Source organism: Micromonospora sp. C28SCA-DRY-2 (genome assembly GCF_030519475.1).
Classification (GTDB): domain Bacteria; phylum Actinomycetota; class Actinomycetes; order Mycobacteriales; family Micromonosporaceae; genus Micromonospora.
This window is the reverse complement of record NZ_JAUMKD010000009.1, coordinates 224433-268477: the sequence shown is the minus strand read 5'-3', so window position 1 is coordinate 268477 and position 44045 is coordinate 224433. Positions and strand designations below refer to the sequence as shown.

Sequence of the window (44045 nt, the reverse complement as noted above, 5' to 3'; positions counted from 1 at the left end):
CTCGGCCGTCCCGCCCGCTGCCGACCGGGCGGACCGGCGGCGGCCGGGAGCGGTGACCGCCGCGGGACGCCGGCCGGCGGCGGGCGGGACGGGCGCCGGCGGGGTCGTCCCGGCGGGCGCGGTGGTCGGTCCGGGCGGGGGTGTGCGAAAGCCGGACGGCGCGGCACACTCGGGGCATGCCGGAGCGCACCGACTACGCGGCACTCATCGCCGGTCACCGGGTGGTCATCGAGATGATCAACTCCGGCGACGCCGGGCTGCCGGTCCTCACCCAGCTGCTCCGGGTCGCCCAGCCCGCGCTCGGCGCGGCGGCCATGGCATTCGTGGAGTTCGGGCCGGCCGGCGGCCGGGTGATCGCCGCGACCGGGGCCGCCGAGTGGGCGGTCGGCCGCCCGCTGCCGGCCACCGACCCGACCACCGTCTGCCTGCTCGCCGGTCCGCGCGTGCAGCAGGTCCGGACGGACCAGCTCACCGGCCAGCTCACCGGTGAACTGGTCGCCCGGGGCCTGCACCGGATGGTGGTCGCCCGGGCCGAGATCGGCGGGCTCACCGTGGGCAGCCTGCACGCCCTCTATCCGGCGGGCGACGAGGACCCGAGCGCCGGGCAGCACGCCGTGGTGGCCTACCTCGCCGCCTGCATCGCGCACATGTACGGCGACCAGAGCGGGCTCCCGGTGCACGGTGACGGGCCGGTGGTGGCCGCGCTCGCGGACGGGCTGGCGGTGGTCGACCGGGAGGGACACGTCCGGCTCTGGAACCCGGCCGCGGCCCAGGTGACCGGCCGGGCCGCCAGCCAGGCCCTCAACCGGCCGTTGCCGTTCCCGCTGCCCCCGTCCGGCCAGGTGCGCGACCACCGGCTGCCGGACGGCCGGTGGCTGCGGATCACCTCGGGCGAGCTGGCCGGGCCGGGCGCCCTGCGCGTGGTCACCTTCCGGGACATCACCGACCAGCAGCGCCGGGACCACGACCGGGACCTGTTCGTCGCGGTGACCAGCCACGAGCTGCGCACCCCGGTGACCGTGATCAAGGGGTACGCGGACACCCTCACCGACCACTGGGAGTCGCTCACCGACGACGACCGGCGGCAGGCCGCCCGGGTGATCGGCCAGCGCGCCAACGAGCTGGCCCGGCTGGTCGACCGGCTGCTCTCCTCCGCCGCCGAGCCCGGGCCGGGCGACGACCCGCCGGCCCCCTTCGACCTCGGCGACGCGCTCCGGGCCGCGGTCACCGACCTGCCGGCCGAGCTGCGCCACCGGCTCGTCCTCGACCTGCCGGCCGACCTGCCCAAGGCGCTCGGCTACCGGCCCAGCCTGGCGACGGTGCTCACCGAGCTGGCCACCAACGCGGGCAAGTACAGCCCGCCCGGGTCGCCGATCGAGGTCAGCGCCGGCGCGGACGGGCAGACCGTCTCGTTCCGGGTCGGCGACCGCGGCATCGGCATCCGGCCGGAGCACGTGGAGCGGGCGTTCGACCGGTTCTGGCAGGGTGAGTCCGGCGACCGGCGGCGCTTCCCCGGCGCCGGACTGGGTCTCTATCTCGTCCGCCGGATCGTTGAACAGCAGAATGGCTGGGTATTCCTCAGACCGAGGGCCGGTGGCGGTACGGTCGCTGAGGTGCGGCTGCCCCGCGGGTGACCGGCGGCGGCGAGGTGAGAAGGGGCGAACGTGTCGACGGGAGCGGGCGAACGGGCGTGGTGCGTGGTGGTGCCGCACCACGCCAGCGGGGCGCGGCTGGCCCGGCGGCGGCTCGCCGAGGAGTTGGGCGAGGTGGTACCCGCCACGCTGCTGGCGGACCTGGTGGCGGTCCTGGCCGAACTGGTCGGCAACGCCGTCCGGCACGCCGACCCGCTGCCGGGCGGGGTGGTGCGGGTGGCCTGGCGGCTGCGGACCTCGGACGAGGGCCAACGGATCACGCTGCGGGTGACCGACGGCGGCGCCAGCGACGGGCCGCGGATGCGGTCGGCCGACCCGGACGCGGCCGACGGCCGGGGCCTGCACATCGTCTCCGGCCTGGCCAGCCGCTGGGGCGTGGACCGCGACGGGCTGGGGCAGAGCGTCTGGGCCGAGTTCGAGCCGGTCGGCGCGGCCCGGTCGGACCTGGTCGCGGCCGGCTGATCGGGCACCGCGGGCGGGTCCTGCCCACGGCGTCCGGCCGCGGGCTCTAGGCTGTCTCGCCGTGAGCAAGCGTCGAAAGAGCCAGCGGGCCGCCGAAGCCACCCCGAAGCGGGAGAAGGTGCGCGACATCTTCGCGCCCCGTCCCTTCGAGGGGCTGACCGACGAGCCGGAGTGGATCGCCCTGCGCGAGCTGGTGCCGGCCGCCTCCGCCCCGCTGCGGCTCGTCCCCGAGCTGGTCGAGGAGTTCGGTGAGCGGCCGGTCACGCTGGCCACCGTGCTGCCGATGGCCGCCCCGGCGATGACCAGGCCCGACGGGCGGGTCTTCATCGGTCTCCAGCGTCACCAGCAGTCCGGTGACGTGTCCCGGGACCTGGCCGACGCGCTGCTCTGCGCGCTGCGTACCGAGCCGGGCCGGCAGGTCGCGGTGCCCCCGCTGCCCGGCCCCGGCCCCCGGCTCCAGGACGTCCTGGTCGACGGCCCGCTGGAGATCACCATGCACGACGGGTTCGAGTTCTGGCTCGACCCGGAGGCCGGCGAGGACCCGACCGTGCAGGCGTCCCTGGAGCGGGCCAACGCCGCCGTCTACCCGACCGTCCGGCTGACCGCCGCCCGCGCCGCCTACTGGTGCCAGGTGCCGGAGAAGGCGCACGTGCGCTGGGTGCTCCCGGACGACGAGGACGCCGCGCTCGACGCGCTGGCCCGGCTCGGCGCCGCCGGCACGCTGACCCTCGGCGAGGAGACCCGATTCGCCGGCATGTTCCGCGCGCACGGCCGGCTGGTGCCGGTCTGGGACCTGCCGGAGGAGACGCCGGCCGCCGAGTGGGAGGACCCGGTGGCCCAGTTCGCCAAGCGGTACGCCGAGGCGCTCGCCGACACCACCCCGCTCGACGCCGCCGGCCGCCGCTCCCGCCAGGGCCTGCTCGGCCGCCAACTCACCCTCCGCTGACCCTCCCACCCCACCCGCCGCCCGCGCGCCCGCGGGCTCGCGCGCACCCGGCCGCCCTGGGTCGACTCGTTCAGCGAACGAGTGGTCGCTCCCGGGCGGAACAGCCACTCGTTCAGAGCACCTGCACGATCTTCGGGGGCGGAGCGGGAGCGGGGTCAGGGGCGGAGGGGGTCGCGGACGAGCGGGCAGGACATGCAGCGGGGGCCGCCGCGGCCGGAGCCGAGTTCCGAGCCGGCGATCGGGATCAGCTCGATGCCGGCGCGCTCCAGTTGCGCGTTGGTCTCCACGTTGCGCTCGTAGCCGACGCAGAGCCGGGGAGCCAGGGCGAGGGTGTTGTTACCGTCGTCCCACTGCTCGCGTTCCGCGGTGACCGGGTCCAGCCCGGTGTCGATCACCCGGAGCTGGTCCAGGTCCATCGCGTCGGCGGCGGCCCGCAGGAACGGCGCCGGGCCGTCCACCCGCGGGTCCTCGCCGTCCGCGCCGGCGATCACGGTGTACGCCGAGAGCGTGTTCGCCACGTTCGGGTACATCAGCACGGCGTCCACGTCGACCATGGTGCAGACGGTGTCCAGGTGCATGGTGGCCCGCTCCTGGGCGATGGGCACCACCAGGATGGTGTGCGCCAGCCCGGCGGCGAAGACCTGCCGGGCGAGGCGCTCGGCGCCGGCCGGCGTGGTCCGCTCACCCACCCCGACCGCGAGCACGCCGGGCGCGAGCAGCAGCACGTCGCCGCCCTCCAGGTGCTCCAGGTGCGGGTGGTAGACCGCCTCGGTGCCGACGAAGCGCGGGTGGTGGCGGTAGATGGCCTCGGTGAGCGTGGTCTCCCGGCGCCGGGCGGGCATGGCCAGGCTGGTCACGCCCACCCGGTCGCCGATCCAGAGCGACGAGTCGCGGGTGAAGAGCAGGTTCGGCAGCGGGTCGATGACGAAGTCGTGCCGGTCCATCAGGGTGTAGACCAGGCCACCCGGCCGTTCCGGGCTGAGCCGCAGCTCCTCGTGGGCCAACCCGGCGATCAGCACGTCGGCCAGCGCCGCCGGGTCGAGGTACGCGAGGTGGTCGGCGACCCGGGCGCGCAGGGTGTCGCCGAGCCGGGGCGAGCGGAGCACCTCGGCGGTCAGCTCGGCCCGCGCCTCGTCCACGGCGAGCGTCTCGGCCAGCAGGTCGGCCAGGTAGAGCACCTCGACCCCGCGCTCGCGCAGCGCCGCCGCGAAGGCGTCGTGCTCCTCCTGCGCCCGACCCACCCACGGGATCGCGTCGAACAGGAGCGAGTCGTTGTTCCGTGGTGTCAGCCGGGCGAGTTCCGGGCCGGGTCGGTGCAGCAGTACGGTGCCGAGCCGGCCGACCTCGCTGTCGACGTAGTGGGTCACCCTCGCAGCGTAGGGCAGGGTTTGGCGGCATCCGAGAAAACAACTGTGAATGAATATGGCATTCATCCACAGTCATTCCGGCGCTCCAACTTGCCGAGCCCCCGGACTGGCAACGTAGGGTAGTGAGGACATAACTTCGAGGGACCTTTTGCCGGAGGTCGCGATGACTGTCTTTCCCGCTCGCCGAGCCGTACCCCCGACCCGGGCACTGCCGCCCGCGGCGGTGCCACACCCCCGGGTGGAGTCGCCGGGGGTGCTCACACCGTCCCGTCCGTCCCCGTTGGAGTGGGCCCGCCGCCGGCGGGCGGAGCGGGGCGCGCGGCGGCTGGAGGCGGCCGGCGCGCGGGCCCTCGGCCAGCTCGACCACCTCGGTCCGGCCTGGCACGTCATCGAGTGGCCGCGCACCGACGTCGCCGACGTCCTGCTCGACCACCGCCAGGACGACCGGGCCGGCTTCCTGGCCATCGGCCCGAGCGGGCTGTTCGCGGTCACCATCGCCGACCACGGCCGGGCCCGGGTACTGGTGGCCGGCGACGTGGTGCAGATCAACGGCAAGCGACCGCCCTACGTGGCCGAGGCCCGCCGGGACGCCAAGCGGGCCAGCAAGGCGCTCAGTACCGCGGTGGGGCACCCGATCCCGGTGACGCCGGTGCTGACCTTCGTCGGCTCCGGCGTCATCAGCGTCTACGGGCTGCCGAAGGACTGCCTCATGGCCACCCACCGCGAGCTGGACCGGCTGCTGGTGGCCGCGGGCAACCGGATCAGCCCGGCCACCGCCGAGAAGCTCTCCCGGGTCGCCCAGCACCCGAACACCTGGCTGAACGGCACCTACCGTCCAGCGGCCGACTACCGGTGGTACGAGGAGGGCCGAACGGCCGCTGACAAGCCGGCCAACCGCCGGTAACGTCACCGGCGACGCCACGCGACCCGGTCCGGTGTCGGCACCGTCGGTCGCGCCGTCGCCGGCCCGCCCGGTCAGGGCAACGTCCACCCCCGGCGGCCCGGTGGCTCACGCGCGGTCGGCGACGGCCGGGGCGACCGGCTAGCGTGGACAGACCGTCGGTGTACATAGGAGGCGCGGTGGCCCACGTCGAACTCTCGCTCTCGGAAGTCCTCGCGCCCGCGGCCGGGACACCGACAGAGCAGGAGTCCGACAACGTCGGTCAGTGGTCGCTGACGGTGTCCCACGCCGACGAGCCCTGCCTGCTGATCGACGCCGAGACGAAGGTGGTGGCGGTCTCCGCCGCCGGGTGCGAGCTGCTCTGCCTCGGCGCGCCCGAGGACGTCATCGGGCTGCCGCTGCTCGGCGGCGGGCTGCGGCTGCTCGACTTCACGGCCAACCCGCGCGAGCTGACCGAGCAGGAGATCGACAAGATCCCGCCGCTGCTCGCGCTCTCCTCCGGGCGGCTCGCCCGCGGCCTGCTCCGCGTCCAGGCGGCGTCGACCGGGGCACCGGACGCGACGGTCGACGCGATCTCCACCCCGGTGCTCGCCGAGGGGTCGGTCGCCGGCTCGCTCACCTTCTTCTCCGAGGTCTGACCTGCGGCAGGGTGTGGTGCTCGCCGCACGCGGCGAAGCTGGGGCCGGCCCCCCACCAGGCCGTAAGGTGCCCTCATGCTCGATATCGCTCTGCTGCCGGGGGAGTACGCCGTGTGCCGGTTGGCCGCCGACTCCACCCTGCCGCCGGGTCTGTCGGGCGGGCTGGGCGACGGCGACGTCGTCACGGTGACCTGGACGGCCGACGGGATCTCGCTGATCTGCCCCGCCGACCGGATACCAGACCAGGCCACCATCGAGACGGTCTGGCGGTGCCTGCGGGTGGCCGGGCCGGTCGACCTCGCGGTCACCGGCACCCTCGCCGCGCTGGTGGATCCGCTCGCCGAGGCCCGGGTCAGCGCGCTGGCCTTCTCCAGCTACGACACCGACTACCTGCTCGTCCCGGCGGTCCGCCTCGGCGCGGCGACCAGCGCCCTGGAGCGCGCCGGGCACCGCGTCCTGCGCTGAACCCCGGCCACCGCTTCACCGCGCGGGCCGATCCTCCTACGATGGGCTCGGCCACCCCCCGGCCGTAACGACGACCCCCGATGTCCGAGGTCACCCCGTGCCGCCCACCCCACCCCGCCGCGCCCCGCGCGGATCGTCCGGTGCCGTCCGCGCCCCGGTCCCGCCCCGGCGGCCGGTGGTGGCCGTGGTGCTGGTGGCCGGGTTGCTCGCCGGCTGCGGCACCCCACCGGAGCTGCGGACCGCCTCACCCGGGCCGGTGAGCACGCCGGGCCGGACGGCCGCCCCGGCCCCCACCGGCACGGCACCGGCCCCGGTCGGCCCGACCGGACTGCCCGGCCTCGGCACCCCCACCCCGACGACCGACCCCGGACTGGTCGCGGTGGCCTGCGCGAACGGGCCGACCGGCGCGCGGGTGATCGACCTGGTGCGCGGGCGGGGCGGGGTGCTCCCCCGCGACGTGCGGGTCCGGGTGAGCAGCGGGCCGCTCTGCGCCGCCGGATGGCACTACACGATCCTGGACGTGACCGGCCACGAGCAGCTCCAGGTGGTCACCCGGGGGTCGGGCAGCGCCCCACGGCTGGTCACCGCGGGCACCGACGTGTGCACCGCGGAGGTACGGGCGGCCGGCCCGCCCGGCATCCGGAACCTGGCCTGCGAGGGCGGGGCGCTCGGCGTACCGGGTGCGTAGGCTGGTCGCCATGCCGGGTACACCGCCGACGCGCTTCGTCTACCTCGGGCCGGAGGGCACCTTCGCCGAGCAGGCGCTGCGCACCGTCCCCGCCGCCGAGCGCGGCACCCGTACGCCCGCCCGCAGCGTCGGGGAGGCGCTGGAGAGCGTACGGGCCGGTGAGGCGGACGCCGCCCTGGTGCCGCTGGAGAACTCGATCGGCGGCGCGGTGGGGGTGACCCTGGACGAACTGGCCGAGGGGGAGCCGCTCGTGATCACCCGCGAGGTGATCCTGCCGGTGGAGTTCGTGCTCGGTGCCCGGGCCGGCACGTCACTCGCCACGGTGCAGACCGTCGCCGCCCATCCGCAGGCGTCCACCCAGTGCCGCGGCTGGCTGCGGGCGCACCTGCCCGACGCGGTGGTGGTCGACGTGCTCTCCAACGGCGCCGCCGCGGCCGGCGCCGCGGCCGGCGACTACGACGCGGCGATCTGCGCCCCGATCGGGGCGGCCCGGCACCGGCTGGCCGTGCTGGCCGACAAGATCGCCGACCACCCGGACGCGGTGACCCGGTTCGCGCTGGTCTCCCGCCCCGGCCCGCCCCCGCCACCGACCGGCGACGACGTCACCTCGCTGGCCGTCTACATCGCCCACGACCGGGTCGGCGCGCTGCTGTCGGTGCTGATGGAACTGGCCGTCCGCGGGGTCAACCTGACCCGGATCGAGTCTCGGCCGACCGGCGAGGCGCTGGGCCGCTACGTGTTCTTCCTCGACTGCACCGGGCACGTCGCCGACGTCCGGCTCGGCGAGGCGTTGCAGGGGCTCCGGCGGGTCTGCGCCGACGTGCGCTTCCTCGGCTCGTACCCCCGGCACCGCTGGACCGGCCCGGCGGGCGACCGGCCGGTCCCGGCCCCCGCCGGGCTCTCCGACGCCGACTACGCGGACGCCGCGGCGTGGCTGGCCCGGCTGCGGGCCGGCGAGCTGAGCTGAGCGCGGGGCGCCCCACCGTGCCGGCGGAACGCCCCGGACGGGTCAGCTCAGCAGGCCGCCGAGCAGGCCGCCCTGCTGCTCCTGCGTTCCGCTGCCCATGATCGGCGGCTCCTCGGACGGCTGCACCACCACGAAGCCCTGACCGGCGAAGGTCATCGTGAACGCCTCGCCGGTACGCCGGCCGAGCAGCGTGCCGAGGCCGAGCTGCTCGGCCCGGTGGTAGCCGGTCTGGAGGTTGGCCGACCAGCAGACCGCGGCCTGCGGGTCGACGTAGGTGGGCGCGTCCACGTTGAGCACCACCGGGGTGCCCTTGGTGGTGATGGCGATCCGGCCGTGACCGGTGAAGACGCAGTTGAAGAGGCCGGACGAGGAGGCCATGCCGGCGCCCTGGACCATCCGGATGTCGTACTGGAGGGTCGAGTCGAAGGCCAGCACGCTGGAGCCGTTGATGGAGAGCGCGTCGCCCGGCTCGAGGTCGATGACGTGCACGTCCTTGGCGAAGTCGGCGAGGAAGACGTCGCCGCGGCCGGTGAGCTTCATCAGCGGCACACCCTCGCCGGTCAGCTTCTGCTTGAGGAACTTGCCGAGCCCGCCCGAGCCGAGCGCCTGGAACTGCACCTGCCCCTGGTAGGCGACCATCGACCCGACCCGGGCCATCGCCTCACCGTTGAGCTCGATCTTCAACATCTTGGAGTTCTGCAGCCGCATGCCGGGCTGCGCGGACTCCTTCTCCAGGTTCTCCGCCGAGAACAGCTCGCTGCGCATGGAAAGTGCCTCCTGAGGTCGTGATGCCTGCCTGCGACGGTAGGGCAGAGCCGCAACCGGCGGCATCCGCCGGTCAGCGGCTGTCGGGCGGCCCCGCGGCGAGCGAGGCGGAGCCCGGGCGGCGGTCCCGGCGGTCGCTCAGGCCCAGCCCAGCTCGTGCAACCGCTCGTCGTCGATGCCGAAGTGGTGGGCGATCTCGTGCACCACGGTCACCGCGACCTCGTCGACCACGTCGTCGTCGGTGTCGCAGATGCGCAGGATCGGGTGGCGGTAGATCAGGATGCGGTCCGGCAGCACCCCGGCGTAGTCCCAGCCCCGCTCGGTCAGGGCGTGCCCCTCGTAGAGGCCGAGCAGTTCCTCGTCGCCGGGCGGCGGGTCGTCCTCGACCAGGATGACCACGTTGCTCATCAGCCCGAGCAGCTCCTCGGGGACCTCGTCGAGGGCGTCGGCGACCAGTTCCTCGAAGCGTTCGCGGCTCATCTCCACCGGCACCCCACCCATTCTGCCCGACCGGTGCCGCGCCGGACCCCGCCAAGATCCCGGCCGGGTACGGAAAGAGTGGCCACCCGGCGCCGGATGGCCACTCTTCGCGCTGCGGTCAGGAGGTGAGGCGAGCGGTGAGGGTGATCTCGGCGCCCGGCGACAGCAGGCGGGAGATCGGGCAGTTCGCCTTGGCCGCCTCGGCGAGCTTCTGGAACTCGCTGTCGTCGATACCGGGAACCTGGCCGACGGTCTCCAGCTCGATCCGGGTCACGGTCATGCCGGCGTCGGTCTTGTCCAGGTGGACCTTGGCGGTGGTCTCCACCGAGGTCGGCGTCGAGCCGGCGTCGGCGAGCGCCTTGGAGAAGGCCATCGAGAAGCAGCCGGCGTGCGCGGCGCCGATCAGCTCCTCGGGGTTGGTGCCCTCACCCTCCTCGAAACGCGACTTGAAGGAGTAGTTCCCCTCGAGCCCGCCCTTGCCGGTGCGGACCGTGCCGGACCCCTCGGTGAGGTTGCCCTGCCAACGTGCGGAAGCGGTACGGATAGGCATGCACCGACGCTAGCCGAAACCGGGTGTCCCCTGCGACCGTTCGCGATCCACGTCCCATCCTGCCGCCTGTGTCATGATTCGGCTCAGGCCCGTGAACGCGGAAGGGTGAGGCGATGTCCAAGGATCTCCCCATCCCACGGCAGGAAGACCGGTCCGACGGTACGGCCGTCGTGGAGTGGGGCGGGTCGGAGCCCGCCCCGGCGGCGGGCCGGTTCGGCCGGCTGCTCTCCGGCCTGGGCACGGACCGCCGGCTGCCCCCGCTGATGGCCGCCCTCGGCGCGGTGGCCGCCGTGGCGTCGCTGTTCGGCGAGTGGCTGGTGATGACCCTGCCCAACGGCGGCCCGGAGGGGAACACCTCGATCCGGGTGCCCGCCGGGGTCTCCGACGTGGGCGGCTTCGGGGTCGGCTACCTGGTCGGGCTGCTCGTGCTGGCCAGCGCGGTGGGGCTCGCGCTGCGCGGCACCCCGGCCGTCCGACCGAACGCCCGGATCGCCGGGCTGACCCTGGCCGGGGCGCTGCTCGCCCTGCTGACCGCGACGGCAGCCACCCTGGACGACACCAGCCAGCGCACCCTCTTCTACTCGACCGAGGACGGCTTCCGGGTCGAGTACGGCCGCGGCCTGGTGATGGCGTTCGTCGCCTGCGCGCTGCTCGCCGTGGCGCTCAAGCTGGCCCCGGCCGCCGCGGCGGCGTCGCCCGACGCGGCGGACGAGGAGCCCGGCGAGCCGGCGGCGCGCGGCCGGCGGCGCCGGTCGGGACGCGTGACGGAGGAGGACGAGCTGCCGCCGCCCGCCGACCTCACGGTCGGGCCGGCCATCCCGTTCGCCCGCCCGGAACCGCCGATCTGACCGGCCGGCGGACCGCCGGGCTCAGGGCTTCGCCCAGCGGATCTCGCCGTCCACCAGCACGTCGGTGGCGCGTAGCCCGAGCCGCTCGGCCACCCGGGCGGAGGCCCGGTGGTCGGGGTGCACGTGCGCGAGCAGCGCCCGTACGCCGTGGCCCTCCAGCCAGCCGACCATGCCGGCGGCGGCCTCGCCGGCGTAGCCGCGGCCCTGCTCGGGGGCGGCGACCACCCAGGCCAGCTCGGCCACCGGCCGGTCGCCGTCGAGCCGGAGGGTGGCCTGCACGGTGCCCACCGCCGCCCCGGTGTCCCGGTGCCGCACCACCCAGTTGAGCCAGCCCTGGCTGCCGTCGGGCGAGCGCCCGACGACCTGCCGCCGGTACCGCTGGCGCAGCTCGTCGGGGCTGGCCGGCCCGCCACCGGTGTACTCGTACAGCACCGGGTCGTCGAGCAGCGGTGCCAGCTCCTCGGCGTGCTCGACCCGGAGCGGCTCCAGCACCAGCCGTTCGGTGCCGATGACCTCCGCCACCGGCCAGTCCCGTTCTGCCATCCGGTAACCGTACGACCGCCCCGGCGGCGCGCCGGGGCGGGGCACGCAACGTCACCCGGGGTGCGCCGTCCGTTGGCACCCGATTCGCCGGGAAGCCATGGTTGCGGCCGGTTCCGCGAGGTACGGTTGCTGCCCGCCGTCGGAAGGGTCGAGGCACTTCGGGCCGCGACGGCTGGCTGCGACGGCGGCGGGCGAAGGAGGAACGATGACCCGCCCGGGACTGCCCAAGCTGATCGCCACCGACCTCGACGGGACGCTCGTCCGCAGCGACGACACCGTCTCCGCGTACACCCACGAGGTGCTCGACCGGGTGCGGGCCGCCGGGATCCCGGTGGTCGGCGCGACCGGCCGCGGACCCCGGCTGACCGAGCTGACCCGCAACGACATCCGGGCCGCCGACTTCCTGGTGATGGCCGGCGGCGGCCGGGTGGTGGACCAGAGCGACCCGGCCGGCCCGGTGGTGCTGCGCGACGAGCGGCTCGCCGGGGACGTGCTGGCCCGGCTGCTGGCCGACCTGGAGGCCGCGGTGGGGCCGCTGACCGTGATGGTCGAGGCGTCGGACGAGCACAACGCCCCACTCTGGGGCGACTACCACGCGAGCTGGCCCTACCAGGACGCGTTCGAGGCGCGCAGCCGCGCCGAGTGTCTCTCCGGCGACGTGATCAAGGCGTTCGTCCGGACCGCCGACCACCACGTCGACGAGCTGCTCGCGCGGGCGCGGCGGATCGTGCCGCCGCAGGTGGCGACGCTCACCCAGGCCGGGCTGGGCTTCGTCGAGATCTGCCCGCCCGGGGTGGACAAGTCCACCGGGCTGGCGGTGGTGGCGCAGACCCTCGGGGTCGACCCGGCCGAAGTGCTGGTCTTCGGCGACATGCCCAACGACCTGCCGATGTTCGACTGGGCCGGCTGGGCCCGGGTGGCGGTGTCCAACGCCCACCCGGCGGTCCGGTCCGCCGCCGACGAGATCACCCTGCGCAACGACGACGACGGGGTGGCGGTGTACCTCGATCGACTACTGTCCCGCTGATGGCAGAGACACCCCGGCTGATCGCCACCGACATCGACGGCACCCTGCTGACCGACGACCGGACGGTGAGTCCGCGCACCGCGGCGGCGCTGGCCCGGATCACCGCCGGGGGCACGCCGGTCGTGCTGGTCACCGGCCGTCCCATCCGCTGGCTCAAGCTGGTGTACGACCAGCTCGCCGAGCCGCTGCCGGCGATCTGCGCCAACGGCGCGGTGGTCTACGACCCGGTCGCCGACGAGGTGCTCCGGGCCGACCCGCTCGATCCGCACCTGCTCGCCGAGGTGGCCCGCCGGCTGCGGGCCGAGGTGCCCGGGGTGAGCTTCGCGGTGGAGATCGTGGACAGCCGGCAGATGCGGCACGAGGCGCACTACCCGCTGCGCTGGGACGCCGACCTCGACGCGATCCGGGCGGTCGAGACGCCCGACGAGCTGCTCTCCGCCCCGGCGGTGAAGCTGCTGGCGCGCGCCGGGGAGCAGGACCCGGACGCGTTCCTGGCGCTGGTCGCCGGGGCGCTGGAGGGGCTGGCCGAGGCCACCCACTCGTCGTACTCGGGGCTGGTGGAGATCTCCGCGGCCGGGGTGACGAAGGCGGCGGGATTGGCCTGGTACTGCGCCCGGCTCGGCATCGCCGCCCGGGACGTGCTGGCCTTCGGCGACATGCCCAACGACGTGCCGATGCTCACCTGGGCCGGCCGTGGGGTGGCGGTGGCCAACGCGCACCGCGCCGTCCTGGAGATCGCCGACGAGGTCACCTCGGCGAACTCGGTGGACGGCGTGGCCGCGTACCTGGAGCAGGTCTTCGGGGTGGGCTGAGCGGGTCGGGAGACCCCGGCCCCGGCGCGACGGGCGGCCGGGGTCTCCCGACCGATGTCAGAGGTACTGGCCGGTGCTGTGCCCCTCGTTGCCCGACGGCTGCCCCATTCCGGGCATCCCCGGCACCATCCCGCCCGGGCCGCTGGGCAGCGCCTGCCGGCCGGAGCGCATCTGCTCCAGCTGGACCCGGGCGGCCATCTGCTGGGCGACCAGGGCCGCCTGGATGCCGTGGAACAGGCCCTCCAGCCAGCCGACCAGCTGGGCGTGGGCGATGCGCAGCTCACCCTCGCTCGGCGTCTGCTCCTCGGTGAAGGGCAGCGAGATCCGCTCCAGCTCCTCGCGCAGCTCCGGGGCGAGGCCCTCCTTGAGCTCGACGATCGACCGCTCGTGGATCTCCCGCATGCGGTTGCGGCTTGCGTCGTCCAGCGGAGCCGCCTTGACCTCCTCCAGCAGCTGCTTGATCATGCTGCCGATCCGCATCACCTTGGCCGGCTGCTCGACCAGCCGGGTCGGGTCCTCGCCCTGTCCCTCCTCGGTCTGCACCGTGCCGACCGGCCGGCCGTCCGGGCCGACCACCACCACGGTGCCGGCGTGGCCGGTGTCGCCGGGACCCGGCTCGTCGTTCTGTCCAGAGCGCGTTTCGGTCATGGGATCCATCTTTACCCAGCCCGCCCCGCCGGTGCTCGCCGGGACCGGGGTCGGTGGCCGGGAACCACCCGGGCGGGCGCTACCGTCTGGCCATGCCCGCCGACCCCCGCGCCGTCCTCACCCGTCCGGCACCCCCGCCGGACCACACAGTGGCCTACGGCGAGCACCCGGACCAGATCGCCGACCTGCGCCGGCCGGCCGGCGCCGGGCCGGCCCGGCAGCTCGTGGTGGTGGTGCACGGCGGCTTCTGGCGGGCCGAGTACGACCGCTGCCACACCGGGCCGCTGGCCGCCGCGCTGGCCGCGCTGGGTCACCCGGTGGCGCAGCTGGAGTACCGCCGGACCGGGCAGCCGGGCGGCGGCTGGCCGGGGACGCTCTCCGACGTGGTGGCGGGCGTGACGGCGCTGCCCCGACTGGCCGCCGACGCCATGCCCGGCCGCGTCGGCGCCGGGGCGCCGATCCTGGTCGGCCACTCGGCCGGCGGCCAGCTGGCGCTGTACGCGGCGGCCACCGTTCCGGCCGTGGCCGGCGGCGTGCTGGCCCTGGCCCCGGTCAGCGATCTCGCCGAGGCGTACCGGCTGGACCTGGACGGCGGCGCGGTGGCCGCGCTGCTGGGCGGCGGCCCGGCGGAGTTCCCGGACCGGTACGCGGCCACCGACCCGCGGGCTCTGGTACCGCCGCGAACACGCACAGTAGTCGTACACGGTGCGCTGGATGAGCAGGTGCCGGTGACGATGAGCCGGGCTTACGTCGCCGCCAGCCGGGCAGCGGGGGCGGACGTCCGGCTCGTCGAGCTGTCGGAGTGCGAGCATTTCGGGCTTATCGACCCGGAGTCGTCGGCTTGGCCGCAGATAACAACCGCTTTCCGAAGCTTGCGTGAAGATCACTAATTATTGACGCAGCGTCGCCAAGCAGGTAGAACGCCGAGGGGGCGCTGATCAGCGCTGCAACGCTCCCCCGGAAGGAACTCGGTGTCGCAGATGAACCGCAGGCGGGCACTCCAACTGCTGGCCGCCCTGGGTACTGCCGGATTCGCAGCCGGATGTGGCTCGGAGTCGGAGGGCGAACCGGTCACCACCGCGAGCCCGATCAAGATCGGCCTGGTGGCGCCGCAAACCGGCAGCCTCAAGGCGATCGGTGACGAGATCCTCAGGGGTTTCGAACTCTTCCTCGACCTCAACGCGCAGCGCCTCGGCGACCACCCGGTCACCCTGGTGACCGCCGACGAGGGCGACTCGCCGGCGAGCGGCAAGAAGGCCGTCGAGGGCCTGCTCAAGGAGGGCGTGCTCGCCCTCACCGGCGTGGTCGACTCGGAGGTCATGGCGGGCATCCGGGACACCGTCGAGCAGGCCCGGGTGCCCCTGGTGGGCTCCAACGCCTCGCCGACCAGCCTGCAGAGCGTCGTCTACATCTGGCGAACGTCGTACGTGCTGGACGAGGCGGGGCGGGCCCTCGGCCGCTACCTGAAGGACGAGCTGAAGCCGACCGACAAGCTGGCCATCATCGTGCCGGACGACGTCGGCGGTCGGGACGTGGTGCGCGGCTTCCGGGAGGAGTTCGGCGGGTCCGACTCGCGGATCAAGGACCCGGTGATCTGGACGTCGGCGACCGCGAGCCCGAAGAAGTCGGACTACGCCGACGACATCCGCACCGCGCTCAACCGGAAGCCGGCGGCGCTGTTCTGCCACTTCTCCGGCGAGGCCGCTGTCGAGTTCATCCGGCAGGTGCGCCAGGCCGGCTTCACCGGGACGATCTACGCGCCCGGCTTCCTCACCGAGGGCACGGTGCTGGAGAGCATCAAGCCCAAGGAGTACGCGCTGGGCATCCGGACCGCGCTGAACTACTCGGCCGACATCAACAACGCGGCCAACCGCCGGTTCGCCGCCGCCTACCGGAAGAAGTACAACCAGTCCCCCACCACTTACGCGATGGCCTCGTACGACGCCGCGCAGGTGCTGGACCAGGCCATCCGGTTCGCCGGTGGGGAGCCCACCCCGCAGCAGGTCAACCTGGCGCTCGGCAAGATCGGCCAGATCGACAGCCCGCGCGGGATCTGGCAGTTCAACCAGCCGCGCACCCCGCAGCAGAAGTGGTACCTGCGCGAGGTGCAGAACGACGGCCAGGTGCTCTCCAACATCCTGATCAACGAGCTGGCCACGCTCGGCTGAGCGGAGCACCCCGCGAACGCGCCGGGGCCGGCCTCCCGTCGGGAGGCCGGCCCCGGGTCGTACCGGCGCTGGTCCGGCTCAGTGGCGAAGCTGGGCTCAGGCTCAGTGGCGCAGCTCGGCGATGCAGCACTTCACGCTGCCGCCGCCCTTCTTCAGCTCGGCCAGCTCCACCGGCACCGGGTTGTAGCCGGCGGCCTTGAGCTTGCCGGCGAGCCGGGTCGCCTCGCTGTTGAGCACCACGTTCGCGCCGTCACTGACCAGGTTCAGGCCGAACGTCATGGCGTCCTCGTCGTCGGCCACCACGGCGTCCGGGAAGAGCTGGGCGAGCACCCGCTGGCTGGCCGCGGAGAACGCCCCCGGGAAGTAGACGATGTTGGTGTCGTCGATCGAGGCCAGCGCCACGTCCAGGTGGTAGAAGCGCGGGTCGACCAGGCGCAGCGACACCACCGGGCGGCCGAGCGCCTCCTGCGCCTCGGCGTGCGCGGGCAGCTCGGTGCGGAAGCCGTGCCCGGCGAGGATCAACCCGCCGTGCGCCTCCGGCAGGTACGCGAAGTCGCCCTCGCCCTCGTTGGTCTCGCTGGGTGCGATGAACCGCCAGCCGTTCGACTCGTAGAAGGCCCGGTGCGCGGCCGCCTCGGCGGTCCGCTGCTCGTGCTTGAACTGGGCGCCGTAGACCGTCCCGTCCACGACGAAGGCGCCGTTGGCGGCGTACACCATGTCGGGCAGGCCCGGCTCGGGGCTGAGCAGGTGCACCTCGTGGCCGAGACCGACCAGGGTCTCGCGCAGCCGGTCCCACTGCTTGACCGCCAGCTCCGGGTCGACCGGCGTGGTCACGTCCATCCACGGGTTGATCGCGTACTCGACCGCGAAGTGCTCGGGCGAGCACATGAGATATGTCCGCTTTCGCGGGACTCGCTGCTGGTTCACGGTCACCAAGAGTAGGTACCGTACAACTTTGGTAACAGCCACAACCATTGCATGCCAGAGGCGGAACGTTGCAGATAGATGCGGTTGACCAGCGGATCATTGCGTTGCTCGTCGCGGACGCCCGCGCCTCGTACGCGGACATCGGCACCCGGGTGTCACTCTCCGCCCCGGCGGTCAAGCGCCGGGTCGACCGGTTGCGCGCCGCCGGGGTGATCCGGGGATTCACCGCCGTCGTCGACCCGGCAGCGGTCGGCTGGACCACCGAGGCGTTCGTGGAGTTGTTCTGCGCCGGCCGGACCACCCCGGCCCAGATCGGCGTGGCCGCCCGCCGGCACCCGGAGGTGGTCGGCGCCTACACCGTCTCGGGCGAGGCCGACGCACTGGTGCACCTGCGGGCGGCGGACATCGCCCACCTGGAGGCGGCCCTGGAACGGTTGCGCGCCGAGCCGTTCGTGACCTCCACCCGCAGCACCATCGTGCTGTCCCGGCTGGTCGAGTCCCCCGGCGTCGGCCCCTCCGCCGGCTGACGCCGCCGCGCCCCGGCGGCAGTACCGCTGGGGCCCGCGGCGGCGGGATCGGGCGGCGAGGCCGGGCGGTGGCGAGACCGGACGGCCGGGCGGGAACCGGGCCGGGGCGGCCGGCGTCGAACCGGCCATGAAACGGGGAGTGCCCACCGCCGCGGCCACCACGCTGGTCGCGCTCGCCCTGCTCGCCGGCAGCACTACCGGGTCCGCGCCGATGCCGGTCCCGCCGCCGGCGCCGCCGCAGCCAGCCGCGCTCCGGCTGGTCTCCTTCGACTCCTGCGCCGAGGCGCTCGCCGGGCTGCGCGCCGCCGCGTCCGCCTCGGTCGGCCCGTGGGGCTTCTCCGGCGGCTGGCGTACCGCCGTGGCCCTGGACGCGGCCGGGGCGGCCGAGAAGGCGGCCCCCGGCGCGCGGGCGGCCGGCGCCGCGGCCCCGGAGCACACCGGCACCAACAACCACGAGGCCGACGCCGACGAGCCGGACCTGGTCAAGACCGACGGCCGGCGGATCGTCACGGTCACCGGCAACGTGCTGCGGGTGGTCGATCCCGCCACCCGCCGGATCACCGGCCGTCTCGACCTGACCCGGACCACGCCGGTGGTCGGCTGGGCGCAGAACCTGCTGCTGCACGGCGACCGCGCCCTGGTGCTCGTCGCGGGGGCGCAGGTACGGCCGGACCTGGCGGCCACCCGGCCGGCCGGGCAGCACGAGACCGACGCCCGGCTGCTCCTGGTCGACCTGACCGGCGCGCCCCGGATCACCGGGACCTACCGGATCGAGGGTGATCTGGCGGACGCCCGGCTGACCGGGAGCACCGCCCGGGTGGTGATCCGGTCGGCCGCCCGGCTCACCTTCCCGTACGCGGAGCGGGCCACCGACGCGCAGCGGACCGCTACCAACCGGGCGGTGATCGCGGCCGCCGGGATCGACGCCTGGCTGCCGGCGTACGAGTGGACCGACGGCCCGCTCCGGCACACCGGCCGGGTCGGCTGCGAGCGGCTGAGCCGCCCGGACCGCTTCTCCGGCGCCTCCACGCTGACCGTGCTCAGCTTCGACCTGGCCGCCGACCGGCTCGGCGACGGCGACCCGGTCAGCGTGGCCGCCGACGCGGACACCGTCTACGGCACCGGGCGGAGTCTCTACCTCGCCGGGCAGCGGCCGCCGGACCGGCCCGGCTCGCCCCGCCGGGGCCGGGCGACGCCCGCGCAGGCCACCGACATCCACCAGTTCGACACCGCTGCCCCGGGCCGCCCCCGCTACGTGGCCACCGGCTCGGTGCCGGGCTGGCTCGTCAACCAGTACGCGCTGTCGGAGTGGCAGGGACATCTGCGGGTCGCCACCACCGTCGACGACGTCCGAACCAGCCGCCGGCCGTCGGAGTCCACCGTCCACGTGCTGCGCCCGGACGGCGGCACGCTGACGCCGGTGGGCTCGGTGACCGGCCTGGGCCGGGGCGAGCGGATCTACTCGGTGCGCTTCCTCGGCGCGGTCGGGTACGTGGTCACCTTCCGGCAGACCGACCCGCTCTACTCGCTCGACCTGACCGAGCCGACCGCGCCCCGGGTGACCGGCGAGCTGAAGATCACCGGCTACTCGGCGTACCTGCACCCGCTGCCCGACGGGCGGCTGCTCGGCGTGGGGCAGGAGGCCGACGGCCGGGGACGGACGCAGGGGCTCCAGGTCTCGCTCTTCGACGTCCGGGATCCCGCCCGACCGACCCGGCTCGACCAGTACCACGTGCCGGACGCGTACTCATCGGTGGAGTTCGACCCGCACGCCTTCCTGTACCACCCCGACAGCGGCCTGGTCGCCCTTCCGGTCGACGACCACGTCCGGCTGCTCCGGGTGACCGGGGACGTGATCAGCGAGGTCGGCCCGGTCCGCCACCCGAGCACGGCCGGCATGGTGAGCCGCTCGCTGCTGGTCGGCGGAGCGCTCTGGACCGTCTCCGAGGCGGGCCTGCGGGCCACCGACCCGGCCACCACGCGGAGCCTCGCCTGGCTCCCCTCGACCTGATCCGCCCTCCCCACGGGTGGGGCCCGGTTTCTCGGGGACTCCGGGCCCCACCCACCAGGGAGGTCAGAGGTACATGCCGGTGCGGTGCTCGCCCTCGTCCCGCCGGACCGGCTTGTCGCCCTCGCCGAAGAAGCGCTTGCCGCCGAACTCGCCGTGCAGCCGGTCGTCCAGTTCGTCCGCGAGCCCGGTCATGACCTGCACGGCGAGCATCAGGTGGGTCGGCTGGAAGTTGCGGCCGAACACCGGGATGGACGCCCAGACGGTGTCGTCGGCGCAGTACAGCCGGCCGATCGGCATCCGGTTGGTCAGTTCGGAGAGCTTGACGTAGAGCCGCTCGGTCGGCTCGACCTCGGTGAGCACCGGGGAGAAGACGTCGACCAGGGGCGGGTTGTCGCGCACCCGGACGAAGACCATCGCCGACCCGGCCCGGATGTTGATGTCGCCGTCCGAGTCGACCTGGAGCCGGTCGGAGTCCGACTTCAGCATGGTGGAGACCACCGTGCGGACCCGCTCGGCCAGCGCCAGCACGTCGCCCTCGCCGGACTGGTTCGCGGCGGCCGCGGCCGCCAGCGCCTCGTCCAGGTCGGCCTCGACGTCCCGGTCCGGGCCGAACTCGCTGCGCGCGGTGCCGAGCGGCTCGACCGGCAGCGACTCCCCCTCCGCGTCGTGCACCAGGTAGACCAGGAAGGCCGGGTGCGGAGCGCCGTAGACGTCGCGGAGGGTACGGGCGAGCAGCGCGGACAGCCGCGCGGCGTCCCCGGTCGAGGAGTCCAGCCCGAAGTACTCGCCGGAGCCCTCCACCACGCCCGGCGGCGACCAGCCCAGCGCGATCATGTCCGCCACCGCGTTGCGGTCCAGGCGGTAGCCCTGCGGCAGGCTGGCGTTGCCGACGGCCCGGGCGGCGAGCACCCCCTCCGGGCCGGCGTCGACGCTGACCGAGTAGATGGCGTCACCGGTGCCGGAGGCGGTCGGGTCGAGGGTCACCTCCAGGTGCGCTCCGGCCGGCAGCGCGGCCAGCCGGTCGGCCAGCGCGCGGGCGAACTCCTGCCACGCCTGGGTCACCTTCGCCCGCAGGTCGGCCGTGCTCGGCTCGTCGAGCAGGATCGACTCGTGGTGCGCCGGCGTCTCGCCGGGCGAGCCACCGGCCGGCGCCGAGGGGTGGTCAGCCGTCATGATCGCCTCCGTCCGTCAGGGGTCACCCTACCCACGCGGCCAGGGGGCCGAATCAGCCCCGACCGGGATCGGACAGCGGTGGCGGACGGCCGGTCAGGCCGGGGTGTCGCCCGGGCGGTTCGCGCCGAGTTCCACCGGCCAACCGCCGGCCAACGCGACGAGCCGGGCCGCCGCGTCCGCCGGGTCCGCGCCGCGCCCGACGGCCAGCCCGAGCAGGTACGCGCTGACCGGCGCGCCCGGCCGCAGCACCTGGTGGGCCACCTCCTTGGCCAGGTCGAGCACGGCTGGCACCGGCACCTGGGCCGGGTCCAGGCCGAGTTCGGCACAGGCCGCCGTGACCCAGTCGTCCATCACCGTCATCGCACCCACTCCTCCGCCCGGCGTACGTCCGAGTCAGTGTCGCAGTCGAACCAGGGCGGCGGGCCGGCACCGGGCCACGGCACCTCGCGGACGGTCAGCCCGGCCAGCAGGGCGCGGATCGGGGCGCCGGCCAGTCCCCGCCCGGCGGCGAGCCGGTCGACGGCGGCCCGCAGGGGCGGCACCCGCCACACCCCGCAGAGGGTCTGCCGCCGCCCGGCGTCGTCCACGAAGCAGGCCCCGTCCGGCGCGGTTCCGGGCCGACTCCCGGTGGCCGCCCCCGGCGCACCGGCCCCGACCGGCGGCTCGTCGAGCCGGAGATCGTGCCCGGCCGACCCGCCGGCCGCGTCACGGCGGTCCGGCCCGGCGTCGAGATCGCGCGGCGGGGGCTCGGCGTCGAGATCGCGCGGCGGGGGCCCGGCGTCGAGGTGGCGCAGCAGGTGGGCGATCGCCTCCCGGGTGAGCAGCGGCAGGTCGCCGGCGAGCAGCGCGACCACCGGGGTGCCCGGTTCGAGCAGGGCCAACCCGGCGGCCGTGGCGGCCACCGGCCCGCCGCCGGGCGGCTGCTCCCGGGTCACCCGGACCCCCTCGGGCACCAGCCCGGCCGGCCCCACCAGGATGCGCGGACGGGCGTCGGCGACGGCCGCCAGCACCCGGTCCCGCATCGGGCGGCCGCCGACCGGGCGGGCCGGTTTGTCCACCCCGCCCATCCGGCGCGCCGCGCCGCCCGCCAGCACCACCGCCGCGTACGCCCTCACCCGGCCACGGTAGCCCTGCGGGCCGTCCGGCGGGCGGGGCAGGATGGCGGGATGGGACGGGCGACTGACCGGCGGAGCGTGCTCCGGATCGACCTCGACGCGGCGACCGACGGGCGCGCGGCCGTCCGGCGGCGGGACAGCCTGAGCGTGGAGGAGCCGCTGGAGATCCGGGTCGGCCCGGCCGGGCCGGGCCGGCGGCGGCCGCTGGCGGTGACCATGCGCACCCCCGGCGACGACCTGGACCTGGCGATCGGATTCCTGCTCACCGAGGGGCTGATCCGGTCGGCGGACGACGTGCACACCGCGCAGCTCTGCGCCGGCGCGGAGACGCCCAACACGTACAACGTGGTGGACGTGGTGCTGGCGCCCGGCGTGCCGGAGCCGACCACGGACCCGGCCCGGAACTTCTACACCACCAGCTCCTGCGGGGTGTGCGGCAAGGCGAGCATCGACGCGGTGCGGACCCGGTCGGTCTTCGCGGTGGCGGACGACCCGGTGGGCGTGCCGGCGGCGGTCCTCGCGGAGCTGCCGGACCGGTTGCGGGCGGCGCAGAAGGGCTTCGACCACACCGGCGGGCTGCACGCGGCCGGCCTGTTCACCGCGGCCGGTGAGCTGGTGGTGCTGCGCGAGGACGTGGGCCGGCACAACGCGGTGGACAAGGTGGTCGGCTGGGCCGTCCGGGAACGGCGGTTGCCGCTGACCGGGCACGTGCTGCTGGTCTCCGGGCGGGCGAGCTTCGAGCTGACCCAGAAGGCGTGGATGGCCGGGGTGCCGGTGCTCGCGGCGGTCTCCGCGCCGAGCACCCTCGCCGCCGACCTGGCCGAGGAGGCCGGGCTGACCCTGGTCGGCTTCCTGCGCGGCCGCACCATGAACGTCTACGCCCACCCGCACCGGATCTCGGTCTGAGGGCGGCCGCGCCGGTCAGAGGTCGACGAAGCGGCCGAACAGCTCCAGCCGGACGGCGGCGTCGCGGGCCAGCAGGAACCCGGCGATGCCGAGGATCCAGCCCATCGCGCTGCCCGCGGACCGGACGATCCACGCGTTCAGCCGGGCCAGCACCGGCTCGATCGCGGCCGGCCAGGCCACCCGGGCGGCCAGCAACAGCGTCGCCGGCAGCACCATCACCAGGCAGTAGCCGGCGAGCAGCGCCACCACGGCCGCGGCGTCCAGCCCGGAGGTGGTCAGCAGGCCCAGCGCGCCCAGGTACGGCAGCATCGTCGCCACCTCGGCCAGCGCGGCGAGCAGGGCCAGCCCGACCAGCCAGCGCGCGGAGGAGTCACCGGAGGTGGCCCGGTCCCGCCAGCGCAGCACCGCACCGCCGCCCGGCCGCTTGCGCTTGCCGTCGTAGCGGAAGCTGAGCGCGAACAGCCCGACCCCGAGGACGAGTTGGCCCCAGAGCACCGGCCGGTTGTCCAGCGCGCCGCCGAGCGCGTCGGCCAGCCGGCTACCGCCCCAGACCAGCAGCAGGCCGACCGCGAGGTAGAAGCCGGCGATCGTGCCGAGGTAGAGCAGGATCCGCCGGGCGTCGACCCGGCCGGGGGTGAGCAGCAGCCACACCGGGATGAAGAGGGTGCCGATGCTGGTGCTGTCGACCAGCGCCAGCCCGACGAGCGCGAGCAGCAGCCCGATACTCATGACGGGCCGACGGGTAGAGCGGGCACCTGATCATTGTCCAGGTTCACCCGGACGATCGACACCCCCGGGGGACGAGCCGGGCGTACCGCGTCAGCGTCTCCACCGGGAACCCCGAAACCTATTGACAATCGATAGGTAACGAGTGATAGTCGATGCATGATCACAGAGCATCGGGCGGTAGCCCCTCTCCGGGTCTTCCTCGTGTTGTTGTTCGGGATCCTGGTCGTCTTGCAGACCTTCTCGCTGCCCGGGCAGTTCGCGCACATGGCCGAGGAGTCGCCGGACCAGGCGTACCTGCGGTGGCCGCTGACCGCCCTCGCGGTGTTCTGGGTGCTCTGCGCCCAGGTGGTGATCGTGGCCACCTGGCAACTGCTCACCATGGTCAAGAACGACCGCATCTTCAGTCCGGCCTCGCTGGTCTGGGTGGACGCGATCGTGTGGGCCGTCGCCGCCGCCTGGGTGGTGCTCGTCGGTGTCTTCCTCTACGTCGGCTTCAACGCGGACGACCCCGGGCTGCCGCTGCTGCTGTTCCTGATGGTGACCGGCGTCGCGGTGCTGGGGCTGTTGATGGTGGTCATGCGGGCGCTGCTGCGCCAGGCCACCACGCTGCGCACCGACATGGAAGCGGTGATCTGATGCCCATCGTCGTCCGCATCGACGTGGAGCTGGCCAAGCGCAAGATGAGCGTCGGCGAGTTCGCCGAGCGGGTCGGGCTCACCCCGGCGAACGTCGCGGTGCTGAAGAACGGCCGCGCCAAGGCCGTCCGGTTCAGCACCCTGGAAGCCATGTGCCGGGTGCTCGACTGCCAGCCCGGCGACCTGCTCGAGTGGGTCGACGAATGAGCGACCACCGGGCACCGCACTGACCACATCGACCACGGCGCCCGCGCACCGGCGAGATCGGCGGCGGGTTCGCCGCCGGAGGGAGAACCCGTGAAGTACGTCCTCGCCCTCGTCGCCCTGCTCGGCGTCGCGCTCGGCGTCGCCGGTGTCGTGTACGGGGAGGCCGACGACTCGCCCGGCCTCCAGCTCCTTGGCGTCGCGCTCGTCGTCGGCGCTGTCGTGTTCGGCGTGCGGACCGCCCGGCGCAGCCGGTAACGGCACCGGTCCCGGCCCGGTCCCCGCTCAGGGGCCGAAGGTGAAGGCGTACGCGCGGAAGCCGGGTCGGTCGGTGACCAGGGTCAACAGGTGGTCGTCGCGGGGCGCCCCGGCGACGAGGCGGATCATGGCCGCCCGGTCGATGTGGGCCACCGCGTCCGGGCCGACGTCGGCGCCGCGTTCGGTGCCGATCGGCTCCCCGTCGAGCAGTACGCGGACCGGGACCGGCCGGCCGGGTCCGGGGTCGACGACCAGGTTCACCTCGCCGGCGTTGAAGGGCAGCCCGAGTTCGCCGGTGCCGCCGGCGAGTTCGACGTACTCGCCGCTGTCCCGCCAGTCGCCGGTCAGCGTGAAGCTGCCCGGGACCCGCCGGTCGGTGCCGACGTACGTCTCCTCGGTGAGATTGGCGTACGTCGGCGGGGTGGTCGCGGCGAAGGCCGCCACCTCCGGGGTGACCGGCGGCAGGTCGCGCTCCGGCACCGTGGCGGCGAGCAGCCGCCGGATCTCCGCCTCGGTGCGGTCGTAGTCACCCTCCCCGATCCACCGGTCGGCGAGATTCCCGTCCGCGTCGAAGAGGTACCGCGCCGGCCAGGCGATGTTGCCCAGGCCCGCCCAGACCCGGAAGTCGTTGTCCAGCGCGACCGGGTGGGTCAGGCCGTGGTCGCGGATGCCCTGGTCGATGTTCTCGGCGTGCCGGCCGAACTCGAACTCCGGGGCGTGCAGGCCGATGACGGTCAGGCCGACCGGCCCGTAGTCGCGGTGCCAGGCCCGGACGTACGGGGAGGTGCGGATCCAGTTGACGCAGGTGTACTCCCAGACGTCGATCAGCACCACCCGGCCGCGCAGCGCCTCGGGAGTCAGTGGTGGCGAGTTCACCCACCGCTGGACCTGGAACGCGGGGATCGGCATCGTCAACCGCCGGCCCGCTCGACGCGGGGCACCGCGAGGAATCCGGTCAGCGCCGCCGGCAGCCGGCCGGGAGGCTGCTCGGCGACGGGACACCGGCTGGCGGATGAGCTCAACCCGATCTCCTCACCTGTCGGGGCCGCGTCCACCCTGGCCCTGGACCCGCCGATTCTCCCGGCGCCGGCACCGGCCGGGAGGCGGCACGACGGGCGACTCACCCGGTCGAGGTACCGCGACGTACGCGGGCCGGTGGTGACCGGATACGCGGGCCGCTGTGACCGGTGCGCGGCGGCACCCGGCCGGCCGGGGCGGCTGTCAGCAGGGGGCCGGAGCGCGGCAGTCACCTCGCCCGGCGTGCCGGCCCCGCTCGCGTCGGCGCGTCCCGGACTGACAACGGTCATCCGCGTGGGCGCGCCCAGTTGGTGAAGCGCTCGGCCAGCACGACCGGTGGCGTGGCCTGGTCCAGTCCGGTGAGCTCCAGGGCCGCCTCGGCCTGGAGCGTGGCCAGGTAGACCAGCAGGGCCGCCCGGTCCGTCCGGTACTCGGCGAGCAGCCGCAGCTTGGCCGCCGAACACGGCCAGGCGATCCCGCACGCCTGGCAGCGCCAGGTCGGCCGGGTGGGCAGGTGGTCCCGGAACCGGCGGCTCACAGGCTCACCACGTGTACGACGCGCACCCGGTCGACCCGGACGAAGGCGAAGCGCGCACGGACGGCGAGCGACCCGTCCTCGCGTACGTCGTGGCCGCGCACCTCCGCCCAGACGTGCCCCTCGAACGGTCCGCGACTGAAGATCTCGGTGACGTGCAGCGTGAGCGGCCCGGTGCCGAAGCGGTAGGAGTCCTCGGGCACCCGGATCGTGCTGCCGACGGTCAGGCTCACCACCGGCCTCCGTTTCCGCGCCACCGCTGGGCGGGGGTCAGGTTGCCCGGGCGGCCGGGACCGGCGGTCGGGAAGACGGCGGTCGGCTGCGCCCAGGTCGATCGCTCGTTGCGGGTCGACGGGCCGACAGACGGGGGCGGCGTGGGGACGGGCTCACGGCGCCAGAACCTGAATCGCACGGGCTTGCCTCCTCGTGATCTGGTGGGGCCGCCCCGCCTTCGCCGAGGCGGCCCCACTAGCCCGGCCGCCGAGTTCGGGTCATCGCGGCCGGCACCTGACCGCACCCTGCCCCTCCGTGATGGGACCGGTACACAGCGTTCAGGTATGGTCAGTCGATGTTCGGGACGTCCTCATCGGAGGCCGCATGAACCACGGACTGATAGCGGCGATGGCCGAGGCCGGCGAGACAACGGAATCTCTCGCTGGTCAGATCGGTGTCGACCCCAAGACCGCGCAGCGATGGGTCAACCCAGGACGCGTGCCCCAGCCTCGGCACCGTTCCCGGGTCGCGGCAATTCTCGGGCGGGACGTAGGGGACCTGTGGCCGGACGTCCTCAAGCGACGTGAGCCGACCTGGCTGCGAGCCTGGGTCGACATTGAACGCGAGGCAGTCGCCCTGCGGGCGTATCAGCTCGCATGGGTGCCCGGTCTTCTCCAAACCGAGGCGTACGCGCGGGCCACTCTGGCGGGAGAGGCACTGACCGTCGACGAGGTGAACGAACTCGTCGACGCGCGACTGGGACGGCAGGCGATCCTGCATCGCCAGCGCCCGCCTCTCCTGGTTGCGGTCATAGACGAGGCCGTCATCCGCCGACCTGCTTACGGTGACTGTGAGCTGATGCGTGAGCAGTGCGCGCATCTAGCCGAGTGCGCCGAACTTCCGTCGGTCCAGGTGCACCTCGTGCCTGCGGAGGTGGGGATGTATCCGGGGCTCGGTGGGCCGTTCACGATCGCGGAGCTGAGCGACGGTGGACGGGTCGCGCACGTCGACAGCCAGGCACAAGCTCAGATAATTGAGCAGCCTTCGGACGTTGCTAGCCTGGATCGACGGTGGGAACGCATCCGGGGAGAAGCCCTGCCCCGAGGGCGGTCCCTGGAGATGCTCAGGGAAGCGGCTCGATCATGGACCTGACCGGTGCGCAGTGGCGCAAGAGCACGAAGAGCGGCAACAACGGCGGCGATTGCGTGGAGGTGGCGGACAATCTGCCCGGCGTCGTCCTGGTCCGCGACACGAAGGACCGCGACGGCGGCACCCTGACCTTCTCGCCCGCAGCCTGGCGCACGTTCGTCGCCCACCTCACCCGGGGCTAGTCACCTCTTCGACACCGCCGAGATCAGCGGCTACGCGTTGCGGGTCACGGTCAACGGCGCCGCGAGCCCCAACCCGAAAAGATCGGGCGAACGCGACCGCTGAACGGAAGCGTCGGCGTCGGTTCAGCGCCGGGGCCCTGTTCTGCCGGCGTGCGCGTCAAGGGCCCGGGCCAGGATTCGGTGTACGTAGTCGGGATCGGAGGGAGCGTTGTCGATCAGGATGGCGGTGCACAGGCCATCGGAGGCGGCAACGAGTGCGGCGATCGCTTCGGGGTCGTCGGTGAGCGTCGCGGCAAGTTCGGCGACGTTCTCGCGCCAGCGACGGGCTATGGGCGCCAGCGCCGGCCTCCGCGCGGCCAGCGTGGACAGTTCGCGTTCGGCCAGGGCGCGTTCCCGGCCGGGGCCAGCGGATTCGGCAATCAGCTCGGCCAGGCCACGGAGCTTGTCACCGGTGCCGTCGATGATCTGGCGGATACGCGCGGTGTAGACATCGGCGACGCTGGACAGCGCCGCGACGAGCAGGTCGTCAAGCGTGGCGAAGTAGTAGGTGCTCAGACTGGTGGCGACGCCGGCCTGCTTGGCAACGGTGCGATGGGTGACGCCGGCGGCACCGTCACGGGTGACGATGGCGAGGGTCGCATCGATGATCTCAGCGCGGCGCTTGTTGCCTCGGGCCTTGCGCCCATCGACGGAGTCGCTCTCGTCGCTCATGCTCCCCTCCTACAGGTGTCAGGGTAGTCGGCCACCTCCCGCTGCTCCGTTCCAGCTTGCTGTTCCTCGCCGAGCGGCTGGACGTTCCGCAGCGCGGTGAGGCAGAGCAGGGCCGCCGCGATGATGGCGACACCGGCCACGGCGGCGGAGGTGTTCACCCCGCTGCTGAACACCTCTCGCGCGGCCTGCACGACCTCGGCTGGCACCTGGTCGGCGACGGACAGTGCCCCGGCGAGACTCTCGGCGAGACGACCCGCGACCGCTGGCGGAACGTCCGCCGGCGGGTCCATCCGGGAGGTGTAGAGGGCGGTGGTCAGGCTGCCGAGGACAGCGACGCCGACGGCGATGCCTAGTTCTTGAACGGTCTCCGACATCGCGGCGGCCGAGCCGGACTTCGACGCGGGCGCGGCGCCGACGACCATGTCGGTGCCCAACGCGGCGATCGCGCCGAGGCCGAGGTAGACGAACGCGAACCCGGCCACCACCATCCCGGCATCCCCGGTGCCCACGACAGCGAGCAGCGCGTAGCCCGCCACGGAGAGCCCGAGCATGACCGCCATGACGAGGCCGGGCCGCACTCGCCTGGCGATGAGCGGCGCGCCGATCGCCGCGGCGAACATCGCCAGGGCGGGTGGCCCCATCCACAGGCCCGCCGCGAACGGCGTCAGACCTTCGACGAGCTGGAGGTACTGGGTGACCAGGTACATGGTCCCGCCCACCCCGACCAGTCCGATCAGCAGCACCGCCAGGGCCGCGGAGAACGCCCGGCTCGCGAACAGCGTGACGTCCAACAGCGGCGAGGCGAGGCCACGTTGCCGGCGCACGAAGACCACCCCGGCGACCGTCCCGACGACGGCGAGGAGCACCGCGCTGAGGTCGGGACCGTCGACGGCGGAGTGTTTGATCGCGTAGATCACCGGCAGGATCGCGGCCAGCGACAGCGCCACGCTGGTCAGGTCGAGTCGGCCGGCCTGCGGATCGGCGTACTCGGGCAGCAGGATCCGTGCCCCGGCCAGGACCAGGGCGGCGATGGGGACGGCGAGCAGGAAGGCCGCACCCCACCAGAACGTGTCGACCAGTGCGCCACCGACGACGGGTCCGGCGGCCATGCCCAGAGCGAACATCGTGGCCCACACCCCGATCGCGACCGCGCGCTGGCGCACATCGGCGAACATGTTCGAGATCAGGGACAGTGTCGAGGGCATCAGCGTGGCCCCGGCCACCCCCAGCAGCGCCCGGGCGAGGATCAGCAGCTCGGCGTTGGGGGCGAAGGCCGCGAACGCCGAGACGGCCGCGAACGCCGTCATGCCGATGACCAGTAGGCGGCGCCTGCCGATCCGGTCGCCCACGGTTCCCATGGTGATGAGGAACCCCGCGATGAAGAATCCGTAGGCGTCCATGATCCACAGCGTCTGGGTCGCCGAGGGTTCGAGCGCGGTGGCCATGCTCGGCAGCACCAGATACAGCACTGTCACATCCAGGCCCAGCAGCACCGTCGGCAGCGCCAACAGCGCCAGGCCCGCCCACTCGCGCCTACCAGCCCGCCGGACTGCTGCCGCCACGACACTGTCGGCTTCCGCCATGACGCCCCCTCAACAATTTGTACTAACGTACAACTTGTACGATAGTACAAGTTGTACGATCGGCGAACACGTGCGGGAAGGCCGGGCAACCACCGCGGTCAAAGATCGAGCCTGGGCCGGTGGCGCGGCCTCCGCTTGCGGCGGCGCACCACGCCCGCGGCGCCCACCGCCGGCCAGCCGTCCAGCTCCGACGGCGGCACGCCACGGCGGAGCAGGTCGTCCAGGAGGGCCGCGAGGGTGTAGTCGGGGTGCTCGGTCAGCGCCCGCTCCAGCGCGACCGCGGCCAGCGCCCCCTGCCCGGCCCGCCAGGCGGCGAAGGCGAGCAGGCTGGCCGGCGCGGCGGTCAACTCGGGCTCGGCCCGGCGCAGCACGTCGGTCCAGAGGGCGATGTCCGCGTCCCGGCCGTCGGTGCGGTCCCAGGCGTGGTCGCGTATCGGCAGGTGGGTCAGGAGCAGGCTCAGCCAGGCCACCTCGTCGTCGGTGAGCCGCTCGCCGCGGCGCTGCCGGCGCAGGGCCGCGCGCACGGCCGTCACGCCCGCCGCGCGAAGTGACCGGCCGCCGAGCAGGTCCTCGCGGGGCGCCTTGTCGAGCAGGTCGGCCAGCCGCCGCTCGGCCCGGGCGGTGGCCCGGCGCATCGCCACCCGGACCGGACCACCGAGCGGGGAAACCTGCGCCACCAGGGCGGCCCGGTCGGGCAGGGCGACCTGGCCGGCGAGCACCGCGGCGGCCGGCACCGCGCTGGCACCCGGGTCGTACGGGGAGCCGTCGGGCGGGCAGCACTCCGGCTCGGTGCAGACGTACGACCACCACCGCCCGTCGGTGACCCGCAGCGCGTCGAGCACGGCCAGCCCGGCGCCGGTCAGCGCGGCGCGCACCGCGTCGACGGCCGGGGTGACCCGGGTCGGCGGACCGTACCCGATGACGGTGGCCGAGTCGGCCTGCTGGCGGGCGATCACCGCGGCGAGGTGCCGGGCCGGGTCCGCCTCGCCCGCCGGCTCGGGCAGGTCGGCCCGGGCCGCGAAGGTGATCCGCCGGCCGCGCATGGCCACCACGACCACGCTGTCGGCGGGGTGGAAGCCGAGCAGGTAGGGCACGGCGGCGATCAGGTCGGCGGGGGAACGGACGGCGAGCCGGGGCGGGTCGGTCGAGGTCATGCCGGCAGCCTGCGATCCGGCGACCCCGCCCGGCAGCCCCTGTGGACGACACGCCGCTCATCCACAACTACCGACCGTATTCACCCTGCCCACGCCGATCCACCACCCCCCACCGGCACCGGATCGCCGGAGATCTCGGTGGGAAACGGCCCCCGGCCGGGCCGGGAGGTTCCAAGATCCAGGGGAAGGTGGCCCGGCGGCGGGGGTGGGGAGGGACTACCTTGCCGTCATGGACCTGGCGTACCTGCGGGCGCACCCGTCCCACCTGCCGACCTTCCTGACCCACCAGCGGATCCGGGAGACGCCGGTGGCCGGCGGGGACATCTGTGCCGCCTCCCGGTTGACCCTGGACGACGGTCACTCGATCTTCGCCAAGACCTGGCCGGAGCGGGCCGGGCGGCCGGTGCCGGACGACTTCTTCGCCACCGAGGCGGCCGGCCTGCGCTGGCTGCGCGCGGCCGGCACGGTGGCCGTACCGGAGGTGCTGGTGGCGCTGCCCGAGCTGCTGGCGCTGGAGTGGGTCGAGCCGGGCGAGCCGACCGCCGAGGCGGCCGAGCGGTTCGGCCGGGAGCTGGCCGGGCTGCACCGGGCCGGCGCGCCGGCCTTCGGGGCCGACTGGCCCGGGTTCATCGGCGCGCTCCCGGCGGACAACACGCCCGACCCCGGCCCCTGGTCGAGCTGGTTCGCCCGCGCCCGGCTGGTGCCGTACCTGCGCCGCTCGGTGGACGGCGGCGCGCTGGGCGACACCGAGGTCGCCCTGGTGGAGGAGGTGGTCGACCGGATCGGCGAGTTCGGCGGCGACGAACCGCCGGCCCGTGTCCACGGCGACCTGTGGCCGGGCAACGTGCTCTGGGGCGCCGACGACCGGGCCTGGCTGGTCGACCCGGCGGCGCACGGCGGGCACCGGGAGACCGACCTGGCCCAGCTGGCCCTCTTCGGCGGCGCGCCGCACCTCGACCGGATCCTCGCCGCGTACGACGAGGCGTGGCCGCTGGCCGACGGCTGGCGGGACCGGGTGCCGCTGCACCAGCTCCACCTGCTGCTGGTGCACACCGCCCTGTTCGGCGCCGCGTACCGCGATGCGGTCGGCCGGGCCGCCCGGGCCGCCCTCGGCGGGCTGACACGCGCTACCGTCGACAGGTGACTGCCGCCCAGCCGACCGACGGCCCCCTCGTCGACCGGTACGGCCGCGTCGCCCGGGACCTCCGGGTCTCGCTGACCGACAAGTGCAACCTGCGCTGCACGTACTGCATGCCGGCCGAAGGGCTGCCCTGGCTCGCCGGGCCGCAACTGCTCACCGACGCGGAGATCGTCCGGCTGGTCCGGGTCGCCGTGCGTGACCTCGGCGTCACCGAGGTGCGCTTCACCGGCGGCGAGCCGCTGATCCGGCCCGGGCTGGTGGGCATCGTCACCGAGGTGGCGGCGCTCGAACCGCGTCCCCGGATCTCGCTGACCACCAACGGCATCGGGCTGGCCCGGCTCGCCCCCACGCTGCGCGCCGCCGGGCTCGACCGGGTGAACGTCTCGCTGGACACGCTCGACGCCGGCCGGTTCACCCGGCTGACCCGGCGCGACCGGCTCGCCGACGTCCTGGCCGGCCTGGCCGGCGCCACCGCCGCGGGGCTCACCCCGGTCAAGGTCAACACGGTGCTGATGCGGGGCGTGAACGACGACGAGGCGCCGGCGCTGCTCCGCTTCGCCCTCGACCACGGCTACGAGCTGCGGTTCATCGAGCAGATGCCGCTGGACGCGCAGCACGGCTGGGATCGGGCCGCCATGGTCACCGCCGAGGAGATCCTCGCCGCCCTGCGTACCACCTTCGACCTGCGGCCCGACTCGGCCGAGCGCGGCGCGGCGCCGGCCGAGACCTGGCTGGTCGACGGCGGCCCCGCCCGGGTGGGCGTGATCGCCAGCGTCACCCGGCCGTTCTGCGGCGACTGCGACCGCACCCGGCTCACCGCCGACGGCCAGGTACGGGCGTGCCTGTTCGCCACCGAGGAGTCCGACCTGCGCGGGGCGCTGCGGGCCGGGGCGGACGACGCCGAGATCGCCCGGCGGTGGCGTACCGCGATGTGGGGCAAGCGGGCCGGCCACGGCATCGACGACCCGACGTTCCTGCAACCCGCCCGGCCGATGTCGGCCATCGGAGGCTGACCGTGACCGATCCGACCCGGCCCACCGCCGGGCTGCCCCCGCTGACCGTGCGCTACTTCGCCGGAGCGCGCGCCGCCGCCGGCCGCACCGAGGAGACCGTGCCGGCCGGGCGCACCCTCGACGACCTCGTCACCGAGCTGACCGAGCGGCACGGTGACCGGCTCGCCGCCGTGCTGCGGGTGGCGAGTTTCCTGGTGGACGGGGTGACCTGCCACGATCGTCAGGCCCCGTTGCCGGCCGGGGCCACGATCGACGTACTGCCCCCCTTCGCGGGCGGCTGAGGGAGGCGCACATGCTCGCAGTGCTGGGTTTCGTGGGGACCCTGGCGCTGGTCACCGGCCTGATCCACCTCTACCTGTGGAAGCGGCTGGTCCGGGACACGACGCTGCCGGGGCGCTGGCGGCGGGCCGGCGGGATCACCGCGCTCGTGCTGGCGCTGCTGGTGCCGGCCACCATGGTCGGCACCCAGGCCGGGCTGTACTGGCTGGCATGGCCCGGCTACCTCTGGCTCGCGATCATGTTCTACCTGCTGGTCCTGCTCGTCGCACTGGAAGTGCCGATGCTGGTGACCAAGCTGGTGCTGCGCCGCCGGGTGGTCGCGGCCGAGCCGACCGCCGCCGCGCCCGAGCCGGCGCTGGTCGGCGCGGCCGGTCCGGCCGATCCGCCGGCCGCCGGCGCCGTCGGCCAGCCCGACCACGACCCGTCCCGGCGGCTGCTGCTGGCCCGGGGGGCGGCGATCTTCGCCGGGCTCACCGCCACCGGTCTCACCGGGTACGGCATCCGCACCGCGCTCGGCCCACCGCAGCTGGACCGGGTGCAGATCCCGCTGGCCAAGCTGCCCCGGAGCATGGACGGCCTGCGCATCGCCACCGTCTCCGACATCCACCTCGGGCCGCTGCGCGGCCGGGCGCACACCGAGCGGATCGTGGCCGCCATCAACCGCCTGGACGCCGACCTGGTGGCGGTCGTCGGCGACCTGGTCGACGGCTCGGTGGCCGAGCTGGGCGAGGCCGCCGCGCCGCTGCGGGACCTGCGGTCCCGGCACGGCAGCTTCTTCGTCACCGGCAACCACGAGTACTACTCCGGCGTCGAGGAGTGGGTGCGCGAGCTGGACCGGCTGGGGCTGCGGGTGCTGCAGAACGAGCGGCGGGAGATCCAGGCCCGCGGCGGCGTACTCGACCTGGCCGGGGTCAACGACGTCACCGCCGCCGGCACGGGGCTGGCCGCGCCGGCCGACTACACCGCGGCACTCGGCGACCGGGACCCGTCCCGCCCGGTGGTCCTCCTCGCCCACCAGCCGGTCGCCGCGGTGGAGGCGGCGAAGTTCGGCGTCGACCTGCAACTGTCCGGGCACACCCACGGCGGCCAGATCGTCCCGTTCAACCTGCTGGTCAAGCTCCAGCAGCCGGTGGTCTCCGGCCTCGGCGAGGTCGACGGCACCAAGGTGTACGTCACCAACGGCGCCGGCTTCTGGGGCCCGCCGGTCCGGGTCGGCGCCGAGCCGCAGATCACCCTCGTCGAGCTGCGCTCGGCATAGCGCACCTCACGCCCGAGCGTGGCGACGCGCGGGGGCGCGCCGGGTCGTGGCAGGATGCGGCGTGCCTCCGTTCAGCGCCGCACCCCCCGGTGGCCTCCCGCCATTCGTCGCGGACCTGCACATCCACTCGAAGTACTCGCGCGCGTGCAGCCGTGACCTCACCCTGCCGAACCTCGGCTGGTGGGCCCGGCGTAAGGGCATCGGCCTGCTCGGCACCGGCGACTTCACCCACCCCGCGTGGTACGACCACCTGCGCGAGACACTGCACCCGGCGGAGCCCGGCCTCTACCGGCTCAGCCCGGAGGCGGAGCGGGACATCGCCCGGCGGCTGCCACCCCGGCTGGCCAGCGCGGCCGAGGCCGACCCGGTGCGGTTCACGCTCAGCGTGGAGATCTCCACGATCTACAAGCGGGACGACCGCACCCGCAAGGTGCACCACCTGATCTACCTGCCCGACCTGGACGCGGTGGCGCGGTTCAACACCGCGCTCGGCCGGATCGGCAACCTCGGCTCCGACGGCCGGCCGATCCTCGGCCTGGACTCCCGCGACCTGCTGGAGATCACCCTGGAGGCCAGCCCCGACGGCTACCTGGTGCCCGCGCACATCTGGACGCCCTGGTTCTCCGCGCTGGGCTCGAAGTCCGGCTTCGACGCGATCGCCGACTGCTACGCCGACCTGGCCGAGCACATCTTCGCGGTGGAGACCGGGCTCTCCTCCGACCCGGAGATGAACTGGCGGGTCGGCAGCCTGGACGCGTACCGGCTGGTGTCCAACTCGGACGCCCACTCGCCGCCGGCGCTGGCCCGGGAGGCGACCGTGTTCGCCACCGCCCGCGACTACTTCGCCGTCCGGGACGCGCTGCGCACCGGCGACGGGCTCGCCGGCACCATCGAGTTCTTCCCCGAGGAGGGGAAGTACCACGCCGACGGGCACCGGCTCTGCGGGGTGAACTGGTCCCCCGAGCAGACCCGCGCCGCCGGCGGCCGCTGCCCCGAGTGCGGCAAGCCGCTCACCGTCGGCGTGCTCAGCCGGGTCGAGGAGCTGGCCGACCGGCCGGCCGGGCACCGCCCCGAGCACGCCCGCGAGGTGACCCACCTGGTGCCGCTCGCCGAGATCCTCGGCGAGATCAACAAGGTGGGCGCCCGGTCCAAGAAGGTCGAGGGGAAGCTCAACGACCTGCTCGCCGCGCTCGGCCCGGAGCTGGAGATCCTCACCCGCACCCCGCTGGACGAGATCGGGCGGGTCGGCGGTGAGCTGCTCGCCGAGGGGATCGGCCGGCTGCGCCGGGGCGAGGTACGCCGGGTCCCCGGCTACGACGGCGAGTACGGCGTGATCACCCTCTTCGACCCAGCAGAACTGGGCGGGCCGGTGCCGGGGACGCAGGCGGAGACGCTGTTCGACGTACCCGTGCCGGCGCAGCGCAGGCCCGCGGAGCCGGCGGCCCGACCCCGGGCCAAGCGCCCGGCGGCGGCCAAGGCCGAGCCGAAGCGGAAGGCCAGCCCACCCCCGCCGCCACCGATCGCCCCGCCGCCCTCCCCGCACGAGCCGTTCGAGCCGATGCTCGCCGGCATGGAGGAGGTCGGCACCGGCCTGCTGGACCGGCTCGACGCGATGCAGCGGGTGGCCGCCTCCGCGCCGGGCGGGCCGCTGCTCATCGTCGCCGGCCCGGGCACCGGCAAGACCCGGACGCTGACCCACCGGATCGCGTACCTCTGCGCGGAGCTGAACGTCTTCCCGGAGCACTGCCTGGCGATCACCTTCACCCGGCGGGCCGCCGAGGAGCTGCGGCACCGCCTCGACGGGCTGCTCGGCCCGGTCGCCGAGGACGTCACCGTCGGCACCTTCCACTCCCTCGGGCTGACCATCCTGCGGGAGCACGCCGAGGCGGCCGGACTACCGGTCGACTTCCGGATCGCCGACGACGCCGACCGGGCGGCGGCCCGCGCCGAGGCCGGCGACGACCAGGGCGGGTACACCGCGCTGCTGCGCAAGCAGGGCCTGGTCGACCTGGACGAACTGCTCACCCTGCCGGTCGCGCTGCTGCGCGAGGACCGGGCGCTGGTGGAGCGCTACCGGGACCGCTGGCGGTGGATCTTCGTCGACGAGTACCAGGACGTCGACGCGGTGCAGTACGAGCTGCTGCGGCTGCTCAGCCCGGCCGACGGCAACCTCTGCGCGATCGGCGACCCGGACCAGGCGATCTACTCGTTCCGCGGCGCCGACGTCGGCTACTTCCTGCGCTTCTCCCGGGACTTCACCGACGCCCGGCTGGTGCGCCTGAACCGCAACTACCGCTCGTCGGCGCCGATCCTGGCCGCCGCGGTGCAGGCCATCGCGCCGTCGTCGCTGGTGCGCGGCCGCCGGCTGGACCCGGCCCGGCTCGACCCGGAGGCCCCACTGGTCGGCCGCTACCCGGCGGCATCCGTCGCCGACGAGGCCGACTTCGTGGTCCGCACCGTCGACGAACTGGTCGGCGGGCTCTCCCACCGGTCGCTGGACTCCGGCCGGATCGACGGCCGCTCGACGTCGCTCTCCTTCTCCGACATCGCGGTGCTCTACCGCACCGACGCGCAGGCCGCGCCGATCGTGGACGCCCTGGCCCGGGCCAACATCCCGGTGCAGAAGCGCTCGCACGACCGGCTGCGGGACCGCCCCGGGGTGGCCGCCATCGCCCGCGAGCTGCGGCACGCCGGCGGGCTGGACGGCTCGCTGGCGGCCCGGGTCCGGCTGGCCGGCCAGGTGCTCGCCGAGCGCTTCGCCGTGCCGACGCTGGACGGCGCGGGCGCGGTCCGCCCGGAGGACGTCCGGTCGGCGGTCGACCTGCTCACCCCGCTCGCCCGGCGCTGCGGGGACGACCTGCCGATGTTCCTGTCCCAGCTGGCCACCGGCGCCGAGGTGGACGCGCTCGACCCGCGGGCCGAGGCGGTCACCCTGCTCACCCTGCACGCGGCCAAGGGGCTGGAGTTCCCGGTGGTCTTCCTGGTCGGGTGCGAGGACGGGCTGCTGCCGCTGCGCTGGCCCGGCGCCGCGCCCGACGACGACGCGGTGGCCGAGGAGCGGCGCCTCTTCTTCGTCGGCCTCACCCGCGCCCAGGACCGGCTCTACGTCAGCCACGCCGCACGCCGCAGCCGGCACGGCTCGGAACGCGAGTGCCGCCCGTCGCCGTTCCTCGACGCCATCGACCCGGGCCTGTTCGAACGCTTCGGCGAGACCGAGCCGCGCCGCCCGAAGGACCGCCAGCTCCGGCTGATCTGATCCGTGCCGCCGGGCCGTCGGCCGCGCTACCGGGTGCTCCCGAGCGGGCGCGCCGGGCGGTTACCGGCGCGCCGGGCGGTTACCGGCGCGCCGGATCCGGGGTCGCCGGCTCAGCCGGCCGGCGCGGGCGTTCGGTGCTCACCACCAGGGCCACACCGGCCACGATGACCGCGCCGCCGAGCAGCACCTGCGCGGTGATCGGCTCCGCGGCGAGCAGCGCGCCGAGCGCCACCGCGACCGCCGGGTTCACGTAGGCGTACGTGGAGACCAGCGAGATCGGCGCGTGGTGCAGCAGCCAGACGTACGCGGTGAAGGCGACCAGCGAGCCGGCCACCATCAGGTAGCCGAGGGCCAGCCAGGACCGGGTGGTCACCGCGCCCGGGTCGAAGCCGCGCAGCTCGCCCCGGCCCACGGCGAGGACGGCGAGCACCGCCGCCCCGGCGAACATCTCGTAGACGGTGGCGACGAACGGGTCGGCGGGCATCCGGATCCGGCCGGACAGGAACGAGCCGACCGACCAGGAGGCCGCCCCGGCCACCACTGTCAGCGCGCCGGCGAGCGGTACCGCGTCCGCCCCACCGCTGGGCAGCACCAGCAGCACCAACCCGACGAAGCCCAGGCTCACCCCGGCCAGCGTCCAGAGCCGGGGGCGGTCACCGGTGGCCGAGCGGAGCAGCACCACCAGCAGCGGCACGGTGGCGACCAGCAGCGCGGCGATGCCGGACGGCAACGCCACCCCCGGCGGCCCGGACTCGGCCAGCACGACCAGCCCGTTGCCGCCGGCGAGCAGGAGCACGCCGACCACCGCGGCGGAGGCGAGCTGGCGCCGGTCCACCCGCAACGCCCCCGGTCCGCGGCGCAGCCGCAGCACGACGGCGAGCACCAGGCCGGCCACCGCGAACCGGGCGGCCGCCGAGGCGAGCGGCGGCATGGACTCCACGGCGATCCGGATGCCGAGATAGGTGGAGCCCCACAGCACGTAGACCAGCAGCAGCGCCGTCCAGATCAGGGCGGGCGCGGCGCCGGCGCGGTCACCGGCGGCGACGCCGGGACCCGGCCGGGTGACCGGGCCGGCGGACGGGGACGCACTTGGCGGAGATGAGCTCATTGGTGGTCCACGCTACGGTGGCCTGGGCGTCGGCGTCCCTCGTTGGTGGCCGGCCTCTCACCAGTTGGTTCCAGGAGGGCGGCATGGCGAACTACGGACCACCGGGCGGCGGTTCCCCGGAGCCGTGGCGCGGGCGGGGGCCCGACGAGTCGTACGAGCCGGACCGCCGGGGCGGGTGGGACGGGCCCGAGGGCCCCTACCAGCAGCGCCGGCCGGCGCCGGGGCAGTACGGCGGCGACCCCTACCGCCCCACCGAGCCGTCCTACGACCCCGGGTACGGGTCGGGGCCGTACCGGTCCACCGAGCCCGGTCACCCCGCCGATCCCCGCTACGCCCCGGAACCGGCGTACCGACCGGAGCCGGGGTACGGCGCGCCGGGGCAGGGCCCGTACCGGCCGGCGGAGCAGCCGTACGCCGGCTACCCGGACGTCGGCGCGCCGACCGCCCCGTACGCCGGGGAGCCGGCCCCGCCCCCGGGGCGCCCACGCTCCCGTGGCCCGTTGCTAGCGGTGCTGGCGGCCGTGCTGGTCCTCGTGCTCGGTGGTGGCGCCGCGGTGCTCTACCTGCTCGGCCAGGACGACGACGACCCGCCGCCGGCGGCCGCCACCGGGGCGTCCGCCCCGGCCACCACCGACGGCGCGGAGCCGTCCGCCGCGGGCCCGGCGCCCAGCGCGCCGGCCCCGGAGGCGTCCGCCGATCCCCGGTTCGTCAAGGCCGGCCAGTGCGTCCGCAACGAGGGGGCGCCCGGTGGCAAGCCCAAGCTGCTGATCAGCGACTGCGGTCCGAAGACGTACGAGGTGCTGCGCCGCTTCGACGGCGCGACCAGCGGCGAGCGGGACGCCGAGGCCAAGTGCGCCAAGGTCGCCGGCTACACCAACTGGTACTTCTTCGACAGCGAGCTGGACACCCTCGACTTCGTGCTCTGCCTGAAGCAGCGCTGACCCACCGCACCCCTGGGGGAGAGATGACCACCTACGGACCACCCGGCCAGCCGGAGGACCCGTCGCAGCGGCCGCCGGCCGGGCCGGAGGGCCCGCCGCCCGTCGACCCGACGCTGCCCCAGTGGGGCCAGCCACCGGGCGGCGGACAGGACCAGCCCACCCTGCCCCAGTGGGGCCAGCCGCCGGCGGCCCAGGAACCGCCCACCCAGCCCCAGTGGAGCCAGCCACCCGCGGCCCAGGAACCGCCCACCCAGCCCCAGTGGAGCCAGCCACCCGCGGCCCAGGAACCGCCCACCCAACCGCAGTGGGGCCAGCCCGTCTCCGGCGGCGCCGAGCCGCCCACCACGCCGATGTGGGCCCAGCCGCCGGCCGGCGCACCGCAGCCGGCCGAGCCGCCGCAGCCGCCCGCCGGCTACCCGCCGCCGGCTCCCGGGCCGGCGCAACCACCCGGCGCGGGCTACCCGCCGCCCACCTCGGGTGCCGGTTACCCGCCGCCCACGTCCGGGGCCGGCTACCCGCCGCCGCCCGGGCCGTTCCCGCCGGCCGGGCCGCAGCCGGCCCAGCCGGCCGCCGGGCAGTGGGGCGCGCCCCCGCCGGCTCCCGGTCAGTTCGGTACGCCGCCCGCCCCGCCGGCGAAGCGGGGTGGCGGCGGGAAGATCGCCCTGATCATCGGCCTGGTCGTGGTGCTGGTCCTCTGTCCCTGCCTCGGCCTGGCCGGCTGGGCGGTGTGGCAGGCCGGCGAGGACGACGACCCGAGCCCGACGCCGACGGTGTCGGCGAGCGCGTCGGCCGACCCGACCGCCGAGCCGAGCCCGGACGAGAGCAGCGCGGAACCGAGCCCGACCAAGGACGACGACGACTACGCCAAGGGCGACTGCGTGGTCAACGACGGCACCGACGACGACGCCGAGCTGCGCAAGGTGCCGTGCGGCCCGAACACGTACGAGGTGCTGCTGCGGCTGCCGGCGACCACTGACGCCGACCAGTGCAAGACGCGGGCGCCCCGGTCGACCGCGCACTACGTGCACGACAACTCGGTCGACATCTTCGACTACGTGCTCTGCCTCCGGAAGCGGTAGTCATCGCGGAAACTAGGGCTGTCTAGCGTGGACGCTAGACAGCCCTAGTTTTGTCTCGACGCGGCTCCGGCCGGCCGGTCGACCGGCGCGACACGCGGTAGCCCCATCTACGGATGTCTAGCCTCCCAGCTAGACGGCCCGATACTGTGCGATGCGTGGATCCGGTCCGCAACCCGTACGCCCCGGGCGCCGGCCAGCGTCCGCCCGAGCTCGCCGGGCGGGGACGCGAGCTGGACGTCTTCGACATCGTGCTGGAGCGGATCGCGCGCGGCCGCCCCGAACGCAGCCTGATGCTCACCGGCCTGCGCGGCGTCGGCAAGACCGTGCTGCTCAACACCCTGCGCTCGCAGGCGATCAACCGGCTCTGGGGCAGCGGCAAGATCGAGGCCCGGCCGGACCAGTCGCTGCGCCGCCCGATCGCCGCTGCCCTGCACATGGCGGTCCGCGAACTGGCCCCGCGACACCGCGCGCCGGACCGGATCGACGCCTTCCTCGGCGTGCTCAAGGCGTTCGCCCAGCGCTCCGCGCCGACCGGCCGGGGCGGCGCCGCGCCGAAGCTGCGGGACCGCTGGCAACCCGGCATCGACGTGCCCGCCGCCAGCGGCCGGGCCGACTCCGGCGACATCGAGATCGACCTGGTCGAGCTGCTCACCGACGCCGCCGGGGTGGCCAGCGACGTCGGCACCGGCATCGCCATCTTCATCGACGAGATGCAGGACCTCGGGCCCGAGGACGTCTCCGCGCTCTGCGCCGCCTGCCACGAGCTGTCCCAGCTGGGCGCGCCGCTGATCGTGGTCGGCGCCGGGCTGCCGCACCTGCCGGCCGTGCTCAGCGCCGCCAAGTCGTACTCCGAGCGGCTCTTCCGGTACCAGCGCATCGACCGGCTCGACCGGATCGCCGCCGACCAGGCACTCTGCGCGCCGGCCGAGCGCGAGGAGGTGGAGTACGAGCAGAAGGCGCTCGACCTGCTCTACGAGAAGTCCGGCGGCTACCCGTACTTCGTCCAGGCGTACGGGAAGGCCACCTGGGACCACGCCCCGCGCTCGCCGATCACCGCCGCGGACGTCCGGGTGGCCGCGCCGGAGGCGGAGGCGGAGCTGGCGGTCGGCTTCTTCGGTTCCCGGTTCGAGCGGGCCACCCCGGCGGAGCGCGAGTACATGCGCGCGATGGCCACCCTCTCGCTGGTCGAGGGCGAGACGGACGGAGGCGGCCGGGACGACATGGACGCCGCGGTGCCGACCGCCGAGATCGCCCGGGCGCTGGGGCGCAAGCCGGCCAGCCTCTCCCCGGCGCGGGACGCGCTGATCAAGAAGGGGCTGATCTACTCCGGCGAGCGGGGCACCGTGGCCTTCACCGTCCCGCACTTCGGCCGGTACCTGCGCACCCAGCCGGCCTGAGCCGCGGGCGGTGGGCCCGGCGGGTCGACCGGCGCCGGGCCGGGCGGGTCAGACCCGCGACCAGGCCGCCGGGAAGAGCACCTCGCCGGTGGGCGGCGGGCCGTCACCGCTGGTGGACGGCGGCAGCACCAGCGCCTGCCACGGCTCACCGAGCCCGGACCACGGGCTGGTCAGGCCCATCCGGTCGCCCCGGACGAAGCCGAACCGCCGGTAGTAGGCGGGGGCGCCGAGCACCACCACCAGCCGCTCGCCCAGCTCGGTGGCCGCGTCGAGGGCCGCCTGCACCACCGCCGTGCCGAGCCCGATCCGCTGCCGGTGCGGGGCGACCGCCACCGGCCCGAGGGCCAGCGCCGGCGCGGTGTGCTCGTCGGAGCGCACCCGCACCCGGGTCAGCAGCGCGTAGCCGACCACCTCACCGCCGTACTCGGCCACCATGGCCAGCTCGGGCACCCAGGCGTCGCTGTCGCGCAGCTCGTCGACCAACTCCACCTCGGGCGGGGTGGCCACGTCGGGACGCGCGAAGGCGGCCGCCAGCACCCGGTGGATCGGGCCGATGTCGGCCGGATCCTCGGGACGGAGCCGCAGCGTGGTCACCCGGGGGACGTTACCCGCCGGGGCCGGTCCATCAGCGACGGTCGCTCGAATCGGCGTGGCGCGACGTCCACGTCGGCCGATCGGATCGGCGGTTGTCGGGGTAGCCGTGCCCGCGACGGGGTATGACTGATCCATGAAACCCGTACGCTCCCTCGCCCGAGCCATGTTGAGCGGCATCTTCGTGGTCAGCGGGGCCCGTAACTTCGCGAACCCGGAGCGGCTGGTCACGGCCGCCAAGCCGGTGACGGACCGGGTGACACCGCTGCTGGAGCGGGCCAACCCCCGCATCCCCACCGACACCACGACGCTGATCCGGGTCAACTCGGCGGTCCAGGTCGGCGCCGGCCTGATGCTGGCCACCGGGAAGTTCGCCCGGCCGGCGGCGCTGGTCCTCGCCGGCACCCTGGTCCCGGTGACCATCGCCGGGCATCCCTTCTGGAACAACGACGACCCGGCGGCGCGGAACAACAACCAGATCCACTTCCTGAAGAACCTGGGCCTGTTCGGCGGGCTGCTGCTGGCCGCTGCCGACACCGAGGGGAAGCCCGGCCTGCGCTGGCGCACCGGCCATCGCATCGGCCACTCTCGACGTTCGGTGCAGCGCGCCGTCCGGACCGCCCGTCGGGAGGCCCGGATCGCCGTACGGTCCGCCTCGACGGCCCGGCGACTCCCCGGCTGACCTGCGTCGATACCCTCCCCTTACCAGTCTCACCCCTCCCAACGCCGCGAATCACCTGAACCGCCAGGTAGGCGTTAACGCGGTGGAAATATCAAAAACATGTGTGGGATCGGACACGGTCGCATAACGCGGGAGGCAGTAACGTGAGGCGCCGTTCTAGGCTCCGTACTGGACCTGGACGGGTAGGACGACCTTGGTACGGGGGTGGCCACGCCATGCCGGCGACCGTCGGAAGACGGGTGGACCGCCTCGCCCCAGTCCGTCGCGTAACGCGTGGGATCGATCGTAGGACAGTCGTACGGACCGGCGTCGTGGCCGCCGTCGCCTACGCCGCATGGCTCGCC

At 74.5% G+C, this 44045-nt stretch carries 49 protein-coding genes and 1 pseudogene (1 of these 50 only partly in view); 31 read left to right on the top strand and 19 right to left on the bottom strand.

The features are described from left to right. Window positions 1-176: 176 nt before the first annotated feature. From Q3W71_RS28590 to Q3W71_RS28580, 3 genes are all read left to right on the top strand, one after another. Window positions 177-1634, top strand: a complete 1458-nt coding sequence (locus Q3W71_RS28590; RefSeq protein ID WP_302922560.1) for an ATP-binding protein — start codon at window positions 177-179, stop codon at window positions 1632-1634. A gap of 63 nt (window positions 1635-1697) precedes the next feature. Next, window positions 1698-2114 carry an ATP-binding protein gene (locus Q3W71_RS28585; protein ID WP_302922577.1) on the top strand — a complete coding sequence of 139 codons (417 nt, stop codon included), beginning with the start codon at window positions 1698-1700 and terminating at the stop codon, window positions 2112-2114. A gap of 61 nt (window positions 2115-2175) precedes the next feature. Then, window positions 2176-3060, top strand: a complete 885-nt coding sequence (locus Q3W71_RS28580; protein WP_302922559.1) for a DUF5926 family protein — start codon at window positions 2176-2178, stop codon at window positions 3058-3060. Window positions 3061-3215: 155 nt separating this feature from the next. Here the strand turns inward: Q3W71_RS28580 and Q3W71_RS28575 are convergent, their stop codons facing one another. Then, window positions 3216-4427, bottom strand: coding sequence for an arginine deiminase (locus tag Q3W71_RS28575; protein WP_302922558.1), 1212 nt, complete (start codon window positions 4425-4427; stop codon window positions 3216-3218). Window positions 4428-4590: 163 nt separating this feature from the next. On the opposite strand from Q3W71_RS28575, the gene Q3W71_RS28570 reads away from it, so the two are divergent. The 5 genes from Q3W71_RS28570 (at window position 4591) to pheA (ending at window position 8086) form a co-directional block, all read left to right on the top strand. After that, a complete protein-coding gene (locus tag Q3W71_RS28570; RefSeq protein WP_302922557.1) occupies window positions 4591-5331 on the top strand; it encodes a hypothetical protein in 741 nt (246 codons plus the stop codon). A 176-nt stretch (window positions 5332-5507) separates the two neighbouring features. After that, window positions 5508-5966, top strand: coding sequence for a hypothetical protein (locus Q3W71_RS28565; RefSeq protein ID WP_302922556.1), 459 nt, complete (start codon window positions 5508-5510; stop codon window positions 5964-5966). 75 nt (window positions 5967-6041) lie between these two features. Beyond that, complete coding sequence (locus tag Q3W71_RS28560) at window positions 6042-6431, top strand: ACT domain-containing protein (protein ID WP_302922555.1); 390 nt, start codon at window positions 6042-6044, stop codon at window positions 6429-6431. A 175-nt stretch (window positions 6432-6606) separates the two neighbouring features. Continuing rightward, a complete protein-coding gene (locus tag Q3W71_RS28555) occupies window positions 6607-7119 on the top strand; it encodes a hypothetical protein (protein ID WP_302922576.1) in 513 nt (170 codons plus the stop codon). A 10-nt stretch (window positions 7120-7129) separates the two neighbouring features. Further along, a complete protein-coding gene (gene pheA / locus Q3W71_RS28550; protein WP_302922554.1) occupies window positions 7130-8086 on the top strand; it encodes a prephenate dehydratase in 957 nt (318 codons plus the stop codon). Window positions 8087-8128: 42 nt separating this feature from the next. Here the strand turns inward: pheA and Q3W71_RS28545 are convergent, their stop codons facing one another. From Q3W71_RS28545 to Q3W71_RS28535, 3 genes are all read right to left on the bottom strand, one after another. Further along, a complete protein-coding gene (locus Q3W71_RS28545) occupies window positions 8129-8851 on the bottom strand; it encodes an AIM24 family protein (protein WP_167180294.1) in 723 nt (240 codons plus the stop codon). Between the two features lie 138 nt (window positions 8852-8989). Then, window positions 8990-9337 carry a metallopeptidase family protein gene (locus Q3W71_RS28540; protein ID WP_302922575.1) on the bottom strand — a complete coding sequence of 116 codons (348 nt, stop codon included), beginning with the start codon at window positions 9335-9337 and terminating at the stop codon, window positions 8990-8992. A 112-nt stretch (window positions 9338-9449) separates the two neighbouring features. Next, entirely contained in the window at window positions 9450-9881 is a 432-nt protein-coding gene (locus Q3W71_RS28535) for an OsmC family protein (RefSeq protein ID WP_302922553.1), read from the bottom strand. A 113-nt stretch (window positions 9882-9994) separates the two neighbouring features. Here Q3W71_RS28535 and Q3W71_RS28530 point away from each other — a divergent pair, with 113 nt between their 5' ends. Then, window positions 9995-10729: a hypothetical protein gene (locus Q3W71_RS28530; protein ID WP_302922552.1), complete on the top strand. Its 735-nt coding sequence runs from the start codon at window positions 9995-9997 to the stop codon at window positions 10727-10729. 21 nt (window positions 10730-10750) lie between these two features. Here the strand turns inward: Q3W71_RS28530 and Q3W71_RS28525 are convergent, their stop codons facing one another. Beyond that, window positions 10751-11272, bottom strand: coding sequence for a GNAT family N-acetyltransferase (locus tag Q3W71_RS28525; RefSeq protein WP_302922551.1), 522 nt, complete (start codon window positions 11270-11272; stop codon window positions 10751-10753). Window positions 11273-11477: 205 nt separating this feature from the next. Here Q3W71_RS28525 and Q3W71_RS28520 point away from each other — a divergent pair, with 205 nt between their 5' ends. Together Q3W71_RS28520 and Q3W71_RS28515 are read left to right on the top strand one after the other, a co-directional pair. Continuing rightward, window positions 11478-12299 (top strand): HAD family hydrolase, encoded by an 822-nt coding sequence (locus Q3W71_RS28520; RefSeq protein ID WP_302922550.1) that lies wholly within the window; start codon window positions 11478-11480, stop codon window positions 12297-12299. After that, window positions 12299-13111, top strand: a complete 813-nt coding sequence (locus Q3W71_RS28515) for an HAD family hydrolase (protein ID WP_302922549.1) — start codon at window positions 12299-12301, stop codon at window positions 13109-13111. Before Q3W71_RS28520 ends, Q3W71_RS28515 begins: the two co-directional genes overlap by 1 nt. A gap of 57 nt (window positions 13112-13168) precedes the next feature. On the opposite strand, the gene Q3W71_RS28510 is transcribed toward Q3W71_RS28515, so the two are convergent. Continuing rightward, entirely contained in the window at window positions 13169-13768 is a 600-nt protein-coding gene (locus Q3W71_RS28510; protein WP_302922548.1) for a bacterial proteasome activator family protein, read from the bottom strand. An 83-nt stretch (window positions 13769-13851) separates the two neighbouring features. Here Q3W71_RS28510 and Q3W71_RS28505 point away from each other — a divergent pair, with 83 nt between their 5' ends. After that, on the top strand, window positions 13852-14649 hold the full coding sequence (locus tag Q3W71_RS28505; protein ID WP_302922547.1) for a S9 family peptidase: 798 nt from the start codon (window positions 13852-13854) through the stop codon (window positions 14647-14649). An 81-nt stretch (window positions 14650-14730) separates the two neighbouring features. Beyond that, window positions 14731-15927: an ABC transporter substrate-binding protein gene (locus Q3W71_RS28500; protein ID WP_302922546.1), complete on the top strand. Its 1197-nt coding sequence runs from the start codon at window positions 14731-14733 to the stop codon at window positions 15925-15927. A gap of 102 nt (window positions 15928-16029) precedes the next feature. Here the strand turns inward: Q3W71_RS28500 and ddaH are convergent, their stop codons facing one another. Beyond that, entirely contained in the window at window positions 16030-16863 is an 834-nt protein-coding gene (ddaH, locus tag Q3W71_RS28495) for a dimethylargininase (RefSeq protein WP_368051289.1), read from the bottom strand. A 59-nt stretch (window positions 16864-16922) separates the two neighbouring features. On the opposite strand from ddaH, the gene Q3W71_RS28490 reads away from it, so the two are divergent. Both Q3W71_RS28490 and Q3W71_RS28485 read left to right on the top strand, forming a co-directional pair. After that, window positions 16923-17381 carry an Lrp/AsnC family transcriptional regulator gene (locus Q3W71_RS28490; RefSeq protein ID WP_302922545.1) on the top strand — a complete coding sequence of 153 codons (459 nt, stop codon included), beginning with the start codon at window positions 16923-16925 and terminating at the stop codon, window positions 17379-17381. Between the two features lie 127 nt (window positions 17382-17508). Then, on the top strand, window positions 17509-19392 hold the full coding sequence (locus Q3W71_RS28485) for a beta-propeller domain-containing protein (protein ID WP_302922544.1): 1884 nt from the start codon (window positions 17509-17511) through the stop codon (window positions 19390-19392). 63 nt (window positions 19393-19455) lie between these two features. Here Q3W71_RS28485 and Q3W71_RS28480 read toward each other — a convergent pair whose 3' ends face one another. The 3 genes from Q3W71_RS28480 to Q3W71_RS28470 all read right to left on the bottom strand — a co-directional run bounded on the left by Q3W71_RS28480 (window position 19456) and on the right by Q3W71_RS28470 (window position 21725). Further along, window positions 19456-20565: a hypothetical protein gene (locus Q3W71_RS28480; protein WP_302922543.1), complete on the bottom strand. Its 1110-nt coding sequence runs from the start codon at window positions 20563-20565 to the stop codon at window positions 19456-19458. Between the two features lie 93 nt (window positions 20566-20658). Beyond that, entirely contained in the window at window positions 20659-20925 is a 267-nt protein-coding gene (locus Q3W71_RS28475; protein ID WP_302922542.1) for a DUF6457 domain-containing protein, read from the bottom strand. Continuing rightward, entirely contained in the window at window positions 20922-21725 is an 804-nt protein-coding gene (locus Q3W71_RS28470; RefSeq protein WP_368051299.1) for a molybdenum cofactor guanylyltransferase, read from the bottom strand. The genes Q3W71_RS28475 and Q3W71_RS28470 overlap by 4 nt, the downstream gene beginning before the upstream one ends. Window positions 21726-21731: 6 nt before the next feature. Between Q3W71_RS28470 and fdhD the strand changes: the two genes are divergently transcribed. Beyond that, entirely contained in the window at window positions 21732-22586 is an 855-nt protein-coding gene (fdhD, locus tag Q3W71_RS28465) for a formate dehydrogenase accessory sulfurtransferase FdhD (protein ID WP_302922540.1), read from the top strand. A gap of 15 nt (window positions 22587-22601) precedes the next feature. Here fdhD and Q3W71_RS28460 read toward each other — a convergent pair whose 3' ends face one another. Beyond that, window positions 22602-23315 (bottom strand): GAP family protein, encoded by a 714-nt coding sequence (locus tag Q3W71_RS28460; protein ID WP_302922539.1) that lies wholly within the window; start codon window positions 23313-23315, stop codon window positions 22602-22604. A gap of 156 nt (window positions 23316-23471) precedes the next feature. On the opposite strand from Q3W71_RS28460, the gene Q3W71_RS28455 reads away from it, so the two are divergent. From Q3W71_RS28455 to Q3W71_RS28445, 3 genes are all read left to right on the top strand, one after another. Further along, window positions 23472-23951 carry a DUF2975 domain-containing protein gene (locus Q3W71_RS28455; protein ID WP_302922538.1) on the top strand — a complete coding sequence of 160 codons (480 nt, stop codon included), beginning with the start codon at window positions 23472-23474 and terminating at the stop codon, window positions 23949-23951. Beyond that, window positions 23951-24157, top strand: coding sequence for a helix-turn-helix transcriptional regulator (locus tag Q3W71_RS28450; RefSeq protein WP_026874506.1), 207 nt, complete (start codon window positions 23951-23953; stop codon window positions 24155-24157). Before Q3W71_RS28455 ends, Q3W71_RS28450 begins: the two co-directional genes overlap by 1 nt. Before the next feature lie 90 nt (window positions 24158-24247). Next, complete coding sequence (locus Q3W71_RS28445; protein ID WP_302922537.1) at window positions 24248-24412, top strand: hypothetical protein; 165 nt, start codon at window positions 24248-24250, stop codon at window positions 24410-24412. Between the two features lie 27 nt (window positions 24413-24439). On the opposite strand, the gene Q3W71_RS28440 is transcribed toward Q3W71_RS28445, so the two are convergent. From Q3W71_RS28440 to Q3W71_RS28430, 3 genes are all read right to left on the bottom strand, one after another. Next, a complete protein-coding gene (locus Q3W71_RS28440) occupies window positions 24440-25321 on the bottom strand; it encodes a redoxin (protein ID WP_302922536.1) in 882 nt (293 codons plus the stop codon). Window positions 25322-25715: 394 nt separating this feature from the next. Then, window positions 25716-25967, bottom strand: a complete 252-nt coding sequence (locus Q3W71_RS28435; protein ID WP_302922535.1) for a flavin reductase — start codon at window positions 25965-25967, stop codon at window positions 25716-25718. After that, complete coding sequence (locus tag Q3W71_RS28430; protein WP_302922534.1) at window positions 25964-26197, bottom strand: hypothetical protein; 234 nt, start codon at window positions 26195-26197, stop codon at window positions 25964-25966. The genes Q3W71_RS28435 and Q3W71_RS28430 overlap by 4 nt, the downstream gene beginning before the upstream one ends. Window positions 26198-26561: 364 nt before the next feature. Here Q3W71_RS28430 and Q3W71_RS28425 point away from each other — a divergent pair, with 364 nt between their 5' ends. Both Q3W71_RS28425 and Q3W71_RS28420 read left to right on the top strand, forming a co-directional pair. Further along, window positions 26562-27329: a DUF5753 domain-containing protein gene (locus Q3W71_RS28425; protein ID WP_302922533.1), complete on the top strand. Its 768-nt coding sequence runs from the start codon at window positions 26562-26564 to the stop codon at window positions 27327-27329. After that, the gene (locus tag Q3W71_RS28420) at window positions 27320-27508 is read left to right on the top strand and encodes a DUF397 domain-containing protein (protein WP_302922532.1); all 189 of its coding nucleotides are present in this window, start codon (window positions 27320-27322) and stop codon (window positions 27506-27508) included. Before Q3W71_RS28425 ends, Q3W71_RS28420 begins: the two co-directional genes overlap by 10 nt. Before the next feature lie 123 nt (window positions 27509-27631). Here the strand turns inward: Q3W71_RS28420 and Q3W71_RS28415 are convergent, their stop codons facing one another. The 3 genes from Q3W71_RS28415 to Q3W71_RS28405 all read right to left on the bottom strand — a co-directional run bounded on the left by Q3W71_RS28415 (window position 27632) and on the right by Q3W71_RS28405 (window position 30956). Further along, the gene (locus Q3W71_RS28415) at window positions 27632-28219 is read right to left on the bottom strand and encodes a TetR/AcrR family transcriptional regulator (RefSeq protein ID WP_302922531.1); all 588 of its coding nucleotides are present in this window, start codon (window positions 28217-28219) and stop codon (window positions 27632-27634) included. Beyond that, window positions 28216-29802, bottom strand: a complete 1587-nt coding sequence (locus Q3W71_RS28410) for an MFS transporter (protein ID WP_302922530.1) — start codon at window positions 29800-29802, stop codon at window positions 28216-28218. The genes Q3W71_RS28415 and Q3W71_RS28410 overlap by 4 nt, the downstream gene beginning before the upstream one ends. 98 nt (window positions 29803-29900) lie before the next feature. Further along, a complete protein-coding gene (locus Q3W71_RS28405) occupies window positions 29901-30956 on the bottom strand; it encodes a DUF4192 domain-containing protein (RefSeq protein WP_302922529.1) in 1056 nt (351 codons plus the stop codon). 229 nt (window positions 30957-31185) lie between these two features. Here Q3W71_RS28405 and Q3W71_RS28400 point away from each other — a divergent pair, with 229 nt between their 5' ends. The 5 genes from Q3W71_RS28400 to Q3W71_RS28380 all read left to right on the top strand — a co-directional run bounded on the left by Q3W71_RS28400 (window position 31186) and on the right by Q3W71_RS28380 (window position 37903). Beyond that, window positions 31186-32100 carry a fructosamine kinase family protein gene (locus Q3W71_RS28400; RefSeq protein ID WP_302922528.1) on the top strand — a complete coding sequence of 305 codons (915 nt, stop codon included), beginning with the start codon at window positions 31186-31188 and terminating at the stop codon, window positions 32098-32100. Then, window positions 32097-33110 carry a GTP 3',8-cyclase MoaA gene (gene moaA, locus Q3W71_RS28395; RefSeq protein WP_302922527.1) on the top strand — a complete coding sequence of 338 codons (1014 nt, stop codon included), beginning with the start codon at window positions 32097-32099 and terminating at the stop codon, window positions 33108-33110. The genes Q3W71_RS28400 and moaA overlap by 4 nt, the downstream gene beginning before the upstream one ends. A 2-nt stretch (window positions 33111-33112) precedes the next feature. Next, complete coding sequence (locus Q3W71_RS28390; RefSeq protein WP_302922526.1) at window positions 33113-33391, top strand: MoaD/ThiS family protein; 279 nt, start codon at window positions 33113-33115, stop codon at window positions 33389-33391. A gap of 11 nt (window positions 33392-33402) precedes the next feature. Beyond that, complete coding sequence (locus Q3W71_RS28385; RefSeq protein WP_302922525.1) at window positions 33403-34647, top strand: metallophosphoesterase; 1245 nt, start codon at window positions 33403-33405, stop codon at window positions 34645-34647. Window positions 34648-34708: 61 nt separating this feature from the next. Further along, on the top strand, window positions 34709-37903 hold the full coding sequence (locus Q3W71_RS28380; protein WP_302922524.1) for a UvrD-helicase domain-containing protein: 3195 nt from the start codon (window positions 34709-34711) through the stop codon (window positions 37901-37903). A gap of 79 nt (window positions 37904-37982) precedes the next feature. On the opposite strand, the gene Q3W71_RS28375 is transcribed toward Q3W71_RS28380, so the two are convergent. Further along, window positions 37983-39011, bottom strand: coding sequence for an EamA family transporter (locus Q3W71_RS28375; protein WP_302922523.1), 1029 nt, complete (start codon window positions 39009-39011; stop codon window positions 37983-37985). A gap of 482 nt (window positions 39012-39493) precedes the next feature. On the opposite strand from Q3W71_RS28375, the pseudogene Q3W71_RS28370 reads away from it, so the two are divergent. The 3 genes and pseudogenes from Q3W71_RS28370 to Q3W71_RS28360 form a co-directional block, all read left to right on the top strand. Next, window positions 39494-39952 (top strand): annotated as a pseudogene (locus tag Q3W71_RS28370) (flagellar basal body protein FliL); the annotation flags it as partial. A 662-nt stretch (window positions 39953-40614) separates the two neighbouring features. Further along, complete coding sequence (locus Q3W71_RS31040) at window positions 40615-41031, top strand: hypothetical protein (protein ID WP_368051297.1); 417 nt, start codon at window positions 40615-40617, stop codon at window positions 41029-41031. 155 nt (window positions 41032-41186) lie between these two features. Beyond that, a complete protein-coding gene (locus Q3W71_RS28360) occupies window positions 41187-42428 on the top strand; it encodes an ATP-binding protein (RefSeq protein ID WP_302922521.1) in 1242 nt (413 codons plus the stop codon). A 48-nt stretch (window positions 42429-42476) separates the two neighbouring features. On the opposite strand, the gene Q3W71_RS28355 is transcribed toward Q3W71_RS28360, so the two are convergent. Further along, complete coding sequence (locus tag Q3W71_RS28355) at window positions 42477-43022, bottom strand: GNAT family N-acetyltransferase (protein ID WP_302922520.1); 546 nt, start codon at window positions 43020-43022, stop codon at window positions 42477-42479. 133 nt (window positions 43023-43155) lie between these two features. Here Q3W71_RS28355 and Q3W71_RS28350 point away from each other — a divergent pair, with 133 nt between their 5' ends. Beyond that, a complete protein-coding gene (locus Q3W71_RS28350) occupies window positions 43156-43701 on the top strand; it encodes a DoxX family protein (RefSeq protein WP_167180325.1) in 546 nt (181 codons plus the stop codon). Window positions 43702-43916: 215 nt separating this feature from the next. Then, a protein-coding gene (locus Q3W71_RS28345; RefSeq protein ID WP_302922519.1) for a glycosyltransferase 87 family protein crosses the window boundary here: on the top strand, window positions 43917-44045 show its 5' end (the start). 1317 nt of this gene lie beyond the right edge of the window; the window shows 129 of its 1446 coding nt (coding positions 1-129); the start codon lies at window positions 43917-43919; its stop codon lies beyond the right edge, outside the window.

What these genes read in the sequence shown, in the direction of transcription:
- Q3W71_RS28590 (WP_302922560.1), top strand. Translation starts at nt 177, where the DNA reads ATGCCGGAGCGCACCGACTACGCGGCACTCATCGCCGGTCACCGGGTG.
- Q3W71_RS28570 (WP_302922557.1), top strand. Translation starts at nt 4,591, where the DNA reads ATGACTGTCTTTCCCGCTCGCCGAGCCGTACCCCCGACCCGGGCACTG.
- Q3W71_RS28560 (WP_302922555.1), top strand. Translation starts at nt 6,042, where the DNA reads ATGCTCGATATCGCTCTGCTGCCGGGGGAGTACGCCGTGTGCCGGTTG.
- pheA (WP_302922554.1), top strand. Translation starts at nt 7,130, where the DNA reads ATGCCGGGTACACCGCCGACGCGCTTCGTCTACCTCGGGCCGGAGGGC.
- Q3W71_RS28545 (WP_167180294.1), bottom strand. Translation starts at nt 8,851, where the DNA reads ATGCGCAGCGAGCTGTTCTCGGCGGAGAACCTGGAGAAGGAGTCCGCG.
- Q3W71_RS28535 (WP_302922553.1), bottom strand. Translation starts at nt 9,881, where the DNA reads ATGCCTATCCGTACCGCTTCCGCACGTTGGCAGGGCAACCTCACCGAG.
- Q3W71_RS28530 (WP_302922552.1), top strand. Translation starts at nt 9,995, where the DNA reads ATGTCCAAGGATCTCCCCATCCCACGGCAGGAAGACCGGTCCGACGGT.
- Q3W71_RS28525 (WP_302922551.1), bottom strand. Translation starts at nt 11,272, where the DNA reads ATGGCAGAACGGGACTGGCCGGTGGCGGAGGTCATCGGCACCGAACGG.
- Q3W71_RS28520 (WP_302922550.1), top strand. Translation starts at nt 11,478, where the DNA reads ATGACCCGCCCGGGACTGCCCAAGCTGATCGCCACCGACCTCGACGGG.
- Q3W71_RS28515 (WP_302922549.1), top strand. Translation starts at nt 12,299, where the DNA reads ATGGCAGAGACACCCCGGCTGATCGCCACCGACATCGACGGCACCCTG.
- Q3W71_RS28510 (WP_302922548.1), bottom strand. Translation starts at nt 13,768, where the DNA reads ATGGATCCCATGACCGAAACGCGCTCTGGACAGAACGACGAGCCGGGT.
- Q3W71_RS28505 (WP_302922547.1), top strand. Translation starts at nt 13,852, where the DNA reads ATGCCCGCCGACCCCCGCGCCGTCCTCACCCGTCCGGCACCCCCGCCG.
- Q3W71_RS28485 (WP_302922544.1), top strand. Translation starts at nt 17,509, where the DNA reads ATGAAACGGGGAGTGCCCACCGCCGCGGCCACCACGCTGGTCGCGCTC.
- Q3W71_RS28480 (WP_302922543.1), bottom strand. Translation starts at nt 20,565, where the DNA reads ATGACGGCTGACCACCCCTCGGCGCCGGCCGGTGGCTCGCCCGGCGAG.
- Q3W71_RS28475 (WP_302922542.1), bottom strand. Translation starts at nt 20,925, where the DNA reads ATGACGGTGATGGACGACTGGGTCACGGCGGCCTGTGCCGAACTCGGC.
- fdhD (WP_302922540.1), top strand. Translation starts at nt 21,732, where the DNA reads ATGGGACGGGCGACTGACCGGCGGAGCGTGCTCCGGATCGACCTCGAC.
- Q3W71_RS28460 (WP_302922539.1), bottom strand. Translation starts at nt 23,315, where the DNA reads ATGAGTATCGGGCTGCTGCTCGCGCTCGTCGGGCTGGCGCTGGTCGAC.
- Q3W71_RS28455 (WP_302922538.1), top strand. Translation starts at nt 23,472, where the DNA reads ATGATCACAGAGCATCGGGCGGTAGCCCCTCTCCGGGTCTTCCTCGTG.
- Q3W71_RS28450 (WP_026874506.1), top strand. Translation starts at nt 23,951, where the DNA reads ATGCCCATCGTCGTCCGCATCGACGTGGAGCTGGCCAAGCGCAAGATG.
- Q3W71_RS28440 (WP_302922536.1), bottom strand. Translation starts at nt 25,321, where the DNA reads ATGCCGATCCCCGCGTTCCAGGTCCAGCGGTGGGTGAACTCGCCACCA.
- Q3W71_RS28425 (WP_302922533.1), top strand. Translation starts at nt 26,562, where the DNA reads ATGAACCACGGACTGATAGCGGCGATGGCCGAGGCCGGCGAGACAACG.
- Q3W71_RS28420 (WP_302922532.1), top strand. Translation starts at nt 27,320, where the DNA reads ATGGACCTGACCGGTGCGCAGTGGCGCAAGAGCACGAAGAGCGGCAAC.
- Q3W71_RS28415 (WP_302922531.1), bottom strand. Translation starts at nt 28,219, where the DNA reads ATGAGCGACGAGAGCGACTCCGTCGATGGGCGCAAGGCCCGAGGCAAC.
- Q3W71_RS28410 (WP_302922530.1), bottom strand. Translation starts at nt 29,802, where the DNA reads ATGGCGGAAGCCGACAGTGTCGTGGCGGCAGCAGTCCGGCGGGCTGGT.
- Q3W71_RS28405 (WP_302922529.1), bottom strand. Translation starts at nt 30,956, where the DNA reads ATGACCTCGACCGACCCGCCCCGGCTCGCCGTCCGTTCCCCCGCCGAC.
- Q3W71_RS28400 (WP_302922528.1), top strand. Translation starts at nt 31,186, where the DNA reads ATGGACCTGGCGTACCTGCGGGCGCACCCGTCCCACCTGCCGACCTTC.
- Q3W71_RS28385 (WP_302922525.1), top strand. Translation starts at nt 33,403, where the DNA reads ATGCTCGCAGTGCTGGGTTTCGTGGGGACCCTGGCGCTGGTCACCGGC.
- Q3W71_RS28375 (WP_302922523.1), bottom strand. Translation starts at nt 39,011, where the DNA reads ATGAGCTCATCTCCGCCAAGTGCGTCCCCGTCCGCCGGCCCGGTCACC.
- Q3W71_RS28350 (WP_167180325.1), top strand. Translation starts at nt 43,156, where the DNA reads ATGAAACCCGTACGCTCCCTCGCCCGAGCCATGTTGAGCGGCATCTTC.